Origin of the sequence: Neisseria sp. Marseille-Q2251, from assembly GCF_940793045.1 — a bacterium.
Taxonomy (GTDB): Bacteria; Pseudomonadota; Gammaproteobacteria; order Burkholderiales; family Neisseriaceae; genus Neisseria.
Genome location: NZ_CALNWV010000004.1, coordinates 1 through 57,671 on the forward strand (window position 1 = coordinate 1; position 57,671 = coordinate 57,671).

A 57,671-nucleotide genomic window follows, 5' to 3' on the forward strand; every position below is an offset into this window, starting at 1 on the left:
GGCGTTTCATTCCGTACTTTGCCTGTTTGAAACGGTTGTTGGTACTGGTTTGGGGTTTGAGCAGTCTGCCTCTTGCGGCTTTAAGTGCGCGGTAAATGGTGACGCGGCTGACTTGGTAGCGGCGTGCTAGGGAGGTGACGCTTTCCTTCCCCTGCGTGTAGGCCAGCCAAATGGCTTGGCGGTGGTGTGGGGTGAGACGGGTGTTTTTGTGCATGTTCATGTTTCAGTATTCTCCTGGAAATACTGTAAACAACGCTACTAGTTTCTACAATTGAGATCTACGCCCGATAGGCTTTCGGGGCGGCGGAAGAAGTTGTCTTCCTGATAGCGGTGGGAAGCAAACCAATAGCAACGATAATCCATACGCTCAAAATGGCGGATTAAATCGAGGCAGTTGTCAGGCTGAGCCTCTGCAAAAATGATTGGTTTATGCTGTTCAATCAGGCGTTTTGCGCCGTTGAGTACATGGCTTTCAAAGCCTTCCGCATCGATTTTCAGTAAATCCAGCGCATTGAGTTTTTGAAGCTCGGGATGTCGGTCTAATGCAGTAAGGCGTATGGTTTCGTTGTAGCGGATACCGTCAAAGCTGGATTCGGTGTCAAAACCCTTGTCCAAAGAAAAACTACCGTAATTCCACTCTGTTTCATAATCTGAAGAGGGAATCTCCAGCCAAGCGTTTTCATCGCCCACGCCTTCTTGATAGGCGTAAACATTGGTCAGACTGTTGAGTGATATATTGGCACACAGAGTTTGGAAAATCACCCGCTGCGGCTCGAAACAGAATAGTTTGCCGCGCTCGATATGTCGGGCGATGGGAATTGCGTACATACCAATATTTGAGCCGACTTCGACGACATTGCTGTCGGCACGAAGATTGTTTAGAAGAAAACGGACTTCCAAATCCGACCATTCGCCATAAGCCTGCGCGTATCGGCTGATGAAGTCGCCTTCGATTAAGTTAAACATGCCTCTTTTGAGCATATGTAAAGACGTCCGCATGATGATGCCCTTTAAAAAATAATGGATTGATTTGATACTTTGAAAATTATAGTGGATTAAATTCAAATCAGGACAAAGCGACGAAGCCGCAGACAGTACAGATAGTACGGCAAGGCGAGGTAACGCCGTACTGGTTTAAAGTTAATCCACTATATTTTCTTAATGCGTGTATCAGGCTGCTCCGCCGGGGTTTAAATTTTGCCTATCGAATCAAGCCTGACAGTGTAGTCGAGTTAAGTCGAAGCCGACAAACCATCGGTATTCTAATAGAAAAGGTCGTCTGAAATTAAGTTTTCAGACGACCTTTTTAGTGTGTCAAACCGCTGTTAGGAAACCACTTCGCCTTGGGCGCGTTGTTTGTCGATGCTGCGGTTGATGTGCCATTGTTGGGCGATGGTCAGGAGGTTGTTGACTACCCAGTACAATACCAGACCGGCGGGGAAGAAGAAGAACATGGCTGAGAAAACCAGCGGCATGACTTTCATCATTTTTGCCTGCATCGGGTCGGTCGGCGGCGGGTTGAGGAATGTTTGGGCAAACATCGTTACCGCCATAATCACGGGCAGGATGTAGTAGGGGTCGGAGCGGCTAAGGTCGGTAATCCAGCCCAGCCAAGGTGCCTGACGCAATTCTACGGAGGCGAACAATGCCCAGTACAAGCCGATGAAGACGGGGATTTGCAACAGCATGGGCAGACAGCCGCCCAGCGGGTTGATTTTTTCGTCTTTGTAAAGCTGCATCATGGCTTGCTGTTGCGCCATACGGTCGTCGCCGTATTTTTCTTTGATGGCTTGCAGTTTGGGCGCGGCGGCGCGCATTTTTGCCATCGAGCGGTAGGATGCGTTGGTCAGCGGGTAGAGTACGGCTTTGACGATGATGGTCAAAACGACGATTGCCCAGCCCCAGTTGCCGATAATGTTGTGCAGTTGGTTCAGGAGCCAGAAGAGGGGGGAGGCGAACCAGTGTACTTTGCCGTAGTCTTTTGCCAGTTGCAGGTTGTCAGCGATATTGGCGATAACGGATGTGGTCTGCGGGCCGGCGTAGAGGTTGATGGAGGCTTCAGATTTCGCACCGTTTTGGATAGCGGCAAGGGGAACGCTGACGCTGGTGCTGTACAGGTTGTCGTTGCGGCGTTTGATGTCGATACGGCAGTCGCCTGCGGCGCAAACGCTTTGTCCGCCTTTGGGTTGGAGGATCCAGGTGGACATGAAGTGGTGTTCAATCATGCCGAGCCAGCCGGTTTGGGTTTTGCGGGCGTATTCGGCTTCGTTTTTGCCTGATTTGGCATCGTCGTCCAAGTCGGAGAAGCTGACTTTTTGGAATTTGTCTTCAGGAGTGTAAACGACGGGGCCGACGAAAGAGCGGGTAAAGTAGCCTTGACCTTCAGGTTCGCTGTGGTCGCGTACGATGCGGTAGTCCGCGCTCAGGTTGGCGGGCTTGCCGCTGGTGTTGGTGATGTCGAAACGGACGTTGACGAGGTAACTGTCTTTGGTGAAAGTATAGACTTTGTCGATTTTCAGTCCGTTTGTTTCAGGCGCGCTCAGGCGGACTTCGACTTTGTCGCCGTTGAGGCCGTATTCTTTTTGCGCTGCGGTAAAGTTGACGCCTTTGAGGATGTTGTTGCCTTGTGCATCCAAAAGCTCGGACTGGGCAACGTAGGTGTATTCTTTACTGTCGTTAAACAGGGTGAATGCTTTGTTTTCGTCGCCATTTGCTTTGTATTTGAGCAGGGTCATTTGACGCAGGTCGCCGCTTTTTTCGTCGATGACGGCTTTGACCGTGTCGGTCGTTACGGTAATCGGCGTTGCGGGGGCGAGTGCGGCTTCAGCGGCAGCGGTTGCGGCGGTTTGCTGCTGTTGCTGTTGCTGCGCGGCTTGTTGTGCCGGATCGGGTTTGGGGCTGGGGAAGAAATGTTCCCAGCCGGCAAAGATTGCCAGCGAGATGGCAAAAAATGCCACTAGTCTTTTAAAATCCATAAGAGATTCCTGGAATTGACGGGTATGTAATGGAGATGAAAACTGCTTCAGACGGCATTATATAGAAACCGACGGGAAATTAAAGGAAATCAAGTTATCCGAATGATTTGGATTACGGGACGGGGTCGTGTCCGTGTCCGCCGAAAGGGTGGCAGCGGGCGATGCGTTTGACGGCAAGCCAGCCGCCTTTGAATGCGCCGTATTTTTTGACTGCCTCGACCGCATATTGCGAACAGGTCGGGGTATAGCGGCAGCGCGGCGGTATCAGCGGGCTGATAGCGTATTGGTAAAAACGGATCAGCGCGAGGATGAATTTGGACAACAGGGTGTTCATCAGCGTTTGCACATGAGTTGCGCCAATTGGTTTCGGGCTTCGGCAGCGTTTTGCCGATTGAATGCCAGACGGACGCGTACGACGAAATCATGTGGTGGCAGGCTGTTTTTGTTCAGTCTGAACCAGTCGCGGATGACGCGCTTCATATAGTTGCGCTCATGTGCGCGTTTCGCTGTTTTTTTGCTGACGACCAAGCCGAGCCGCGGATGGTTCAATCCGTTGTCGGCAGATTGGGAGACTTGCAGCAAATCGCGGCTGCGCCGGTTTTTGAACGCAAAAACGGATGAAAAATCATCCGTTTTTAATAAGCGGTACTGCTTTCCGAAGCGGTAGTCCAAAATTACACTGCCAAGCGTTTGCGGCCTTTGGCGCGACGGGCTGCCAATACTGCGCGACCACCGCGGGTTTTGGAGCGAACCAGGAAGCCGTGGGTGCGTTTGCGTTTGGTAACGGAAGGTTGATAAGTGCGTTTCATGATGTTTCCTAAAAAATCGGTAGATAAATAAATCGTGAATTACACTCTAATTTTCATCTTTTGTCAATCTCGGTTGAGTAAATGGATATGGCGCGCGGGGTGGTTCGGTTTGCGGATTTGCGCGGCGCTTTGTGGATAAAATTTCCGGCGGGTTGTGGATAAAGTTGGTCGGAGTGGGTATAATCGGCAATCCCTGTCCCTTTGTCGGGCGATAGGTCGTCTGAAAATGTTGATATGGATTTATCGTGATGATTTTCCAAAAATAGTTTAATTGTATTTTCAGACGACGTTTGGTTTGGCGGATAGGGTTTGTGCGGTATTTGCGACACTTTTCCCGTCGGGCTGAAACCGCATTTTCAAAGGCTGCAATTTCCGACGGTTTCTCTCTGTTTCTTTCCAACGATTTCCACGACTCGAGCTTATTCATGACGCTAGCAGAATTTTGGCCGCAGTGCCTCCGCCGACTTCACGATATTTTGCCTGCCGGGCAGTTCGCGCAATGGATTGCGCCCTTGACCGTGGGCGAGGAAAACGGCGTGTGGGTGGTTTACGGTAAAAACCAGTTTGCCTGTAATATGCTTAAAAGTCAGTTTGCTGCCAAAATCGAAGTGGTGCGCGCGGAATTGGCTCCGCTGCAGGCGGCTTTTGCGTTTAAGGCGGGCGTGGGGCAGCATTATGAAATGGCGGAAAATGCAGGGACGGTTGCGCCTGAACAAGCCGCGTTGACGGAAGAAATGCCGAAAGTGGACGCGCAAGAATCTTTTTCGGACGGGACGTCGTCTGAAAACTCAGACAGACCTTCCGTTGCGAAAACAGCGGCGGATATTTTGGCGCAGCGCATGAAAAACCTGCCGCACGAAAACAAGCAGCCTGCCGCCGCGCCCGCAGAATCCAAAGCCGTTGCCAAAGCCAAAACGGAAGCGCAACGCGATGCGGAAGAAGCGCGTTACGAACAGACCAATCTGTCGCGCGACTATACATTCGATACTTTAGTAGAAGGTAAGGGCAACCGCCTTGCCGCCGCTGCCGCCCAAGCCATTGCAGAGAACCCGGGGCAGGGCTACAACCCGTTTTTCCTGTACGGCAGCACGGGTTTGGGTAAAACCCACTTGGTGCAGGCCATCGGCAACGAACTGCTGAAAAACCGTCCTGACGCCAAAGTGCGCTATATGCATTCAGACGACTATATCCGCAGCTTTATGAAGGCGGTGCGCAACAATACTTACGATGTGTTCAAGCAGCAATACAAACAATACGACCTGTTGATTATCGACGACATCCAGTTCATCAAAGGCAAAGACCGTACGATGGAAGAATTCTTCTATCTGTACAACCATTTCCATAACGAGAAAAAACAGCTCATCCTCACTTGCGACGTATTGCCTGCCAAAATCGAAGGCATGGACGACCGCCTCAAATCGCGTTTTTCATGGGGTTTGACTTTGGAACTCGAGCCGCCCGAGCTGGAAATGCGCGTGGCGATTTTGCAGAAAAAGGCAGAAGCGGCAGGCATCAGCATTGAAGACGAAGCCGCATTGTTTGTTGCCAACCTGATTCGTTCCAACGTGCGCGAACTGGAAGGCGCGTTCAACCGCGTCAGCGCCAGCAGCCGCTTCATGAACCGCCCCGTCATCGACATGGATTTGGCGCGCACGGCTTTGCAGGACATTATCGCCGAAAAACACAAAATCATTACCGCCGACACCATTATCGACGCGACTGCCAAATATTACCGCATTAAAATCAGCGATATACTTGGCAAAAAGCGCACGCGCAACATTGCCCGTCCGCGTCAGGTCGCCATGAGCCTGACCAAAGAGCTGACCACCCTCAGTCTGCCGTCCATCGGCGACGCGTTCGGCGGACGCGACCACACGACCGTCATGCACGGCGTGAAAGCCGTCGCAAAACTGCGCGAAGAAGATCCCGAGTTGGCACAAGATTACGAAAAACTCCTGATTCTGATTCAAAATTGAGCCAGAACCGGCTTTCAGACGACCTATCTCTTAAAAGGTCGTCTGAAAACACAAATACACTTTGATTTTAACGGCGGCGAATCAACCATCTCGTCCGCCGAACCCGATTTAAAAACACCCGAAATAACCGATTCAAAAGGAATTGACCATGCTGATTTTACAAGCCGACCGCGACAGTCTGCTCAAGCCGCTGCAAGCCGTTACCGGTATCGTCGAACGCCGCCATACCCTGCCCATCCTCTCTAACGTCCTGCTCGAAAGCAAAGACGGTCAAACCAAACTTCTGGCGACCGACTTGGAAATCCAAATCAACACAGCCGGTCCGGAAAGTCAGGCGGGCGACTTCCGCATTACCACCAACGCCAAAAAATTCCAAGATATCCTGCGCGCCTTGCCCGACAGCGCCATCGTTTCGCTCGACTGGGCGGACAACCGTCTGACCCTGCGTGCAGGCAAATCACGCTTCGCCCTGCAAACCCTGCCTGCCGAAGACTTCCCGCTGATGAGCGTCGGCGAAGACATCAGCGCAGCGTTTTCCCTGTCGCAGGAGACTTTCAAAACCATGCTTTCGCAAGTCCAATACAGCATGGCAGTGCAAGACATCCGCTACTATCTCAACGGCTTGCTGATGCAGGTTGAAGGCAACCAACTGCGCCTCGTCGCCACCGACGGCCACCGCCTTGCCTACGCCGCCAGCCAAATCGAAGCCGAATTGCCCAAAACCGAAGTCATCCTGCCACGCAAAACCGTTTTGGAACTCTTCAAACTGCTGAACAACCCGTCCGAACCCATCAGCGTCGAACTGCTCAACAACCAAGTGCGCTTCCAATGCAACGGCACGACCATCGTCAGCAAAGTCATCGACGGCAAATTCCCCGACTTCAACCGCGTCATCCCGCTGGACAACGACAAAATCTTCCTCGTTTCCCGTACCCAACTTTTGGGCGCGCTTGAACGTGCCGCCATCCTTGCCAACGAAAAATTCCGCGGCGCGCGCCTGTTCCTGCAACCCGGCCTCTTGAGCGTCGTGTGCAGCAACAACGAGCAGGAAGAAGCCCGCGAAGAACTCGAAATCGCCTACCAAGGCGGCGAACTCGAAGTCGGCTTCAACATCGGCTATCTGATGGATGTATTGCGCAACATCCATTCCGACGATATGCAGCTCGCCTTCGGCGATGCCAACCGCTCGACCTTGTTTACCGTACCGAACAACCCGAACTTCAAATACATCGTTATGCCGATGCGCATTTGATACGGCAGTTGTTTTGAAATGAATAAAAAGGTCGTCTGAATAATTGGAAAGTTTAAGGTTATGAATTTTTTTAGAAAAACCATCTTTTTTCTGGTTGTCTTATCGATCTTGGCTGCCTGCGGTTCGTTCGTCTCGCAATATGTTTTAGGAATGGACCCTTGCGTTTTATGTATTTTGCAGCGCTTGTCGGTTTTGGCGGTCGGATTGGTGGCTTTGACGGCAGCCTTTTTCCGTCAGGCTTCTAAGATTGGCAGACTGTTCAGCGCCTTGTTGGTCAGTGTGCCTGCGGTTTATGGCGCGGGTGTTGCGGCCTATCAATTGTGGCTGCAAAGCCTGCCGCCGGGCAGTGCGCCGTCCTGCGGTGCGCCGTGGACTTTCCGTTTGAAGGATTGGCCGCTGTTTGACTGGTTTGAACCGATTGTGCGCGGCTTTGGCGATTGTGCTGTGCCAGACTATCTGCTGGGCATTGCTTTGCCGTACTGGAGCATCGCCTATTTCGGTTTTGTGATTGTGTTGGTGTGGTTTGCCTGGTTTAAAACCAAATAACAGCAAAGATCAAAAGGTCGTCTGAAAACCGAAAATCAGGTTTTCAGACGACCTTTGTTGTATTTGGTAACTATATGTTCCCGTTGTATAATTACAGGTTTGCAATTCAATAATAAATATACAGGAACCGCCATGACAGAATCCATCACCCGCGACAGTATGCAATACGATGTCGTGATTGTCGGCGCAGGCCCGTCGGGTTTGTCCGCCGCCATCAAACTCAAGCAGCTTGCCGAACAAAACGGGCGCGAAATCAGCGTTTGCGTGGTGGAGAAGGGTTCGGAAGCGGGCGCGCATTCGCTGGCGGGCGCGGTCATTGATCCGATTGCGCTGAATGAGTTGATTCCCGACTGGAAAAAGAAAGGCGCGCCGCTGACGCGCGCGGTAACGCAGGACAAAGTGTTGTTCCTGACGGAGAAAAAAGCGTTCAATCTGCCTATTACCCCTAATTTCGACAATCATGGCAACTATATCGTCAGCTTGGGCGAAGTCGTGCGCTGGTTGGCGGAGCAGGCAGAAAATATGGGCGTGGAAATCTATCCGGGCTTCGCCGCCGCCGAAGTGCTGTATCACGAAGACGGTTCGGTTAAAGGCATTGCAACCGGCAATATGGGCGTGGGTAAAGACGGCGAGCCGACCGACAGTTTCCAGCCCGGCATGGAGCTTTGGGCGCAGCAAACCCTGTTTGCCGAAGGTTGCCGCGGTTCGCTTTCCAAACAAGTCATCGAACGTTTCCAACTCGACCAAAACAGCCAGCCGCAAACTTACGGCTTGGGCATCAAAGAGATTTGGGAAGTGTCGTCTGAAAAACATCAGCCCGGCTTGGTGGTGCACAGCGCGGGCTGGCCGCTGGACAGCAAAACCTACGGCGGCGCGTTTGTTTACCATTTCGACGACAACAAAGTCGCCGTCGGTTTCGTGGTCGGTTTGGATTATCAAAATCCTTATCTGTCGCCGTTTGAAGAGTTCCAACGCTTCAAAACCCATCCCGAAATCCGCAAAACCTTCGAAGGCGGCCGCCGCATCGCTTATGGCGCGCGTTCGCTGATTGAAGGCGGTTTGCAAAGCCTGCCGAAGCTCTCGTTCAAAGGCGGCGTTTTAATCGGCGATGCGGCGGGTTTCCTCAATATGCCGCGCATCAAAGGCATTCATACCGCGATGAAATCCGCCATGCTCGCCGCCGAAGCCGTGTTCCCCTTGTTGGAAAACCTTGAAGAAGTGGAAAACTTCAACAACGGCAAAGAGGCGGCGGATTATCAGCAACGTTTTGAACAAAGCTGGCTGTATCAAGAGCTTTACGCCGCGCGTAACGTCCGTCCGTCATTCAAATGGGGCGTTTACCTCGGCTCAATCTATACCGGCATTGACCAGATGATTTTCAGAGGCAAGGCCCCGTGGACCTTGAAACATCACGGCAAAGACAACGAGCAACTCAAAAAAGCCGCCGCGTGCAAGCCGATTGATTATCCGAAACCCGACGGCGTGTTGACCTTCGACCGCTTAAGCAGCGTCTTCCTCGCCAATCTTGCGCACGAAGAAAACCAGCCCGACCATTTGGTGCTGAAAAATCCGCAAACGATGATAGACGTGAACTACAAAGAATACGCCTCGCCCGAAACGCGCTATTGTCCGGCCGGTGTGTATGAAATCGTCGAAGAAAACGACAGTCCGCGCCTGCAAATCAACGCCGCCAACTGCGTTCACTGCAAAACGTGCGACATCAAAGACCCGACGCAAAACATCACTTGGATTTGCCCAGAAGGTGCGAGTGGACCGAATTATGGCGGGATGTAGGTTTCGGCGGTAACTTTGGCTAAGTTGGGCAAACATTTGCCGCGCCAGATAAAGAAAGGTCGTCTGAAGATCTTGATTTCAAGTTTTCAGACGACCTTTTGGGTTTTTGCAAGAAATAGGCGTTAACAGAATATCGTTGATTTATAGTGGATTAACTTTAAACCAGTACGGCGTTGCCTTGCCGTACTATCTGTACTGTCTGCGGCTTCGTCGCCTTGTCCTGATTTAAATTTAATCCACTATACCTGATTACGGTACGCATTCATCCGCGCTTGAGATTTGTGTTGAATCGGCTGTGCTTTTAAAGGCGCATTTTGTCTTATCCGTAACGCCGCTGGAAATCGCTCATAAAGTCCGCCAAAGCCTGTACGCCTTCGAGCGGCATGGCGTTGTAAATGCTGGCGCGCATACCGCCGACGGTTTTGTAGCCTTTGAGCAGGCACAGGCCTTGCAGTTCGGCTTCGAGGACGAAGCGGCGGTCGAGTTCGGCGGAGGCGGTTTGGAAGACGACGTTCATTTTGGAGCGGGCATCGGGGCGGATTCGGTTGATGTAGAAGCCGCCGCTGTTGTCGATGGCGTCGTAAAGCGTTTGGGCTTTGATGTTGTTGACGGCTTCGATTTTCTTCACGCCGCCTTGTGTCAGCAGCCAGCGGAACACTAAACCTGACATATAAATGGCGTAGGTTGACGGGGTGTTGTACATGCCGTCGCGGTTGATGTGGGAACGGTAGTTGAAAACGTCGGGAATGCTGTCGGGGCAGCGGTCGAGCAGGTCTTCTCGGGTGATGACGACGGTTGTGCCGGCAGGACCGATATTTTTTTGTGCGCCCGCGTAAATCAGCCCGTAGTCGGAAACGTCAAATTCGCGCGAGAGGATTTCGCTGGACATATCGCAAACGAGTGGCGGCAGGTCGTCTGAAAGTTTGGGAACGGTTTGGTATTGCAGACCGTTGACGGTTTCGTTGATGGCGAAGTGGACGAAGGCGGAGTTTTTGTCTATGTCCCAAGTTTCGACGGGCGGCAGGGCGGTGTAGTCGAATTGTTCGCCGCCGTGTGCCGCCAGTCGGATTTCGGCATCGGTCAGGCGGCTCATTTGTTCGTAAGCAATGCGGCTCCAGTTGCCCGTTACCACTGCGTCGGCAGACGGAAAGCCATGCGCCAGGTTCATGGCGACCATGTTGAATTGCGTGGTCGCGCCGCCTTGCAGGAACAGGATTTTGTAGTTGGAAGGAATGTTCAGCAGCGTGCGCAGGTCTTGTTCGGCATGATGGAGGATGCTGAGAAACATTTCCGAGCGGTGGCTCATCGCCATGACGGGGAAGCCTGTGCCGTTGTAGTCGAGCATTTCTTGTTGTGCGGTACGCAATACGGCTTCGGGCAGGACGGCGGGACCTGCGGAAAAGTTGTAGATGGGGCGGGCGGACATGGCGAGGCCTTTTTGTTTCGATGATAACAGCTTTGGATTTTAGAATGACGGCGTGCTTCGTGCAAGCCGTATGGCAGGAAAATGGGGTCGTCTGAAAAAGAAAGATTGGAAATAAAATGATTATTATCAATGGGTAAGGTTTAATGGCGATTTTTCAGACGACCGTTTTTGTCAACAATTTTAAGCTTGGTTTTATGCTGCCAGGCGTATCCATTCTATGAGGTCGTCTGAAAAAAGCCGCGATAAATCAACGCTTTTCTTTTGAGTGGAAAGCGGTTATAATAAGCCAATTTTTCAATTTTGACGAAAAATGGCCACGGGGCCATTTTTTTGTTTATGTACTCCGGGAGATTCATGGATATTCAAACAATTCTCGAAAAAACCCTGCCGGGTTTGGGCTACGAACTGGTCGATTTCGAGCTGACTGCGCAAGGCACGCTGCGCGTGTTCATCGATAAGGAAGGCGGTATCACCGTCGAAGACTGCGCGACTGTCAGCAATCATTTGAGCCGCGTGTTCATGGTGGAAGACATCGATTATAAAAATCTGGAAATTTCCAGCCCCGGTCTTGACCGGCCTCTGAAAAAAGCCGCCGATTTCGTGCGCTTTGCAGGACAACAGGCAAAAATCAAAACCCGCCTGCCGGTTGACGGACAAAAGAATTTTATCGGCCGCATCGAGGGTTGTGAAAACGATACCGTAACGCTCTCTTTCGACGGCAAAACCGCGCAAATCGGCTTGGATAATATCGATAAAGCCCGCCTGCGCCCCGAATTTAAATTTTAAAACTTGATATTGGAGATTCTAAAAAATGAGTCGCGAAATGTTGCAACTTGCCGAAGCGTTGGCAAGCGAGAAAAACGTTGAAGCGGAAGTGGTATTCCAAGCATTGGAATTTGCTCTTTCTACCGCAGCCAAGAAAAAAGCCGACCGCGAGCATATGGACGTGCGCGTCGAAATCGACCGCGATACCGGCGAATACCATACTTACCGCCGCTGGCTGATTGTTGCCGACGAGGATTACACCTATCCCGACCTGGAAAAAACCATCGAAGAAATCCAAGAAGAAATTCCGGGTACCGACATTCAAATCGGCGACTACTACGAAGAAACGCTGCCGAACGAAGGCTTTGGCCGCCAAGCCGCGCAAACTGCCAAACAAATCATCCTGCAACGCATCCGCGATGCCGAGCGCGAGCAAAATCTGAACGAATTCTTGGCCGTTAAGGAAGACATCGTTTCAGGTACGGTAAAACGCGTAGAGCGCCACGGCATCATCGTCGAAGTCGTTCCGGGCAAGCTGGACGCGCTGATTCCGCGCGAACAAATGATTCCGCGTGAAAACTTCCGCGGCGGCGACCGTATCCGCGCGCTGTTTTTGCGTGTGGACGAAATCGGCAACACTGGCCGCAAACAAGTCATCCTCAGCCGTACTTCGGGCGATTTCCTCGCAAAACTGTACGAAATGGAAGTACCTGAAATTGCAGACGGTTTGTTGGAAATCCGCGAAGTGGCGCGCGATCCGGGCCAACGTGCGAAAGTGGCGGTCAAAGCCAACGACCAACGCATCGATCCGCAAGGCACTTGTATCGGCGTGCGCGGCTCCCGTGTGAACGCCGTCAGCAACGAATTGGCAGGCGAGCGCATTGATGTGGTGCTGTGGTCGTCTGAAACTGCCGAGTTCGTGATGAACGCACTGTCTCCTGCCGAAGTCAGCCGTATCGTGATTGACGAAGACAAACACGCGGTTGACGTGATTGTCGCCGAAGACCAGCTTGCGCTTGCTATCGGCCGCGGCGGTCAAAACGTGCGCTTGGCATCTGATTTGACAGGTTGGCAGTTGAACATCATGACTGTCGAAGAAGCGGACGAACGCACTGCTGCCGAAGACGCAGCCATCCGCGACCTCTTCACCACGCATCTGAACATCGACGACGAAACCGCCGATATTTTGGTAGAAGAAGGTTTTGCCACGCTGGAAGAAGTTGCTTACGTTCCGGCTGCCGAATTGCTCGCCATCGAAGGCTTTGACGAAGAAATCGTCGAAACCCTGCGCAACCGCGCGCGCGATGCGATTCTGACCATGGCGATTGCGTCCGAAGAGAAGCTGGAAGAAGTTTCAGACGACATGCGCAATCTGGACGGCGTAGATTCCGATATGCTCCGCAAACTGGCGGAAGCCGGCGTAACCACCCGCGACGATCTGGCGGAACTGGCCGTTGACGAACTGATTGAAATAACCGGTGTAGATGAAGAAGCGGCGAAAAAAGTGATTCTTGCCGCCCGCGAACACTGGTTTACTGAAGAGAACTAATGGGGGTACAGATGAGTAACACAACCGTAGAACAATTTGCCGCCGAACTGAAACGCCCCGTCGATGATTTGCTGAAACAACTGAAAGAAGCCGGCGTCAATAAAAACAGCGGCAGCGATTCCCTGACGCTGGACGACAAACAACTGCTGAACGCCTATCTGAAAAAGAAAAACGGCAATGACGGCGGAACCATCAGCATCCGCCGCAAAAAAACCGAAGTCAGCACTGTCAGCGGCGTCAAAGTCGAACGCAAACGCGGCCGTTCCGTAACGATTCCTTCGCCGGAAGAGCTTGCCGCCGAAGCTAAAGCCAAAGCAGTAGCTGAAGCGCAAAAAGCCGAGCAGACAGAAGCGAAAGACCAAGCCACAGAACAGGCAAAAGCCGAAGCTGAGGCCGCCGCCCGTGCCGAAGCGCGTGCGAAAGCCGAAGCGGAAGCTGCGAAGTTGAAGGCTGCCAAAGCGGCAAAAGCCGAGCCGAAAGCCAAAGCGGAAGAAGCAAAACCTGTTGAAGCGGCTGAAAAACCTGCCGAAGTGAAAGCAGCTGAAAGCAAAGCCGACGACAAACCGGCAGAACCTGCTGCACAAGCAGTTCAGGCTGAAGACAAACCTGCCCAAAGGTCGTCTGAAAAACCTGCCGAAGGCAAAGCCAAGCCTAAACAAGACAAAGGCAATAAAGGCAAAGACGCGAAAAAAGCAGCCAAACCCGCTGCCCCTGCCGCTCCGCAACCTGTGGTCAGCGCGGAAGAGCAAGCGCAACGCGACGAAGAAGCACGCCGCGCCGCCGCTTTACGCGCCCATCAAGAAGCCTTGTTGAAAGAAAAACAAGAGCGTCAGGCGCGCCGCGAAGCCATGAAACAACAGGCGGATCAGCAAGCCAAGCCCGCAGCCGAAGCCAAAGCTGCCGAGCAGCGCAAGCCTGCCGAAAAAGCCAAAGCCGCGCCCGCAGAAGGCAAAGCCGCTAATCCTGCCCGTGCGAAAAAAGAAGACCGCCACAACCGCGACGATGACAACCAAGGCCGAAACGCCAAAGGCAAAGGCGGTAAAGGCGGACGCGACCGCAATGCGCGCAACGGCGACGACGAGCGCGTACGCAGCGGTAAAAAAGGTAAGAAACTCAAACTCGAGCCGAACCAACACGCCTTCCAAGCGCCGACCGAACCTGTCGTACACGAAGTCTTGGTTCCTGAAACCATTACCGTTGCCGATTTGGCGCACAAAATGGCAGTCAAAGGCGTGGAAGTGGTCAAAGCCCTGATGAAAATGGGCATGATGGTCACCATCAACCAATCCATCGACCAAGACACCGCCCTGATTGTGGTGGAAGAACTCGGCCACATCGGCAAACCTGCCGCCGCCGACGATCCCGAAGCATTCTTGGATGAAGGCGTGGAAGCTGTGGAAGCCGAAGCGCTGCCACGTCCGCCGGTGGTTACCGTCATGGGTCACGTCGACCACGGTAAAACCTCGCTGTTGGACTACATCCGCCGCGCCAAAGTGGTACAAGGCGAAGCGGGTGGCATTACCCAGCACATCGGCGCATACCACGTTGAAACCCCGCGCGGCGTGATTACCTTCTTAGATACCCCGGGTCACGAAGCGTTTACCGCCATGCGCGCGCGCGGTGCGAAAGCAACCGACATCGTGATTCTCGTGGTCGCAGCTGACGACGGCGTGATGCCGCAAACCATCGAAGCCATTGCCCACGCTAAAGCAGCGGGCGTACCGATGGTGGTTGCCGTCAACAAAATCGATAAAGAAGCTGCCAACCCCGAGCGCATCCGCCAAGAGTTGACCGCACACGAAGTCGTGCCGGACGAATGGGGCGGCGATGTACAATTTATCGACGTTTCCGCCAAAAAAGGCATCAATATCGACGCGTTGCTCGAAGCCGTATTGCTTGAAGCCGAAGTTTTGGAACTGACCGCCCCTGTCGATGCACCCGCCAAAGGCATCATCGTTGAGGCACGTTTGGACAAAGGCCGCGGCGCGGTCGCCACCCTCTTGGTGCAAAGCGGTACGCTGAAAAAAGGCGATATGCTGCTTGCCGGCACCGCGTTCGGTAAAATCCGCGCGATGGTCGATGAAAACGGTAAAGCCGTCAACGAAGCCGGCCCGTCCATTCCGGTCGAAATCCTCGGCTTGTCCGACGTGCCGAATGCCGGCGAAGACGCAATGGTGTTGGCAGACGAGAAAAAAGCCCGCGAAATCGCGCTCTTCCGCCAAGGCAAATACCGCGACGTGCGCCTTGCCAAACAGCAGGCGGCGAAGCTGGAAAATATGTTCAACAACATGGGCGAAAACCAAGCCCAATCCTTGTCGGTCATCATCAAAGCAGACGTACAAGGTTCTTACGAAGCTTTGGCGGGCAGCCTGAAAAAACTGTCCACAGACGAAGTGAAAGTGAACGTATTGCACAGCGGCGTGGGCGGTATTACCGAATCGGACGTCAACCTTGCCATCGCTTCAGGCGCGTTCATCATCGGCTTTAACGTGCGTGCAGACGCTTCTTCGCGCAAACTTGCCGAAAATGAAAACGTGGAAATCCGCTACTACAACATCATTTACGATGCCATTGACGACGTCAAAGCAGCCATGAGCGGCATGCTGGCGCCGGAAGAGAAAGAGCAGGTTACCGGTATGGTCGAAATCCGTCAGGTCATCAGCGTATCCAAAGTCGGCAACATCGCAGGCTGTATGGTTACCGACGGCGTGGTCAAACGTGATTCCCATATCCGCCTCATCCGCAACAACGTGGTCATCCACACCGGCGAACTGTCTTCTTTGAAACGCTACAAAGACGATGTCAAAGAAGTTCGCATGGGCTTCGAGTGCGGCTTGATGATCAAAGGCTACAACGAAATTATGGAAGGCGACCAACTGGAATGCTTCGACATAGTCGAAGTCGCCCGCTCGCTGTAATTTCCCGTTGTCAATAAAAGGTCGTCTGAAAACCTCATCCATCAGGTTTTCAGACGACCTTTTCGTTTTATAGCGGATTGGATTGGCGCAGTGCGGCGTTGGCCAACGCTTAATCTTGGTTTGAATTCAATTTGGTATAAATGATAAACAAATTAATCAATTAAAATATAAATTCCGATTAAATAATGTTTTGAGAAAGAGTTAGAACTTGTTGAGGTTAAAGCAGTCTAAGGAAGCCACGCAGTTCGACTGCGTGAAATGATGCAATCAATAAATTACGATACCCCCAATCTGGTTATTTATCCCATCTCCCCGGATAGGCAACCGTCAACTCACGGAAAAAATAATATCATGGATGCAAAACAAGTCTTTCGCACTATCGTTTCTGAAGAATCTGTCGCACACTCTGCGTCTTTGGAAAGGTCGTCTGAACCCAAGGTCTCCCAAGGAACAAAAAACAATGATGTCTATTATGTTACCCATACCGCAGACAACATTGTGGAAAAGACAAATGAAGGACAGGATACCGTTTATAGCAATGTCAGCTACACCTTGCCGGACAATGTCGAAAACTTGGTTTTGACCGGTTCGGATAATATTTATGGCGCGGGCAACAATTCAGACAACGTATTGGTCGGCAACAGCGGTAACAACCGCCTGTACAGCGGGCGCGGCAATGATACGGTTTACGGGGGCGCAGGTCACGACAACATCAACGGGGGAGACGGCGACGACCAACTGTTCGGCGATGAAGGCAACGATATCTTGGATGGCGCGGCAGGAAACGACGTATTGCAAGGGGGTGAAGGCAACGATACCTATTTGTTCGGCGAAAAAAGCGGCAAAGATACAGTAATTGACCGCCAAGGCAGCAACAGCATCCGCTTTTTAGACGGTCTCAGCGCAGACGATCTGACGGTTACCGCCGTGCGCAATGCAGAAGGCGGACAGGACTGGCGTATCGCAGTGAAACACACCCAATCCGTCCTGACCATTTCCAATCAATACCAAGAAGGCAGCAATATGCCTTCCGTCCAAAGGTTTGTTTTCGCAAACGGCACATTAAACCTCAACCAATTCATCAAAGCCACCCAAGCGCAAGTAGAAATACGCGACAATGCAGGCGAACGTATTGAAGGCACGGATGGAAACGACGCGCTGAACGGTACCGTCGGCAACGACGTCATCGACGGCAAAGCAGGCGCGGACATGATGCGCGGCGGCATCGGAGACGATACCTACTATGTAGATAACGCAAAAGATGTTGTCGTTGAGAATAGTGGCGAAGGCAATGATACCGTGATCAGCAGCGTTTCTTATACCGCCTCAACCCACGTTGAAAACGTTACCCTGACCGGCAACGCCAATATCTACGCGGCAGGCAACAACAGCAATAACACCCTGACCGGCAACGACGGACACAACCGACTCAATAGCGGCCGCGGCAACGATACCGTTTACGGCATGGGCGGCAACGACAACATTAACGGCGGCGACGGCAATGACTATTTGGACGGCGGCGATGGCAACGACACCATCAACGGCGACGCAGGCGACGACACTTTAATCGGAGGAGCAGGCAAAGATATGTTGAAAGGCGGAACAGGCAACGACACCTATATTTACGGCAGCGACGATACGATTATCGACAATCAAGGCAACAATACCCTGAAGTTTTCAGACGACCTCCGTGTCAGCGACATCAAAGTAAACGTCATCGACAATGCCGACGGCAGCAAAAACTGGGAAATCACATCCGCCAACGGCTCGGCAACCATTCAAAACCAAGTTGACGCCCAAGGACATATTTCCATCAACCAATTCCAATTCCTCGGCGAAAACTATACAGCCGAAACCCTGCTCAAAGCCGTCAACACCGGAAAAGCCGACCAAGGCATCAAAAATGAAGGCACACCGAACGACGATGTGATTGTCGGCAGCAAGTTTAATGACGAATTAAGCTCCGGCACAGACGGCAGGGACGTGATCTACGGCATGGACGGCGACGACATTATCCGAGACGAAGGCACGACCTACTGGGGCAACGAATGGTCTTCAGACGACAAACTGTACGGCGGAAACGGCAATGACAAACTGTATGCGCGGGTCGGAGCCGATTACCTCGACGGCGGCGCGGGCGACGATTATCTGGAAGGCGGAGACGGGCGCGATACCTATGTCTTCGGCAAAGGATACGGACACGACACCATTTTCGACTTCGGTTTCGATATCGACGAAGAATTCAATCCCACCTCCATCAGCAACGCCGTAAAATTCACCGGCGGCTTGACATTGGATGACTTGAATATTTCCGTGACCCCGGGCTACGACAAAACCGGCATCGACTACACGCCCGATCCGTTTGACTACACCATCAACCCCCGTCTGAACGGCAACACATGGACCGTTTCCATCAAAGGCAGCAATGACGTATTGACGATTAAAAACCAAATGGGTTCGCAAGGCGCCATATCCGAGTTCCAATTCGACAACGGCACATACAGCACGGAACAAATCATCGAACATTTCGGTTTGAAAGTATCCCATGTCCGCAAAGACGGCACGATTATTCAATACCTGAATGACGACAGCGATACCTTTGACCAACGACTGTACGAAGGTTCCAACCGCATTATCCACGGCACCGACAACGGCGACACCGTCAGTGTTTCAGGCAACTACGGCGGCAAAACCACCTTTATCGGCGGCAGCGGCGACGATACCGTCAAAGTCGGACACGACAGCACCATTGATGCCGGCGCAGGCAATGACACCATTTCCGTCAGCAGCTATTCCAATACGATTACCTTCGGCAAAGGCAGCGGGCATGACAAATTGTCGCTGAACGCAAGCGGCGAGGACAATACCGTATTGTTCTCAGGCAATCTGACGCTGAAAGACATCGATTTGGAAATCAATAAAGCAGGAAACAACAAAGAGAACTGGGTGCTCAAACTCAAAGGCAGCGGCGACACCCTGACCGTCTTGGATGCCGTCCACTCCTCAGATGGCGGCGATACCGTAGACGCGTTCAAGTTTGCCGCCTCAGGCGAAACATACAGCATGTCGCAATTCCTGACCGCTTTGGGACACGATACCGCCCATCAAGGCGTTTTGTAAGCTTCACAAAGCAATACGGCAGCATTGTCGATTGATTTGTTTTTTCAGACGACCCCTGAAGGCTTAGGGGTCGTCTGAAACTTTATTGTGTGGCGATAGACGATAAAGAAGAAACGATCCGTCTGATTTTGACTGGGTTGCTTAGGGAACAGGGTAAAGTAAGAATATGATTTATAGTGGATTAAATTTAAATCAGGACAAGGCGACGAAGCCGCAGACAGTACAGATAGTACGGCAAGGCGAGGCAACGCCGTACTGGTTTAAATTTAATCCACTATACGTTCAAAAATAAGGAATAAACCGATGAAGCATATATTATTAGCGGCTGCCATGATTTTAAGCAGTTTCGCTAACGCAAATGAAATGAGCAATCCTTGTGTCTATCATCCTGATTTGCCGGGATGTGCGGGTAATAACCGACCGATGGAACAGGGAGGTAGGGTAATTAATATCCCGAGCCGTTGGGGGGCGATTTATTACAATGCTGCAAATCAAGCAATAGGTTATTCTGAAAACAATACCAAAGGCTACCGTTCAGCCAATAAAGAGGCATTGGCAAATTGTATTAAGGCAGGAGGTGTTAAGGATCCATTGGATCGCAATGGAGAAGGCTGTAGCTTAATGACTGAATTTCAGAATAGGTGTGGAGCGATCGCATTAGGCAGCAGTGGCGAAAAATATAGGGCTGCGGCAAAGAACGCTACATTATTGTCTGATGCGGAACAAAAAGCGATTTCTGCATGTGAGGCAGGGCAATCATTTAAATGCACCATCCGCTATTCAGGCTGTTCTCGCCATCCTGACTACCTTCGTTACTAAATGAATTTTCAGACGACCCTAAATATTCAGAGGTCGTCTGAAAACTTATTTTGCATCGATAGGAACGAAAGCGGTGCCGAGTTATACGGCAGGGTTTTGAGAGAAACGAATAGCGGAAAAGATTAAGAGGTATAAAGATGAAGAAGATATTTTTGGTGTTGTTGGCTTTGAATAGTTTTACCGTCTTGGGCAACCCTTTGGGAGGGAATCCGACTGACGGTTATTGCCAAACTGTCGATGGCAGCGCGTGCGGTTGGGGAGGTGGCAGTTCGTCTTCTCGACGGGTGTATAAAGTGCCGAACCGTTGGGGTGCGATTTATTTTAATCCTGTTAATAAAGCGGTTGGATATTCTGAAAATAATACAAAAAGTGAAGAATCAGCTAATAAAGAAGCTTTAGCAAACTGTATTAAGGCAGGCGGAGGTGAAAATCCTGTAACGAGAAGCGATGGCAAAGGCTGTCGTCGGATGAGCCAATATCGCAATGTATGTGTCGCTTTTGCTGTTGGTCCTGATAGAAATAAGGAAAGTCGTAGTGGGTTTGCTGTGATAAATGACGATTATGTTGAAAAGGCAGAGCAAAAAGCATTGGATGAATGCGGACGATATTCTGATAAATGTGCTATTAAATATTCAGGTTGTTCCCGTCACCCTGATTACCGCTATTGATTGATTTTATTTTTCAGACGACCTCCAAATGTTCAGAGGTCGTCTGAAAAGCTCTTCGCTTTCCGTTCCGACAAAAACCGTTTTAGAACCGACCGCGCTTTGATGTGCGGTTTTTTGTTGTCTGGGTTTTGTCTGTTTCCAGTTTCAGACGACCTTGTTTTCTAAACGGTATTGGGGTCGTCTGAAAAATAGGAAAAACGGGGCGGGTGGCTGTCTTGGGATGTGTAGGGATTCAATTCGTTGGAGGAGGGTAGGGATAGATGGGTAAAGAGGGGGTATTCTGTGCGTATGGCTGTTAAACGGGGAGGGCTGTTGCTGAAATGAAAGTAGGCAGGCATCAAAAAAGGTCGTCTGAAAATTTCAGACGACCTTTTGATTGCATTCAAGCTAGGATTTATTTATCGCGGCTGAATACGATTTTGGTTGCTTGGATGGCTACGCAGACTGCACCGCCGATGAAGATCAAGTCGGCTGCTGTGCGTACCCAGCGCAGGGTGTCGAGGATTTCCATTTGCAGGAATTCTTCGCTACGGGCATACCACAGGCCATGAGTGATGGAGGCGTATGCTTGAATCGCGCCGACAGGCAGCAGGCTGATGGCGATCATGCCGACCAAGCCGCCGTTGAGCAGCCAGAAGCCCCAAGTCATGAGTTTGTCGTCGAAATGTGCGTTTGGTTTCAGGTAGCGGGCAACCAGTAATACGAAGCCCAGTGCCAAGAAGCCGTATACACCGAACAAGGCTGCGTGTGCGTGAACTGCGGTAGTGTTCAGACCTTGGATGTAGAACAGGGAAATCGGCGGGTTAATCAGGAAGCCGAATACGCCGGCACCGATCATGTTCCAGAAGGCAACTGCTACGAAGCACATCAGCGGCCAACGCAGGCGTTTCGCCCATTCGGACAGGTGTTGGTAAGACCAGTGTTCGTAAGCTTCACGGCCCAGCAATACCAGCGGTACGACTTCCAATGCGGAGAAGCAGGCACCGATTGCCATAGAGGCGGAGGTAGAACCGGAGAAGTACAGGTGGTGCAGCGTACCCGGGATACCGCCCAACATGAAGATGGCGGCGGCAGCCAGAGTGGATGCGGTAGCGGTACTGCGACGGACGAAGCCCATGTTGTAGAAGATGAAGGCAAAGGCTGCGGTAGCAAATACTTCGAAGAAGCCTTCTACCCACAGGTGAACTACCCACCAGCGCCAGTATTCCATCACGGCAATCGGGGATTTTTCGCCGTAGAACAGACCGGGCGCGTAGAACACGCCGACACCGACCATAGAGGCAACGAAGATTGCCAGCAGGTTTTTGTCCACGCCTTTTTCTTTAAAGGCGGAGATGGTGCAGCGCAGCATCAGGAACAGCCACAACAGCAGACCGACCATCAGCAGGAGTTGCCAGAAACGGCCCAAATCGAGGTATTCGTAACCTTGGTGTCCGAACCAGAAGTTGAGATCGGGGCGAATGATGTGGGTCAGGGCGAAGAAGTTACCTGCATAAGAACCGCCGACTACGATGAACAGGGCGATATAGAGGAAGTTTACGCCGGCACGTTGGAACTTGGGATCTTTGCCGCCGTTCACAATCGGAGCCAAGAACAGACCTGCTGTCAGGAAGCCGGTTGCAATCCAGAAGATGGCGGATTGGATGTGCCAAGTACGGGTCAATGCGTAGGGGAACCAGTCGGACATTTCGAAGCCCAGTGCTTCGTCGATGCCGTAGAAACCTTGACCTTCGACGGTGTAGTGCGCGGTCAGACCGCCCAGCAACACTTGTACCACAAACAGGGCGACTGTCAGGAAGACGTATTTGCCCAATGCTTTTTGGGAAGGAGTCAGCTGTACTTTGGAAATCGGGTCTTCAGTCGGAACTTCTACTTCTTCGTGTTTGGTCAGGAAGGAGTAACCCCACATCAGCAGGCCGATACCCATCAAGAGCAATACAACGCTGGTGAACGACCACATGTAGTTTTCAGTAGTCGGTACGTTGTTGATCAGAGGCTCGTGCGGCCAGTTGTTGGTGTAGGTGAAAGTTTCGTCAGGACGGTTGGTCGAGGCAGACCATGAAGTCCAGAAGAAGAAGTTGAACAGTTTTTCACGCGCTTCTTTACTTGGCAATGTGTTGTTTTTCATTGCGAAGTGTTCGCGGGTCGTCTGAAGGGCGGGATCATCGCTGTATACGCCGTGGTAGTAAGGCAGGATGCTCTCAATGGCTTTGACACGGGTATCGCTGATGACGACGCTGCCGTCTTCTTTAATACGGCTTTGGTTGCGGTATTCGTCGGCAAGGCGGGTTTTCAGTACGGCTTGTTCTTCAGGAGAAACTTCGTTGAATTTTTTGCCGTAAGTCTCTTGCGCAGTCAAATCCAACCATGCGACAAGCTCGCGGTGCAGCCAGTCGGCTGTCCAGTCCGGAGCCTGGTATGCGCCGTGTCCCAATACGGAACCGACTTCCATACCGCCGGTGGTTTGCCAGGCTGATTGACCTGCCAAAATATCGTCTTTGGTCATCAGCTGAGTGCCTGATGCCGAAACGACTCTCTCAGGATAAGGCGGGGCTTTTTTATAAACCTCGCTGCCCATGTAGCCAAGAATGGTAAAGCAGACTGCCAGGACGGCAAACAGCAAGTACCATAGCTTCTTGTACTGTCCCATTTCAGAACTCCTTATTTTGGTAAAAAGTGGTTGCTTATAAATTCATACTATATGAATGTTAAAGATTGTAGCACTCTTTTCAGGCAAAAGAAATATTCTCTTAACAACAATCTTTAAAAAACAGATATATAGTCAATAATAATTCCTATTATCAAAAATACGGTGGCATTTTTGTAAAGAATTGGATAAAACATGTGAGCAATAATAGATGATTTGATGTAGTTTTATCTAGTTATTAAGTAGTAAAATGGGTAGTAAAAGTTCATCTTTGATGAATTAATTGATTTAGGTCAAGATATAGCGGTAAAACCACCTACATAATCCTACAAAAGTTCACAAGAGATGCCTTTCAGACGACCCGGAATAAGGCAGTTTGAAAGAGCCGAAAGCGGTATGCCGCGGACGACAAAGGTTGAAAAAATATACCCTGACCTTCTTAAAATAGTTATTAAAGGAAATGACAACTATGAAACGCCAAGCTTTAGCTGCAATCATTGCTTCAGTTTTTGCTTTAGCCGCCTGTGGTGAGCAAGCTGCCCAAAAACCTGCCGAGCAAACCGCTTCCGCTTCCGCTCCTGCAGCTTCTGAGGCTCCTGCTTCCGGTGCTCAAGCTGCTGCCGAAACTCCTGCTGCCGAGCTGCCTGTTATCGACGCGGTAACTACCCACGCTCCTGAAGTTCCGCCTGCCATCGACCGCGACCATCCTGCACGTGTCCGCGTGAAAATGGAAACCGTCGAAAAAACCATGAAAATGGATGATGGCGTGGAATACCACTACTGGACATTTAACGGCGACGTTCCGGGCCGCATGATCCGCGTACGCGAAGGCGATACCGTAGAAGTCGAATTCTCTAACAACCCGTCTTCTACCGTCCCCCACAACGTTGACTTCCACGCTGCTACCGGTCCAGGCGGTGGTGCAGAAGCCAGCTTCACTGCTCCGGGCCGTACTTCTACATTCAGCTTCAAAGCCCTGCAACCCGGTCTGTATATCTACCACTGTGCCGTTGCCCCTGTCGGTATGCACATCGCCAACGGTATGTACGGTCTGATCTTGGTTGAACCTAAAGAAGGCCTGCCTAAAGTGGACAAAGAGTTCTACATCGTACAAGGCGACTTCTACACCAAAGGTAAAAAAGGTGCGCAAGGTCTGCAACCGTTCGATATGGACAAAGCCATCGCCGAACAACCTGAATACGTTGTATTTAACGGTCACGTAGGCGCTATCGCCGGCGACAACGCCCTGAAAGCCAAAGCAGGCGAAACCGTCCGTATGTACGTTGGTAACGGTGGTCCGAACCTCGTTTCTTCCTTCCACGTTATCGGTGAGATCTTCGACAAAGTTTACGTAGAAGCCGGCAAACTGATCAACGAAAACGTACAAAGTACCCTGATTCCTGCCGGTGGCGCAGCGATTGTCGAATTTAAAGCCGACATCCCGGGCAGCTATACTGTGGTTGACCACTCTCTCTTCCGTGCGTTCAACAAAGGCGCGTTGGGTCAATTGAAAGTAGAGGGCGCAGAAAACCCTGAAATCATGACCAAAAAACTGGAAGACAAAGCCTATGCAGGTAGCGGTGCCGCTTCAGCCCCTGCCGCTTCAGCTCCGGCTGCCCCTGCATCTTCCGCAGCAGCGCCTGCTTCCGCAGCATCTGCAGGTAAAGGCGGCTACTAATCCAGTCATCTCGGCATAGAAATAGAAAAAAGCCACTGCTGTTCCGGCTGATGCAAGGACAACAGTGGCTTTCTTCCACAACCAATCGAAAGATTGGTTTTTCAGACGACCTATCAAGTATCGAAGGTCGTCTGAAAAACCAGTTTCAAGTATAGTGGATTAAATTTAAATCAGGACAAGGCGACGAAGCCGCGGACAGTACAGATAGTACGGCAAGGCGAGGCAACGCCGTACTGGTTTAAAGTTAATCCACTATATGCACGAACCGACAAGCCAAAAGCACAATAATCAGACGGCCTCTAAGGATTTTTATCCGGTTTCGCTATATAATCAAAGCCTAATACCCCGCATTCAGATTAGAAAGCCCGTTATGAAACTCATACCACTCCTCACCTTCTTTACCCTTGTCGCAAGCGGCAGTGCAGCGGCGGCCGAAATGGCAAAAGTTGAAGGAGGCAGCTACCGCCCGCTCTATCTGAAGAAAGAAACAAGCATCATTAAAGTCAAACCCTTCCAAATCGACAAATATCCCGTTACCAATGCCGAATTTGCAGAGTTTGTCAAAAAACACCCGCAGTGGCAAAAAGGCAAAGTCAGCTCCAAACAAGCCGAACCTGCCTACCTCAAACACTGGGTTAAAACTGGCAGCAACAGCTACGCGCCCAAACCCAACGAACTGAAACATCCGGTAACCAACGTATCTTGGTTTGCCGCCAATGCCTACTGTACTGCGCAAGGCAAACGCCTGCCGACCATAGACCAATGGGAATTTGCCGGACTTGCCTCCGCCACACAGAAAAACGGTTCTGCCGAACCCGGCTACAACCGTACCATTCTTGACTGGTATGCAGACGGCGGCAGAAACGGCTTGCGCGATGTCGGCAAAAGCAAACCCAACTACTGGGGCATTTACGATATGCACGGCTTGATTTGGGAATGGACGGAAGACTTCAACAGCAGCCTGCTCTCGTCTGGCAATGCCGATACGCAAATGTTTTGCAGCGGCGCATCCGTAGGCTCTAGCGACCCATCGAATTACGCCGCCTTCCTGCGCTACGGCATACGCACCAGCCTGCAATCCAAATACGTCCTGCACAACCTAGGCTTCCGCTGCGCCTCGAAATAACAGGTTTCATCACCAAAGCAGCTTTGGCGGTACTGAAAGGTATCGCCTTTTTTTGTCCATACAAAAGGTCGTCTGAAAACATTTCGTTTCTCCGAAACCGTGTTTTCAGACGACCTTTTTGGATGATTGGGTTTCGTTAAGCTGAATGGTTGCATACGTTCTGTAAACCTTGCTCATCATTTTCTTCAGATGATTCAAATCAAATATTAATTACATATAACTAATAATATTGTAATAACACTATACAATATAACTAATTCTAAATGACTAAATATAGTCATAAGGATTTGGTTGATATTTTTTAAAAAATTCAAAAATGGAGAATGAAAAGATGAAACTAAACTTATCCGTCAAACCGCTGTGTTTGGTGTTGTCCCTTGTTTTTGCAAATGTTTGTGTTGCGGAAGGTATTGCGACAGGAGCGATGCACAAAAACGGTTCTACCGCATTGGGCAAAGAATCGAAGGCGGGGGAAAATGCGACCGCGTTGGGCGACAAAGCGGCTGCGGCGGGTTATAAGTCTGTTGCTGCTGGCTATGATTCAAACGCTTCGGGTTTGAGTGCGTCGGCGCTTGGCAGTGAGGCTAAGGCGGAAGCATTGCGGACGGTTGCCGTCGGTTTCAGGGCGAATGCAAAAGGAACCAACGATATTGCCGTCGGTGGCGCATCGAAGGCTTCCGGCGGACAGTCGGTGGCGGTTGGTTTGATGTCGCAGGCAACGGGTTTGCGTTCTATCGCAGTTGGCGATAGCGCGAAGGCTGCCGATATTGATGCGGTTGCGTTTGGACGCGGCAGCGAAGCCAATGCGCTCAGTTCTACTGCTGTCGGGGATAGGGCAAAAGCCAACGGTACGCAGGCGGTTGCGCTGGCATCTGCTGCCGAGGCAAACGGTTATCAAGCGGTTGCAGTCGGTACGCGCGCGGTTGCCGAGGAAACCAACAGCGTGGCATTGGGCGTAGAATCTTCGTCCACCGCGCTCAACGGTCTTGCCGCCGGTACGCGCGCACGGGTACGGAAATCCGGCGGAACGGCTTTGGGCGCAGGTGCTGCCGCATTTGAGGAAAAATCCGCTGCTTTGGGCTACAAAGCGGAAGCGCGTCAACAAAACTCCGTAGCGCTCGGTACGGACAGCGTTGCCGATACTGCGGCAGGCGTTGCAGGTCATGACTTTGCTACCGGCGCGGCAAGTACGGAAACAGGCAGAACATGGGTATCGACTTTAGGTGCGGTATCTGTCGGCAGCGAACAAAACAGCCGCCAGATTACTAATGTTGCTGCGGGTAAGGAGGATACGGACGCGGTCAACGTTGCCCAAGTGAAGAGCCTTGCCCGCCAAAGCCAAAGCAGCCTTGCCGCAGCCGAGAGCAATCACCAGACACAAATCGCCGCTTTGCGCAACGAGGCCAAAGTCCGTATGGATAAACTTGAAGAGCGTGCTGATTCAGGCTCCGCCGCTGCAATCGCGGTCGGCAGCCTCGGACAGGCATATCAGCCGGGACAAGGCGCGGTTTCCGTCGCAAGCGGTATCTGGCGCGGTAAAAGCGGTTACGCCGTAGGTATTTCCAAAGTATCCGCCAGCGGCAAATGGCTGGTTAAAGGCTCGGCAGTCGGCGCGGCGAAAGGCGGTGCGGGCGGCGGCGCCAGCGTAACCTACCTCTGGTAATCGTCGTTAGACGTATTGTCGAAAGGTCGTCTGAAAACATTCCGTTTCGTCGAAACCGTGTTTTTCAGACGACCTCGTTCTTGATAATTCCATATTTGTCCCAATTTTGTAGGAGTTATTAATTTTCGAAAGAACAAAATGAAACCCAAATATGCTCCGCTTTTCCAATCTTTCACACTCAACAACGGCGTAACCGTCAAAAACCGCCTCGCCGTTGCGCCCATGACCCATTTCGGTTCGCACGCCGATGGTTTAATCAGTGACCAAGAACGCACGTTTCTCGGCAATCGCGCAGGTGATATAGGTCTCTTTATCTCCGCCGCCACTTTGGTTCAAGAAGGCGGCAAAGCCTTTCGTGGACAGCCCGAAGCTACGGGTGAAAACTGCCTCGACAGCCTGAAAGAAACCGCCCAAATCATTCAAAAACAAGGTGCAAAAGCGATTTTGCAAATCCATCACGGCGGCTCCCAAGCGATGGTAGAACTCAACCACCGCGACAAAATCAGTGCGTCCGCCAGCGAAAAGGATGGAGCGCGTGAAGCGAGTGCCGCAGAAGTGGAAGAACTCATCGCCTCCTTCGCCCAAGCTGCCGATTTGGCACTTCGCGCAGGCTTTGACGGTGTGGAAATCCACGGCGCGAACGGCTATTTAATCCAACAGTTTTACTCCGCCCAAAGTAATCGCCGTAACGACCAATGGGGCGGCAGCTTGGAAAACAGAATGCGCTTCCCACTCGCCGTCGTCGATGCCGTTGCCGCAGTTCGTGAAAAACACCAACGCAACGACTTCATTATCGGCTACCGTTTCTCGCCCGAAGAAGCAGGCGAAGACGGGTTGACCATGACCGAAACCGGCGCACTGATTGACGCCTTGGTGCAAAAGCCGCTGCAATATCTGCACGTTTCCTTATGGGAATTCGACAAGAAAATCCGACGCGGCGGCGATACGGCGCAAACCCGTATGCAGTTTATCCACGACCGTATCAACGGCAAGCTGCCTCTTATCGGCGTGGGCAACCTGTTTACCGCTGATCAAATTTTGGCGGCGTTTGAAACCGGCTGGGCGGAATTTATCGCACTGGGCAAAACCGTCATGATCAATCCGCACATCGCCACACAAATCAGCGAAGGCCGCGAAGCCGAAATCGAAACGCAACTCGACCCGACGCGCGCCGACCATTACGGTTTGCCCGACATCCTGTGGGAATTTTCCGCCAGCGGTACCCAATCTTGGCTGCCGCCGGTAATGTTTGTTTGAACAATTCAGCCGCCTACCCATTTTTTGAGCGGGGTAGGGGATGAAATTACCGTTATAGCTAAAGAGGTCGTTTGAAAAACGTTTTCAGACGACCTTTTTATTGTTTAGCTTCAAGGCAAAGACGGTTGATGATTCTAGTTGGCTCTATGTTGCGGATGAAAATGTATTATCGAGCAAGGGGAACTAAACAATCATGGTCTTGCCGTTGTTTACCCTATGGGTCGTCTGAAACGGAAAATGTCGGCTTTTTGAAGAGCCTATTTATAGTGGATTAAATTTTAATCAGGACAAGACGACGAAGCCGCAGACAGTACAAATAGTACGGCAAGGCGAGGCAACGCCGTACTGGTTTAAATTTAATCCACTATATTAAGCCGATGCGCGTGATGAGATGATTTGGCGATGCGTAGTTTTCAATGTGTTGTTATATGTCATATATTATTTCAATTTAAATCAGTTGCTTGAAAAAATAGGAAGATTTTTTTAACTCGCAGTTTGAATACTTTGTCATATATATGGTTTAATTCATGCTTTGAGTTGTAATGCTGTTGTTTATAATTACTTGAAAATGTGCTGTTATTTATAATATAAACAAATTATTGATTTTTATATTTTTTGACTTTGTGGGCAATGATGCAGATTGTCTTTGGCAGGGTTGGTGTAAGGAGTAAAAAATGCATGTTGTCGTTCTTCCATCGTGGTATCCGAAATCTGAAACCGATGTGGACGGGATTTTCTTCCGTTTGCAGGCGCAGGCTTTGCAGCGCAAGGGTTTGAAAGTAGGCGTCATTGCGCCTTTGTTTCGTTCTTTGCGGACGGAGTGGAGAAGTATTCTGACCGGACCTTATGGAATGCGCCATCACAATCAGGGCGGTTTGAATACTTATGTTTACGACAGCATGTATTTTTTCCCGCATTGCCCCGTCGTCGATATCGACCGTATCCGTTGGGTAAGGGCGGGCATGAAGGCTTTTAAGCGGTATGTGGCGGAAAACGGCAAGCCTGATGTCCTTCATGCGCATACGATGAATTTTGGCGGCGTTTTGGCGTATGAAATCTCAAAAAAATACGGTATTCCTTATGTGATTACCGAACACAGCAGCGCAATCGCCCGCAATCTCGTCCGCCCAAACCAATGGCCGATCATGAAAGAATCCGCACAACATTGTCAGGCGCGTTTTGCGGTCAGCAAGGATTTTTGTGCGTTGCTGCGCGAGAAATACGGTTTGGACTGGGAATATCTGCCGAATATTTTGGGCGATAATTTCGCGCGTCCGTTCGAGCCTTTCGATAAGTCCCATCAGGATTTCACGTTTTGTTCCGTCTCCCATCTGCGTCATCTGAAAGGGCATGATTTATTGCTCCCTGCCTTTGCCAAAGCTTTGGAGAAATACCCCTTCCTTAAACTCAAAATCGGCGGCAATGGCGCGGAGGCGGAAAATCTGCGCCGCTTGGTCGACGAATTGGACATCGGTCATGCCGTCACCTTTTTGGGCGCGTTGAAGACGGATGAGGTCTTGGATTTGATGCGCCATAGCAATGCTTTTGTGCTCGCCAGCCGTGTGGAAACATTCGGCGTGGTATTTATCGAGGCGCTTTCGCAAGGTTTGCCGGTCATTGCGACGATGTGCGGCGGGCCACAGTCGATTGTCAATGAAGACAATGGTTATCTGATTCCGACTGAAAATATAGAAGCCCTGAGTGATGCGCTGATTCGGATGTATGAAGAACGAGGAAAGTTTTCAGCGGAAAAATTGCGTGCAGATTGTTTGAACGAGTTTGGCGAAGATGCCGTGATTGGAAGGCTGATTCAAGCGTTTGAAAAAGTGACCGGCAAATCGGCGGAGGTGTAAACCGATCACGTTATGTGAAAGCAGGAGGTTTGCGACCAAGCTTAGAGTCTGGCGCAAGCCTTTATTGTTTGCGAATATGGGTTCTTTGTGATTAGAATTCCCTTTTTTGACGATATAGTGGATTAACTTTAAATCAGGACAAGGCGACGAAGCCGCAGACAGTACAGATAGTACGGCAAGGCGAGGCAACGCCGTACTGGTTTAAAGTTAATCCACTATAAATTCAAATTTTGGACAGGCAAAACAAGATTTATGCCGCTTTAAATACGGAAATATTAAGGAAATCCTAATGAAAATCAAACTTTCAGCCTTCGTCTTGTCACTTGCTGTTTGTACGCATGCCAATGCGTTGACTACGCGTCCGGTCGAACATACTTGTCCGATAGGCGGCGAAAAATTCACATCGGTTATGGTAATGTCGGGCTTTTCGGTAGATATGAAGACTGATTTGGAGCCGGTAGGTATGATTATGGCGCCTGCCCCCATTCCTGTTTGTCCTAGCAATAAGTTTGTGATGTTTAAGGATGACTTTACGCAACAAGAATTGAATAAGTATGAAAAAGTTATCCGGAGCGAAGCTTATCTCAAGCAGGTGGCTGAAAAGGCCTCTGCGCAAAGGTTGGCGGGGGTAATGTTGGAGTTGGCGGGCGAAAATCAAAACGCAGAACAAATGATGTCGATATTTTTGCATGCCAGCTGGTTGGGCGGTCATCAGCAAGATCTGGAGAAAGTCCTGCATTACGCCGATTTGACTTTGAAAGATGGCAGCCTGCCGGCTGAAAAGCGTGTGAATACCAAGTTGGTGCGCGGAGAAATGTTGCGCAAACTGAGTCGGTTTGATGAGGCGAAAAAGCAGTTCGAAGAATTGACAAAAGAGCCGACGGTCATGGCTTCCGAGTATTTGCAAAAACTGACGGAATTGGAGTTGGAACTGACGGCGGAAAAAGACACCTATTCGCATCCGGTAAGGCAAACCTTGAGTTTGCGCGGCAAAATAAAAGACAAATAACCTCCATCGTAAGATTGGGGCGCATTGCTTTGCGTTGAATGTATAGTGGATTAACTTTAAACCTGTACGACGTTGCCTCACCTTGCCGTACTATCCGTACTGTCTGCGGCTTCGTCGCCTTGTCCTGATTTAAATTTAATCCACTATATTTGACCGCCATATACGGCAAAAAGGTCGTCTGAAACCTGATTTGGGTTTTCAGACGACCTTTTACTTTAGGACTTACAGTTTATTTTGCTGCGGAAGCGCCGGAGGCTGCGGTAGCACTTGCTGCCGAAGCAGTAGAAGCGGCTTCGGCTTTCGCACCGGTTGCTGCGTTTTCACCCCAGGCGGCAGGGTATTTGTAACCTGCGAAGCGTTGGCGCGCGTAGGCTTTGAACTCGTCGGAGTTGTAGGCTTCGGTTACGTCTTTGAGCCATTGGCTGTCTTTGTCGGCGGTTTTGACGGCTGCCCAGTTGACGTAGGCGAAGCTCGGTTCTTGGAACAGGGCTTCGGTCAGCTTCATGCCGCTACTCATGGCGTAGTTGCCGTTAACGATGGCGAAATCGACGTCGGCGCGGCTGCGCGGCAGTTGTGCGGCTTCAAGCTCTATAATTTTGATGTTTTTCGGATTTTCGGCGATATCGGCTTTGGAAGCAGTCAGCGGATTAACACCGTCTTTCAACTTAACCCAGCCCAATTCGTTCAACATGACCAGCGCGCGGGCGAAGTTGGACGGGTCGTTAGGCGCGGAAACACTGCTGCCGTCTTTGACTTCGTCCAGCGATTTCAGTTTGCCCGGATACAGGCCCAAAGGCGCGGTCGGTACTTGGAAGACTTCGGTGATGTCTAATTTGTGTTCTTTTTTGAAGTCGTCCAAATAAGGCTTGTGTTGGAAAATGTTGATGTCCAGTTCGCCTTCTGCCAACGCGAGGTTGGGGCGGACGTAGTCGGCGAATTCAAGCAGTTTGACGGTATAACCTTTTTTCTCCAGCGCAGGTTTAATTTGGTCTTTGACCATGTCGCCGAAGTCACCGACGGTCGTGCCGAAGACGATTTCTTTTTTCGCGCCATTGTCGGCGGCAGGCGATGCGGCGGATGCGGCAGGGGTGCTGTCTTTTTGACCGCCGCAGGCTGCGAGTACTACGGCGAGCGCGGCGGCGGAAAGGGTTTTGAAGAAGGTGTTTGTCTGCATGTTTTACTCCTGGTAAGTGTTAAGTCGATTTTTCAGACGGCCTTTGCCGTCGGGACAGTTGGGATTTTAAATCCATTTATGGGAAACGGGACGGTTTTTTATCGTGAAGTACAGCCCTTTGATGGAACGGTAACACAGCCAAATCAACCCTGCTTTAAAAGTCAGGGCTGAGATGATTTTAAGCCAATCCAACGAGGTGGCGAATGGAGAAACATCAAAGGCGGTATCGGGACTTTCATACATTTCATCTGTTCCGTCGATTACGGCGTGTCCGTCCATTTCATCATCATAGTCTTCAGCCATCATGGCACTTTCATCCGGCTCGCTGATTTCGCCCATTTCATCGATGTCCATCGTACCAATCGATCCGTTCATTTCCCCTATGGAAACCATATCGTCAAATGAAAGGATACCCCAGATGGGGACAGGGGAGGCGATAAGGGACCATATCATAAAGACAGCCAATAACCCGAGACACAGTAAAATGAAGAAACCCATATCGTTACGCAGCATTTTGCTGTTGTGTGCGTTGACGTCATCGGAGGTCGGGCGTTCTAATTTTTCCAAGATGACGAGTTGTGCAAGAAAGATGCCGACGCTCAGAACTACGTACAATATTTTCGGCATATGGTTCATGGGGCCGATAAAGTACCAAAGAATATTGCCGATATTGATTAAATAAACGGCAATTAGAATTTTTTTGGCGGATTTCATGTTGTATTTTTCACTCAAAAGGTCGTCTGAAAATGCATCAGGTGTATTTTCAGACGACCTTGTTTACGTTTGTGAGGTTTAACGTTTGTCCAATTTCCGCGCCAATGCGTTGCCGGTGCTTTGAATCAGGATAACGAGCAGCACGAGGATGGCGACGATGAAGATGATGACTTCGGTTTGGTAGCGGTAGTAGCCGTAGCGGATAGCGAGGTCGCCCAAGCCGCCGCCGCCTATCATGCCTGCCGCCGCGCTGTATGAGAGCAGGCCGATGGCGAGGACGGTGATGCTGGAAACCATGCCCGCGCGCGCTTCGTTCAAAAGGACTTTGCGGACGATGGCAAGCGGCGATGCGCCCATGGCGGTGGCGGCTTCAATCACGCCTTTGGGGACTTCGCGCAGGTTTTGTTCCACCAGTCGGGCGAAGTAAAACAGACCGGATACGCTCAATACCAGCGAGGCGGCAATCGGGCCAATGGTGCTGCCTACGATGGCACGGGTGGCGGGTATCATGGCAATCATCAGGATGACGAAGGGGAAGGCGCGCATCAGGTTGACTAAGTTGTCAAACAGGAAATTCACCGGCTTGTTGTAATGCAGCTGGCGGTTGGAAGTCACGAAAAGTAAGACGCCCAAGAGCGTGCCGAAGATGACGGCAATCGTGGTGGACAGTCCGACCATGACGAAGGTTTCGCCCAAGGCGCGGACGATTTCGTCTTTCATGCCGACGATGGTGGAAACGGCTTGTTCGAATGTTAAGTCTGCCATATCAGTCCTCCCGAATCAGTTCGCGCCCGATTTCGGATTGGGCGTGGATTTGGTTGCCGCGTACTTCGACGATTTCCACCACTTTTCCTTTATCCAAGAGGGCGGCGCGGTCGCACAGGCGGCGGATGACGCTCATTTCGTGGGTCACGATGACGATGGTAACGTTGAATCGCTTGTTGATATCTTCCAAACATTCCAAGACGCTGCGCGTGGTGGCGGGGTCGAGGGCGGAAGTGGGTTCGTCGGCGAGGATGACTTGGGGTTTGGGCGCGAGCGCGCGGGCGATGCCGACGCGTTGTTTCTGCCCGCCGGAAAGCTGGGCGGGGTAGTGGTCGGCGCGTTCGGTCAAGCCGACGATTTCAAGGCATTCTTTGACGCGTTCTTTGATTTTTTCAGACGACCATCCGGCGATTTCCAAAGGAAAGGCAACATTGTCGGCAACGGTGCGGTTGCTCAAAAGATTAAACTGCTGAAATACCATGCCGATATTCTGCCGCGCTTGACGCAATGCGGCGGCATCAAGCGCGGTCAGCTCTTGTCCGCACACATTGACCTTGCCGCTGTCGGGACGTTCCAACAGGTTAATCAGGCGCAACAGGGTGGATTTGCCCGCGCCGGAATAGCCCATCAGACCGAAGATTTCGCCGTCTTGGATTTCGAGGCTGGTCGGCTCGACGGCGGCAAAACGGGTTTTGTCGCGCGTTTGGTAATGTTTGGAAACGTTGTCCAAAATAATCATAAATACTTCCTGATACTTCCGGAAAAAAAGAAGCCCGATGCTGTACACAACGGGCTTGGATATAAAGAAAGGAATAAAAACAGCAGAAAATGAAAATACGCTTTAGCTGTTTATGCCCGCAAGCTGTGTCAAATCGGCAATGTTAACTCAGATACGACTATAATCAAAATCGGTAACTTTGTCAAGTTTTGATATGATTTGTAATTTTAAAATAATAAATTGTCAGTTTATTTGCCGAAAAGCTCCGCCACCATGCGGGCTTCTTCCTCGGTATAAGCCGCGCCGTTGAGCTTCGCGGTCAGGATAAATTCGCCGCTTAATCCTTGTTCGGCGCAGGTTTCGCGCCAGCCTTGCAGCCGTTCTTCGTCGCTGGCTTTACGTTTCAGACGACCTATGGTTTGAGCGGTCTGTTTGGTTTGTTCGTTCATACAGTTCCTTAACAAAAGGCGAAAGGTCGTCTGAAAAATTTCAGACGACCTCACGATTATTTGATGACACGCGCCAGCAAGGCTTTTTCTTTGCCCTGCATATTCGGGATTTTGACTTGGATGCCGTTGCCTGGGGCGACGTCGACGGCTGCGCCTTTGCGGGTCATTTGTTCCAGCGTAACGGTTTGGTTGCCTTCGGGGTGGATGATTTCCAAAGTATCGCCGACGGCGAAGCGGTTTTTGACTTCCACCGTTGCCCAGCCTTCGTCGTCGATTTCGGTAACGTGTCCGACGTATTGGCTTTGTTTGGCGGTGGAATGACCGCTGAGGTAGTTTTGATAGTCTTGGGTTTGGTGGCGTTCAAGGAAGCCGCTGGTGTAGCCGCGGTTGGCGAGGCCTTCGAGTTCGCTCAGTAAGCCGTAGTCGAACGGACGGCCTGCGACGGCATCGTCAATCGCTTTGCGGTAGGACTGGGCGACGCGGGCGACGTAGTAGAGTGACTTGGTGCGGCCTTCGACTTTGAGGCTGTCCACGCCGATTTTGGCGAGTTTTTCAACGACTTCGATACCGCGCAGGTCTTTGGAATTCATGATGTAGGTGCCGTGTTCGTCTTCCATAATCGGCATCATTTCGCCGGGGCGGTTGGACTCTTCAATCAGGAAGACTTTGTCTGCGTAGGGGTGGCGTTGCTGACCGTTGATGCCTTCGAAGTTTTGGTTGGCTTCTTCTTGGGCTTTTTCAAAGTTGAAGCCTTGCAGAAGCTGGGCGTCGCCCGCATCGCTTTCAGTGGCGTTGTGGACTTTGTAGTCCCAGCGGCAGGAGTTGGTGCAGGTGCCTTGGTTGGGGTCGCGGTGGTTGAAGTAGCCGGACAACAGGCAACGGCCTGAGTAGGCGATGCACAATGCGCCGTGGATAAAGACTTCGAGTTCGATGTCGGGACATTCTTGGCGTATTTCGGCGATTTCTTCCATGCTCAATTCGCGCGACAGGATGATGCGTTCGACGCCGATGTTCTGCCAGAATTTCACGCCCCAGTAGTTGGTGGTGTTCGCCTGTACAGACAGGTGGATCGGCATTTCCGGCCATTTTTCGCGCACGGTCATAATCAAACCCGGATCCGCCATAATCAGCGCGTCAGGCTTCATGGCAATCAGCGGCTCCATGTCGGCGACGAAGGTTTTGAGCTTGGAATTGTGCGGCAGGGTGTTGACGGTCAAAAAGAATTTTTTGTTGCGCTCGTGCGCTTCTTTAATGCCTTGCTCGAGGACGTCGAGTTTGGCGAATTCGTTGTTGCGGGCGCGCAGGGAGTAACGCGGGCTGCCGGCATAAACGGCGTCTGCGCCGTAATCGTAGGCGGCGCGCATACGTTCGAGGCCGCCAGCGGGAAGGAGGAGTTCGGGTGCTTTCATGTTCGTGCTTTATAAAAGGTTTCAGACGACCTTTTAAATCACGGGAAAAGGTCGTCTGAAACGGTGTTTTAAGGATGGGCGGATTATCCGCCTTTTTGTTGGGACGGTCAATTTTGCGACGGCATATCGGGATTGTTTTGCGTTGTTTTTTCAGAAGAAAACGGATTCGAGTGCGACGATTGGCGGATAGGCGCGACGGATGGGGAAATGTAAAAAAAACGAATGCAACCCGATTAATTTAACAAAAAGGCATTCAAAGAATGTATTTTCTTGTAAAATATTGAGTTTCATTTTTCCAATGTTCGGGAATCGGGCGGCTGCCGCAAACCGTTTCCCAGAGTTTTAGACAGGCGGACGAGTATGGATTTTCGGTTTGACATTATTTACGAATACCGCTGGATGTTTTTCTACGGCGCGCTGACGACGCTGGGTTTGACCGTAGTGGCGACAGCGGGCGGCTCCGTATTGGGTCTGCTGCTCGCGCTGGCGCGCTTGATTCATCTGGAAAAAGCGGGTGCGCCCATGCGCGCGCTGGCTTGGGTTTTGCGTAAGGTTTCGCTGCTGTATGTAACGCTGTTCCGTGGTACGCCGCTGTTTGTGCAGATTGTGATTTGGTCTTACGTCTGGTTCCCGTTTTTCGTCCATCCTACCGACGGTTTGCTGATTAACGGCGACGAGGCGGTGGAAATCCGACGTTCTTACGGCGCGCTGATTGCCGGTTCGCTTGCCTTGATTGCCAACTCCGGCGCGTATATCTGCGAGATTTTCCGCGCGGGCATCCAGTCCATCGACCGCGGTCAGATGGAAGCGGCGCGTTCGCTGGGGCTGACTTATCCGCAGGCTATGCGCTATGTGATTCTTCCGCAGGCTTTGCGCCGTATGCTGCCGCCGCTTGCCAGCGAATTTATTACGCTTTTGAAAGACAGCTCGCTCTTGTCCGTTATCGCCGTGGCGGAGCTGGCTTATGTGCAAAGTACGATTAGCGGTCGCTATTCCGTTTATGAAGAACCGCTCTATACCGTCGCGCTGATTTATCTCATGATGACGACTTTCTTGGGCTGGGTGTTCCTGCGCTTGGAAAACCGTTACAACCCGCAGCATCGTTGATTTTCGAATAAGCCGATTGTTTCCGGCTGGGACAATGTCAAAAGGTCGTCTGAAAACTGATTTGGGTTTTCAGACGACCTTTTATAGTGGATTAACTTTAAACCAGTACGGCGTTGCCTCGCCTTGTCGTACTATCTGTACTGTCTGCGGCTTCGTCGCCTTGTCCTGATTTAAATTTAATCCACTATAGTTTTTGGGGTTTACAGACCGAATAGGGCGGTGTCGCCTTTGCCTTGGCGGATGAGTTCCGTGCCGTCGGTCATGTCGATGACGGTGGTCGGCTCGGTACCGCACCAGCCGCCGTCAATCACCAAATCGACGCTGTGTTCGAGGCGGTCGCGGATTTCGTAGGGGTCGGTCAGCGGCTCGTCGTCTTCGGGCAGCATCAGGGTGCAACTGAGCAGCGGCTCGCCCAATTCCTGCAACAGGCTTAAGGCGATGTTGTTGTCGGGAACGCGCAGGCCTATGGTTTTGCGTTTCGGGTGCAGCGTGCGGTTGGGGACTTCTTTGGTGGCTTGCAGGATGAAGGTGTAGCTGCCCGGGGTGGCGGCTTTGAGCTGGCGGAACTGGGCGTTGTCAACTTTGGCGTAAGTGCCCAATTCGCTCAAATCGGCGCACATGAGGGTCAGGTGGTGTTTCAAGTCGATTTTGCGAATAGCGAGGATGCGTTCCATCGCGGCTTTGTCGCCGAGTTTGCAGCCGAGCGCGTAGCAGGAGTCGGTGGGATACACGACGACCCCGCCGTTGCGGACGATGTCGGCGGCTTGTTTGATCAGGCGTTCCTGCGGGTTGTCGGGGTGGATGGCGAAGAATTGTGCCATGACGGCTTTCCTTTTGATGGTTTGTGTTGCCGATATTTTAAAACCGATGCTTTGAAATGACAAAAGGTCGTCTGAAAATACGGTTTCGGAACGGAAACTGCGTTTTCAGACGACCATTAGGATTGTTAAATGTCAGGGGAGGGAGCAGCCTTCAGGTAAATAAATTCGGCAGTTGCTCATGCTAGAATCAGCTTTACACTTCGCCAATGCGGCAGCCTCTGCCGTTCCTTTTTCTGTACCAATATAAAAAGACTTCCATTTACCTGAATTAAGTTCCTTACCTTCGGCTCCAGCAATACATCCATTCCTAACCCATGAAACTATTTTGCATGAACCTTGAGGATCTCTTTTCTTGCATTCAGCCAGAGCATTTTTCTTCGCGTTAGACAAAGAGTCCTGATCTAATACGCCGCTTGCGTAACCTGTATTCAAATTCATAGCTACGGCACCGTATTTAGAAGGCAGATAAATGATAGTAGTCTTAGTAGGTCTGCCTACTTGGCCATTATTCATAGAACCGTTGTAATATGGATCGTTTGCCAAAATAGGGGCCATACAATGAGGGTCTCCGGAAGGACCCCCGCCAATGCCGGGCGAACAGGCAAAGGAGACGGCGGAAGACGCGCCAAGACAAAGGGTTAAAATAAATTTATTCATAAAGGGATTCTTCATTTATTTTTCTTGGGATCAATCACATCTTTGTTGTCAGAGGCTTGTCTTAAAGCCGATTGTCTTTGTAATTCCATGATAATGATATTAGACACGGAATTTTTTGATGTCAATATTCTATGTATATTGGGATTAGAAGTTTGGTTTGAGGATAGTTTGTTGCTGCATGGTATTCAGCTGAAGAGGCACTATAATTGAATATCGGATTTTGAACACGACTCAGGGTTCGGGACGCAACCACATCCAGACAGCGACGCAGCCGCAGCCCAATGTGGATGCTGCGCCTATCCACCATTGTTCGGGGAAGCGCCAAAACATGAAGATGCAGGATAGGCCCATCATGCTGATGGCGAAGATTTTGGCTTTGCGCGGGACGGCGCCGTTGTTTTCCCAGTTTTGCACCATAGGGCCGAAATAGCGGTGTTGGTGCAGCCAGCGGTGGAAGCGGGGCGAGGCTTTTGCCCAGCAGGCGGCGGCAAGGATGATGAAGGGGGTGGTGGGCATAATCGGCAGAAAAATGCCGATGATGCCTAAGAGAAAGGAAACTGCGCCGCAAAAGATGAGTAAGTAGCGAATCATATTGTTGTTTTGTTGTAGGTTTTATTCGGATTCTTTGGATTTGCCGTGCGGGAACGGACAGCGTGGGATGTCGAGCTTGTCCCAGCCTTCGTGTCCCATTTCTTCGAGCAGGGCGATGTTGCGCTCGAAAATGGCGGAGGCATCGGGGAAGGCTTGTGCGGCTTTGGCGATGCTGTCTTCGCGGATGAGATGCAGGGTGGGGTAGGGCGAGCGGTTGGTGTAGTTGCCGATGTCGTCTGAATCCGTGCCTTCAAATTGGAAATCGGGATGAAACGGGGCAATTTGGACTATGCCTTCCAAACCGTTGTCCACAACGGCGGCATCGGCGATGTCGAGCATTTGGTTGAAGGTGTCGAAGTCGGGGAACAGGGTCGGGTGGACAAGCAGGGTGGTTTCCAGCTCGTCGGCGGGCGTGTCGCCCAAAAGCTGCAATTCGCGGTCAAGGTCTTCGAGGAAACCGTCCAGATGACGGGCTTGGCTGACGCTGATGCGCACGAGGTTTTTGACGTGCGGCGCTTTGGCGAAGGGGCAGAGGTTGAGCCCGATGACGGCTTTTTCGAGCCATTGGCGGGTGTGGTCGGTTACGGTGGCGGAGTCGGGGGTAGTCATGCGGGAATTTTGGATTTAATTTAATTAAAAATAATTCTCAAGTATAGCATAAAACTTTCTGTTTTCAGGATATCGCCATGAGGATGAAAAAAGGTCGTCTGAAAATGAAAACGCTGAGAAATACAGGGTTTACGTTTTCAGACGACCTTTGTGTTTTGCCTTTAATCGGGGATGAGGTGTCCCAGCGGCAGAGCGGTTGTATTTTTGATTTCTTTCAACACGAAGCTAGACTGCGCGTCTTGTACGCCGTGGTGGGACAGAAGCGTGTCCAAAACGAAATGGGAAAACGAGTTCATATCGGTAAAAAATGCGTGGAGCAGGTAGTCGGTTTCGCCGGTCAGGGCAAAGCAGCTCAATACTTCGGGCCATTCCTGCACCGATTGCGCAAAGTCTTCGCGAGCATCTTTTGCTTTGCTGATGGAAACGCGGATAAATGCCTGCAAGCCCAAATGGACGGCTGCAGGGGAGAGCAGGGCGGCATATTGGCGGATGATTCCTGCGTCTTCCAATTGTTTCAGGCGGCGCAGGCAGGGAGAGGGTGAAAGCGCGATTCGCTCGGATAATTCGACATTGGTCAATCTGCCGTTTTCTTGCAGGACTTGTAAGATTTTAAGGTCGGTTTTATCCAAGGTTATCGGTATCATTTAGTTTGCTCTCTGTTGTTGTATAGGTTGGAAATCAGTCGGATTGCATTCATGTGAACGCTCAAACCGACCAGTTAGGCAGAGTATATAACAAATAACATTTACTTAACATACAATCAACCAATGAAAAAGTATTTTTGAAAATAATCTGTGTTAAAAAGTATGGATGCAAACAAATTGAGACCTTTGCAAAATTCCCCAAAATCCCCTAAATTCCCACCAAGACATTTAGGGGATTTCTCATGAGCACCTTCTTCCAACAAACCGCACAAGCCATGATCGCCAAACACATCGACCGCTTCCCACTATTGAAGTTGGATCAGGTGATTGATTGGCAGCCGATCGAACAGTACCTGAATCGTCAAAGAACCCGTTACCTTAGAGACCACCGCGGCCGTCCCGCCTATCCCCTGTTGTCCATGTTCAAAGCCGTCCTGCTTGGACAATGGCACAGCCTCTCCGATCCCGAACTCGAACACAGCCTCATCACCCGCATCGACTTCAACCTGTTTTGCCGTTTTGACGAACTGAGCATCCCCGATTCAGCGCCTTATGCCGCTACCGCAACTGGCTGGCGCAAGACGACACCCTGTCCGAATTGCTAAAATTGATTAACTGCCAACTGACCGAAAAAGGCCTAAAAGTAGAGAAAGCATCCGCCGCCGTCATTGACGCCACCATTATTCAGACCGCCGGCAGCAAACAGCGTCAGGCCATAGAAGTCGATGAAGAAGGACAAGTCAGCGGACAAACCACACCGAGTAAAGACAGCGATGCCCGCTGGACAAAGAAAAACGGTTTATACAGACTCGGTTACAAACAACATACCCGTACCGATGAGGAAGGCTATATCGAGAAACTGCACATCACCCCCGCCAATACCCATGAGTGCAACCACCTGTTGCCTTTGTTGGAGGGCATTGCCGAAGATACGACCGTCTATGCCGATAAAGGCTACGACAGCAAGGAAAACCGGCAACATCTGAAAGAGCATCAGTTGTTGGACGGCATTATGCGCAAAACCCACCGTAACCGTCCGCTGACGGAAAATCAAACGAAGCGTAACCGGTATTTATCGAAAACCCGTTATGTGGTCGAACAAAGCTTCGGTACGCTGCACCGTAAATTCCGCTATGTCCGAGCAGCCTATTTTGGTCTGGTTAAAGTGAGTGCGCAAAGCCATCTGAAGGCGATGTGTTTAAACCTGTTGAAAGCGGCTAACAGGCTAAGTGTGTCTGTTGCCGCCTAAAAGGCGGCCCGGATGCCTGATTATCAGGTATCAGGGGAGGATTAAGGGGGTATTTGGGTAAAATCAGGAGGTATTTGGGGGCGGAAATAGACGAAAACCTGTGTTTGGGTTTCGGCTGTCGGGGGAAGGGCTTTTTTGCAAAGGTCTCAGATAGTACGGAACCGATTCACTTGGTGCTTCAGCACCTTAGAGAATCGTTCTCTTTGAGCTAAGGCGAGGCAACGCCGTACTGGTTTAAAGTTAATCCACTATATTCATTTGCAGCCCCAAACTGCCTATCTCCTCCATTCACTCCAACAGTCCATAATGGTACGCGGATGATTTTGAACCAGTTGTTTATAAAAAATAGCGAATCCGCCGGCTTTGGGATAAAAATGATAAGCAACTTGACTTCCGTCCGCCCTAAACTCCAGCCTCTAAACATGAGTACCGAAAAGGGCCATCATCGTCCTACTCAAATAAATCAGATTTTGAAGAGGATGACGTGCTTTGATTTCACTGCCTTCACAAATAAAAATCTCGTTTTTGCCGAAGTAAATCCGTTCGTTATCCAATAAATTACCGAGACTGATGCAGGTGAGCGGTTCGTTTTCCCAAATGATTTCAGGCGCTGGCCGTACTCTGCGGGCAATCAGGATGAAAATGAAGCATCCGACTAAAAATATAAAAATGTATGCCATAGCTGATAAACTGAATAAATGATGATGAAACGCGGATAATCATATGGCAAATTTGCGTATTGGAAAACTCATTATCAATATCTTAATATTGTTTTGAGTGATCAGCCTGTCCGACAAATTTCTTTTAATGAGCCAAATAAATAAAAATAAGAATTGATTGCATTTGTATTTTGAACTAAGATAGCCCATATTTCACACCTCGTCTGAAACGACCATGCGCTACCATTTCCCGATTTCCGTCGATATGTACGACTTTCTGACCACAGGCCGATTTGATTATTTGGAAATCGGACAGACGGCGGAGATGATTCTGCAAATGTTCCCTGCGCCCGAATGCGTTCCTAAAGGGCTTTTGGTAAAAAGGGGCTGGAATATTTGGCTGTATGGCGATATCGAGCTGCATTTTTCAGACGACCGCCTGACTCAAATCCGTGCGGATTTCCAACCCGGCGCCTCGTTGAACGGCGGGCGTTGGTTAAGCTTAAATCCTTGGTTTTTCAGGCATGCGGACAAGCTTGATTTGTATTCCGCCATTGCCAAACTCGTGCAACACCATATCGACTTCATCAAAATCGATACGCCTTCCGCCCTGATTTTGCGTTTGCAAAGCGGCGTAGAGCTGATGTTTGAAAAGTGCAATGGGCAGCGTCTGTTCGCTTTTTGCAAACAAAAAACCACCCTCCCCCAATGGGCACATGAAACGGCGTAGATTCGAGCCATCGAGCAAATCTGCAAAGTCTGCTTGCTTTCTCTGATAAAAGGTCGTCTGAAAACCAAATGCCCTTTCAGACGACCTTCCTCTATCGTTTTCCGCTAAAATACCCGTCTCTTTTTTCTTCACAACCATCTTCAATGTCCCAGCGCAAAATCATCCATATCGACATGGACGCGTTCTACGCATCGGTAGAACTGCGCGAGCAGCCGCATTTGAAAGGGCTGCCCGTGGTTGTCGCGTGGGAAGGCGCGCGTTCGGTGATTTGCGCTGCATCATATGAAGCGCGGCAGTTCGGGCTGCATTCCGCGATGTCGGTGGCGACGGCGAAAAGATTGTGTCCGCAAGCGGTGTATGTGCCGCCGCATTTCGATTTGTACCGTCAGGTTTCCGCGCAGATTCACGCCGTATTCAGGCGCTATACTGATTTAATCGAACCCTTGTCGCTGGATGAAGCCTATCTTGACGTGACCCACAATTTCAAAAACATCCCCTACGCCAGCGAAGTTGCCAAAGAAATCCGCGCCGCCATTTTTGCAGAAACCGGTCTGACCGCCTCCGCAGGCATCGCGCCGAATAAATTTCTGGCGAAAATCGCGTCGGACTGGCGCAAGCCGAACGGGCAATTCGTCCTGCCGCCGCACAAAATCATGGTTTTTTTGGAAACCCTGCCCTTGGGCAAAATCCCCGGCGTGGGCAAGGTAACGCTGAAAAAAATGCAGTCGCTGGGTATGCAGACGGCAGGCGATTTGCGCCGTTTCGAGCGCGGCGAACTGTTAAACCATTTCGGACGCTACGGCTACCGCCTCTATGATTTGGCACGCGGTACGGACGAACGTCCCGTCAAAGCCGAACGCGAACGCCTCCAAATCTCCACCGAAATCACCTTGCCCGAAGACCTGTCGCTCGAACAGGCCGCCGGACATCTGCCCCATCTTGCCGAAGACCTGTGGCGGCAAATCGCACGCAAAAATGTCGAAGCCAAAGGCGTAACCCTCAAGCTGAAAACTCATGATTTCCGCATCATCACCCGCTCCCTAACCTACTCTTCCGTCCTACCCGACATCGACGCCCTACTTTGCGCCGCGCAAACCCTGATGCAGCGCGTGCCGCTCCAGCATGAAGACGCCTTCCGCCTCATCGGTATAGGCGTGAACCACCTCGTGCCGAAAGACCAGCAGCAATCGCTTTGGTTATAAAGAAATAGAAAAGCATTCTTTCCCCTTCGCGCAAGACCGCCCGACAATAATGTTCCGTACAAACTTTCAGACGACCCCTTTGCCGCAAGAGAGGTCGTCTGAAAACAAAAAACAAGGAACAAGCCAACCATGTCCCTCTTCCGTCCCCAGCTTTGGCGCATCCCGATGACAGGCGAAGCCGAACGGCGCCGGCTGCCCGAGTTGACCGCCACGCTCGAAACCCGCCTCAAACACATCGCCCGCCGCTATCCGCAAGCCGTCTTCGCCTCCAGCCTTGCCGTCGAAGACATGATCATTACCGACGCCATCTGCCGCCTGAAACTCCCCCTGCGCATCATCACCCTCGACACCGGCAAACTCAATCCCGAAACCGCCGCCCTGATTACCGCCGTCAACGTCCGCTACCAAACCGAGCTGGAAGTTTTCCACCCCGACCCCGAAAGCGCGCGGCAGTTTGAGCAGGAATTCGGCGCAACCGCCATGTACGACAGCGTCGAGCTGCGCCGCCGTTGCTGCCACATCCGCAAAATCGAGCCGCTCAACCGCGCCCTGAAAAACGCCCCCGCCTGGCTGACCGGACAACGCCGCAGCCAATCGGCCACCCGCAGCGAATTGGATTTCGAAGAAACTGACCACAGCCGCAACATCGCCAAGTTCAACCCCATTTTCGACTGGGAAGAAAACGACGTCTGGGCATACGCGCAAGCCTACGACGTCCCGCTCAATGCCCTGTATTTCCAAGGCTACCCGAGCATAGGCTGCGAACCCTGCACCCGCCCCGTCAAAGCAGACGAAGACATCCGCGCCGGACGCTGGTGGTGGGAAAGCAAAGACAGCAAAGAATGCGGGCTGCACAAATAACCCTTGTCAGGCAAGGCAAAAGGTCGTCTGAAACCCAAATTCAGGTTTTCAGACGACCTTTTTCATAAGTCGGCTTTCCTTAAATTTTTAAGGGATGAAAAATAGGCATTTTCTATTTCAAATTATTATCAATTTTCAAAACGACAATATCGTTTTTTAAAAAATGAATTCGCCTTAACTTCATAGCCTTAACAGAATTAACCCAAGAAGGCTTGACCTAATGATTTAATATGGCTATGGTTAAATAAAAAATAACAATAATCTACATACGCACCGCAATGCTTTTTTCCCTCCTCCTTACAGAAAGGATATTGCAATGCCCTGCTTGAACCTCACTCTGCCTCGCCTGACTGTTTTCCTGCTGTCCACCTTCGCAGCATTCTCCGCCGCCGCACATGGAAACCACACCCATTGGGGCTACACCGGACACGACTCCCCCGAAAGCTGGGGCAGCCTGTCTGAAGAGTTCCGTTTGTGTTCCACAGGCAAAAACCAATCCCCCGTCAACATCACCGAAACCGTCTCCGGCAGACTGCCCGCCATCAAAGTCAATTACAAGCCGAGCGCGGTTAACGTGGAAAACAACGGCCACACCATTCAAGTCAACTACCCGGAAGGCGGCAATACCCTCAGCGTGAACGGCCGCACCTACACCCTGAAACAATTCCATTTCCATGTACCCAGTGAAAACCAAATCAAAGGCCGCACCTTCCCAATGGAAGCCCACTTCGTCCACCTAGACGAAAACCGACAGCCTTTAGTATTGGCAGTATTGTACGAAGCCGGCAAAACCAACGACCGCCTCGCGCCTATATGGAACGTGATGCCGATGAAAGAAGGAAAGGTAAACCTCGACAAAGCCTTCGACGCCGGCACCCTGCTGCCGAAACGGCTGAATTACTACCGCTTTGCCGGTTCGCTGACCACGCCACCATGCAGCGAAGGCGTATCGTGGCTGGTATTGAAAACCTACGATCACATCGATCAGGCGCAGGCAGAAAAATTCACCCGCGCCATCGGTTCGCACAACAGCCGCCCCGTCCAGCCGCTTAACGCACGCGTTGTCATCGAATAAACAGTAAAGCCGTAAACAAAAAGGTCGTCTGAAAAACCAAATTTAGGTTTCAGACGACCTTTTTACATGATGGTCTAAGGTTTCAGAACACCGAATCCACCGTATATCCGAAGGAAGAATCGTAATGCAGCATCAATCATCAGGATGAAACCTTGCCGCTTCGCGTTCTTTCATAGCAGTCTCCTTATCCTTCAATTTTGCCCCCAAGCCCAAGCGTTTTTCATATTCCGATTGCGGCGTGCCGTCCTCCTGCATACCAAATGCGCTGGCATTCACCCAAAGCGCAAGGACGGCAACTACGAAAGCAAAAAATCCTACGATATACCAAAACATTTCTTTTCCTATCATGGGTCAACAAACGGGAAGAAGACAGATTTCCCGTTTGACCGGCAGCTTGCTGCGGTTTGTGAAGGCAAAAATGTATCACAAATCCGGTCCGGTATAAATTGCCGATTTGCCCTGCGATACTTCGTGCAAACCTTATCTCAATCGGCATTGCACACTAATGCTTTTACCAATCAGACGGTTATAAAAATATAGTGGATTAACTTTAAATCAGTACGGCGTTGCCTCGCCTTAGCTCAAAGAGAACGATTCTCTAAGGTGCTGAAGCACCAAGTGAATCGGTTCCGTACTATCTGTACTGTCTGCGGCTTCGTCGCCTTGTCCTGATTTAAAGTTAATCCACTATAAAAGCCGGTCTTTCCGCTCAGAGGTCGCCTGAAAACCCATATCTGCATTTCAGACGACCTAACGTCGGCATCCGAAAGCCTAACGGAACAAATCCAATGCCTTGACGAACACCATCACCACGCCGTAAGCCAGCGGGACGCCGACCAACGTCCAACGCCACCAAACCGAAAAACCGCCTGCCGCAACTTTTTCCTGCAACAAGTAGGCATCGGAAACAGCAGTTTCGTCATCGGGATTGCCGCTGTGTGCCGCTGTTTTGATGTCGGTTTCGTGGTGTTTTTCATGAACTGATCTGACGGCAAGGTTGCACAGCAAACCGACAATCAACAATCCCGCCATGATATACATGGTAACGCCGTATGCCTGTGCGGCGGGAACACCGCTGTCGATTTGGCTTTGGCGGATGTAGTTCACCAAAACCGGACCGATCACGGCGGCGGTTGACCACGCCAGCAAAATACGTCCGTGAATCGCGCCGACCTGATAAGTGCCGAACAAGTCTTTCAAATAAGCCGGAATCGCGGCAAAACCGCCGCCATACATGGAAATGATGACGCAGAATCCAATAATGAACAAAGCCTTGTTTCCACTCTCGCCAATAGACGGAACGGCAAAATACAGCAGCGAACCGAGTACGAAAAAAATGGTGTAGGTATTTTTACGTCCGAGTTTGTCGGAAACGCTGGACCATAAAAACCGCCCGCCCATATTGAACAGGCTCAAAAGGCTGACGAAACCTGCTGCCGCCCCCGCGCCGATTGCCGCTTGTTTGCCGACCGATGCCTCTGAAAACAGCTCCTGAATCATGACCGAAGCCTGCCCCAAAACGCCGATGCCGGCAGTCACGTTCAGGCACAATACCCAAAACAACAGCCAAAATTGCGGCGTTTTCATCGCTTGGGAAACATTGACATGATTGCTGCTGACCAGCTTGTTTTTGACTTTCGGCGCGACATAGCCTTCAGGTTTCCAACCCTCCGCCGGCACGCGGATGGTGAATGCGCCGAACATCATCAACACAAGGTAAAACAGTCCCAGCACGACAAAAGTCGGTGCGACGCCGACCGACACGTCGTCTGAAAACGCATTCATCAACGATACGGACAACGGCGAAGCAAGCATCGCACCGCCGCCAAACCCCATGATCGCCAAACCCGTCGCCATACCCGGTTTGTCGGGAAACCACTTCATTAAAGTGGACACCGGGCCGATATAGCCTAACCCCAAGCCGATGCCGCCGATCACGCCGTTGCCCAAATACAGAAGAAACAGATTATGCGTAGTGACGCCGAGTGCCGACACAAAAAATCCCAAGCTAAAACAGCACGCCGCGACAAACATCGCCTTGCGCGGGCCGACACGCTCCATCCAAGTACCGAACAACGCAGCAGACGCGCCCAACATGGCCAGCGCGATACTGAAAATCCAGCCCACAGTCGTCAGCTTCCAATCTCCGGCTGCAGATTCGGTAATGCCGATAAGCTTGGTCAGCGGCGCGTTAAACACGGAATACGCATAAATCTGCCCGATGGCAAGATGCACCGCCAAAGCGGCAGGCGGCACCAGCCAACGGTTGAAACCCGGTTCGGCAATCGTCGCCTCACGGTCTAAAAATTTCATAAAAGCCTCTTGATGTCGAATGAAAAACAGCGTTCTCCGCGAGGAAAACGCCTTAAATTGTTGACAATATTGTACCACGCTTTCATCTAAACTTTACTCCGCTTAACATGAGTTTTTTGAGCAGAAAAAAGAAAAATCATTCATAAACAACGAGGATTTGAAAACGATTTGATGACATCCGTAGCTTGGATTTTCATATCTCAGATAAAAGGTCGTCTGAAAATTGGTTTTCAGACGACCTTTTATGTTGAATCACAGAATAAGCGACAGTGGCTTCGAAAGAGAACTGATGAAATAGTAATATTCAGCTGTTAGACGTTGTCTTAGTATCAAAATATCTATAAGGGTAAGAAGAGAATAAATTATCATGTATCGAATTTACCGTATCTTCAAATTGTTTTTGGCTGATTTCGTCTATTATGCCATTATTTAAATCAAGATATCTCTCTAACTCACGGTATAAAAGGGATAATTGTAGAAATTCTAAAAAATTTATTCTCAAACTCATGAAATTATCTATTTGATAATCCCCTGAATCATGATCATAAAAGAAGATTGAGCCATCCAGCTTATTTATGAACCAACCATCTCCTTGTCCTGAATAGCCAATCATCCAGAATACCTTACTACATTCAGAATAATTATTTTCTAAATATCCATTTTCATTTAAGGAATCTTCATATCCATATATGATTACATCAGGAGTAATTTCCATACCTTTAAATCGAACCAAAAATGATAAATATGACTCGTTTAAGTTAGGCAATTTCCCTAAATTAGTGACAATATTCGCCCGAATTTCAAAATTACTAAAAATGTCTCTATCTGTTTTTAGGCTAAACATAAATATTTCTTCTTTACCTAATTGTTATTAAAATAGATTATAGGGATACATATTAACCAATCGACCTTTTACGGTTTACCAAATTTTATTGCTGGATTTCAAATATCGGTTGTCGTCAAAAGTATTAATCCATTGCGGTCTGAGTGCGATAAAAATGGCGGTAGTGATGCCGCTGAGGAAGGCCTCCGCCCAGGCGATCAGGATGAAAATAGGAAAGGCGGTGGTCCAAAGTACGGAGGTTGGGAAGGCATGACTGATATCCAAAACGCTGACCAGTACCAGTCCGGTCAGCATCATGCCTACGGCGGACGCAATGAAGCCGTTGACAAAAATGAAGATAAAAATATTCGCGGGAAGACGGTTGACCAAGCAGCAAGAGAGCTGATTAACAATGAGCGGTGGTAAGAGCAAAGCGAGGGCGTTGACGGGATAGGCGTATCCGTCGCCGCCGTTGAACAATAAAAGATAAGGAAGAAGCAAAGCCGAACCCAGCCATAATGCGGCGGGTGCGCCAATCATTAAGGCAACCAAATTCATGGCAAGCAGGTGGTAGCTCATTTGCGCGAGCTGCCCTTCGTCAGTCATTGCATTCAGGCACCATGCAGTCGTCAGTATCAGGGCGGAGAGGATGAAGGCGGAATGGTGCTTCTGCATGGATTGCCATGCCGGACGCGCGCAAGCGAGAAGCAGAATGGACAATAGCAGCCAAGCGGCGATTAAAATCGAACTGGAGAACCATGCGGCTTGAAAATTCATACGAAACCAGACCGAGAGTAAATATTCAGACGACCTGCATTATACTCCGCAGGCGAAATTCGCTGCGGACTTGTTTTGTTTAGTGCTGAAACACGCTAAAATAACGACCTTTGCCGTTTATTTCAAGGGAAACAGCGAATGTTTTGGACAGTGCTGATTATCATTTTATTGTGTGCCATTTGCGGCGTATTTTGGCTGCACAGAAAACAAGAACGTGAGTGGCAGCATGAATTGGCGCGCTTAGAGCGCGGCTTGCAAGAGGGCACATATATTCCTCACGATCAGGATGCTGATTCTCCACATCAATTTTCGGAAGATGCCAAAGCGGCATACGGAAAAACCATCGCACGTCTGCGCCTGATGGCGGCGCGTTACACTCCGCAGCAAGAGCAATTAACAGAACAACCGGTAAACACCGAAAATGAAGAAACTGAAGCCGGTATGTCTGATATAGCGGATTTCTTTGAAAGCCAAGAAGCAAAACACGAATATCATCAAGATGCCGATATCGAAGGGTCGTCTGAAAATCCGTCTGCAGAGTCTGTTCAATTATCCGAACCCCGCCAACACCACGCATCCTTAAGAAAAGATGCACCATATATCGTTCCTTTCGTTGAAACCGAAGAGCCTGAATATATTCCCCGTATCGTTAAAGACGAAGGCTTTGAAGAAATTACTCTGGAAGAAGCAACCCGTTCACTCAATGAAGCGGCATTGCAGGAATGGGAAGAACAGCAGACCGTAAGCCATCCTGTTGAGGATTGGAATGACGATGAAGAGGCAATTCAGCTCATCCGTGCCTCGGTTACACCGATGAAAGGTTTGCAGATTATCGATTTCAACGATCCCGTATTGCGCCGAACCCGCGAGCGCGTCATGGCGGGCGTCAACGGCATTCAAATCCCCAAAGCCAGCGCGCCGCATATCGAAACCGTGCAAACCGCGCTGCGCACGGCGGAACGCGAAGCCATTTTGCCTGTCGTTGACAATCTGGATAGCCGTGCAGAGATTGATGTGACGGACATTCGGAACACACTTGCTCGAAGTACGGCAGCACGCCAGCGCCTTGCCGCCGCTGTTGCGCCTGTGCGCGATTTCCAGCCGCAAATCATTCAAAACGATGAAATTTTGGCAAACCTGATTCCTGCAAGCCGCCGACGGACGGTCCGCCATGCTGAAGCGGCGGCGGAAAAACTGGCGCGCAAGCAGCAATCTGCTGCCGCGCAGGTGAAATTGTCGGAAGAAGCCGATCTGCGGCCTGAGCAAACGGTTGAGCGTTCCGTCACACGCAAACCGCTGTTCCCGCCTAAAACGCTTCGCACCGAACCTGTCGCTCCGCCAAAAGAAAAAGCAGTCTATATTTCAAGACAGCCCGCCCCTACCGCAACCGTAGTCGAGCCGCCCGAAGTGCCGACCGTTACCCCGACGCCAATCGATATCCCGACGCCGCCGAGCTTTACGCTGCCACCTGTTGCGCCTGAAATCGTCGATCCTCCGGTAGCGCGCCCCGCTTGGGAAATCCCTGCTTTCCATTCTGAAGTCAATGCGCATGTCAGCGATAATCCTGTCCGCTCGATTCATGATTACTTAATCAGTGAATCCGAAACGGAGGATGAAGTCGCAGACGGAAATGTACAGAGAAATGCTGAAACCGAATCCGCCCATACGGAAGATGCGGAAATTTCTGCTTTTGAACATCATCAGTCGATACATCATGCCGATCTTGCGACGGGTTATGCTGCCGATGATGCTGATTCAGAAGAAGAGAGCGGGGCGTTTTACAAGTTTTCAGACGACCTGAAGTACCCACTGCCAACCACAGACTTGCTCCTTCCGCCCCAATTCGACCCGGCTGCCACGCAGACCGAAGAAGAATTGTTAAACAACAGCATCACCATCGAGGAAAAGCTGGCGGAATTTAAGGTCAAAGTCAAAGTCGTGGATTCCTATTCCGGTCCTGTGATTACGCGTTACGAAATCGAACCTGATGTCGGTGTGCGCGGTAATTCAGTCATAAACCTTGAAAAAGACCTCGCCCGTTCGCTCGGCGTTGCCTCTATCCGCGTCGTCGAAACCATACCCGGCAAAACCTGCATGGGCTTGGAGCTGCCGAACCCGAAACGCCAAATGATACGCCTGAGTGAAATTTTCAATTCGCCTGCGTTTGCCGAATCCAAATCCAAGCTGACGCTCGCGCTCGGTCAGGACATTACCGGTCAGCCCGTCGTTACCGACTTGGGCAAAGCACCGCATTTGCTGGTTGCCGGTACGACCGGTTCGGGTAAATCGGTCGGCGTTAATGCCATGATTTTATCTATGCTCTTCAAAGCGACGCCTGAAGACGTGCGCATGATTATGATCGACCCGAAAATGCTGGAATTGAGCATTTACGAAGGCATTCCGCACCTGCTCGCACCTGTCGTTACCGATATGAAGCTGGCGGCCAACGCGCTCAACTGGTGCGTCAACGAAATGGAAAAACGCTATCGTCTAATGAGTCATGTAGGCGTTCGTAACCTTGCAGGCTTCAATCAAAAAATCATGGAAGCTGCCGCAAAAGGCATGAAAATTGCCAACCCGTTCAGCCTGACGCCTGATGATCCCGAACCTTTGGAAAAACTGCCGTTTATCGTCGTCGTGGTTGACGAATTTGCCGATTTGATGATGACCGCAGGCAAGAAAATTGAAGAACTGATTGCCCGTCTCGCCCAAAAAGCCCGCGCTGCCGGCATCCATTTGATTCTTGCCACACAACGCCCGAGCGTCGATGTCATCACAGGTCTGATTAAAGCCAACATCCCGACACGCATCGCATTCCAAGTATCCAGCAAAATCGACAGCCGCACAATTATCGATCAAATGGGGGCAGAAAGCCTTCTTGGACAAGGCGATATGTTGCTTCAACTGCCTGGTGCAAACTATCCTCACCGCATCCACGGAGCATTCGCTTCAGACGACGAGGTTCACCGGGTAGTCGCATATCTGAAACAATTCGGCGAACCGGATTACATTGATGATATTCTGATGAGCGGCACAACCGACGATTTGCCAGGCATCAGCCGCAGTAGCGACAGCGAAGTTGACCCGATGTATGACGAAGCAGTCTCTGTCGTTCTGAAAACGCGCAAAGCCAGCATTTCTGGCATCCAGCGTCAATTACGCATCGGCTACAACCGCGCCGCCCGCCTGATTGACCAAATGGAAGCAGACGGCATCGTTTCGCCTGCCGAAACCAACGGCAACCGTACCGTTTTGGCACAAAGCAGCGAACATTTGGACTAAAGCCACACCAAAGCAGGAGAAAAGCCGATTGCCATTGCAGTTTCCCCTGATTTTGGTACAATACCGCCATTCATTCTTACACAGACAAGCCGCCGAGATTTAGGCGGCTTGTATTTTTATTTTCATTTTGCGGATTATATTTACCGCGTATTTACCAGGCAAAAGCAGCCCAAACGCTTTTGCGGAGAAGACAAACCATGCAAAAAATTCCATTGACCGCACGCGGCGCAGAATTGCTCAAACAAGAATTGCAACGCCTCAAAAGCGTCGCCCGCCCTGAAATCATCGAAGCCATCGCCGAAGCCCGTTCGCACGGCGACTTGTCCGAAAACGCCGAATATGAAGCCGCCAAAGAAAAACAAGGCTTCATCGAAGGCCGTATTTCCGAGCTGGAACACAAATTATCCATGGCGCACATCATTAATCCCGCAGAAATCCACGCCGAAGGCAAAATCGTCTTCGGTACGACCGTAACGCTGGAAGATTTGGAAACCGAAGAACACGTTACCTATCAAATCGTCGGCGAAGACGAGGCAGACATCAAAGAAGGTAAAATCTACGTTGGCTCCCCCATTGCCCGCGCCCTAATCGGCAAAGAGGAAGGCGATGTCGCCGAAGTACAGGCCCCCGGCGGCGTACGCGAATACGACATTATTTCGGTTCAATATATCTGATTGCTCCGAATTGCCTTGATATAGTGGATGGCGTTGCCTCGCCTTGCCGTACTATCTGTACTGTCTGCGGCTTCGTCGCCTTGTCCTGATTTAAAGTTAATCCACTATATAAAGAGAACCGAGGTCGTCTGAAAACCAAGGAAAATGGTTTTCAGACGACCCTTCTTACAGTATTCTCCTTGAACTAAGCCGTACAAGCAAAAACAGCCGATACTTTCCTGTATCGGCTGTTTCGTTTACTGCTTCATTCATATCAAACTAATTGGTGTTTAGGCAGCTCTTTCAAAGTCAGCGGCTCTATGTACCAGATATCGCGGCAGTAGTCGGCGATGGATCGGTCGGACGAGAAGAAGCCCATATTGGCGATGTTGATCAATGCGGATCTACGCCATGCGGCAACATCGCAGTAGTGTTCGTCCGCTTTGTATTGCGTGTCGATGTAGCTGCGGAAATCCGCCATCAGTTGATAGAAATCGCCGTAAGGTTGCAGGACATCGTTGTAGCGGTTCGGCTCTTCGGGGGAGAACGTGCCGCTGCTGATTTGGTTGACGACGCGGCGCAGGTCGTGATCGCGTTCGATGTAGCCCAGCGGGTCGTAGCCGTTGCGGCGGAGTTCTTCCACCTGCTCGACGGTGTTGCCGAAGATAAAGCAGTTGTCCGCGCCAACTTTTTCCAGAATTTCGACGTTCGCGCCGTCCAGCGTACCCATACAGAGCGCGCCGTTGAGGGCGAATTTCATGTTACTGGTGCCGGATGCCTCCGTGCCTGCCAATGAGATTTGTTCGTGCAAATCCGCGGCGGGGATGATAATTTGGGCGAGGCTGACGCTGTAATTCGGGATATAGACGACTTTAATCAAATCACGGATGCGTTCGTCGTTGTTGATGGTTTTCGCTACGTCGTTAATCAGGCGGATGATTTTTTTCGCCATGTAGTAAGCGGATGCAGCTTTACCGGAGAAGATGAAGACGCGCGGCTGCCAGTCGAAATCCGGGTTTTCCAAGATTTTGTTGTAGCGGTCGACGATGTGCATCAAATTCAATGCCTGGCGTTTGTATTCGTGGATGCGTTTGATTTGGATGTCAAACAGCGCGTCCGTGTTCACCTTGATGCCCAATTCGGTTTCGATGTATTTGGCGAGGCGTTCTTTAGCAGCTTTTTTCACTGCGCCAAATTCTGCCTGTACGTTTGCATCGTCAACTTTTTCATTGAGCTTGGTCAGATTGTCCAAATGCAGACGCCAGTCTTGTTCGCCCAAATGTTTGTCGAGGAAACGGGTCAACTCGGGGTTGGCGATGTTTATCCAGCGGCGTGGGGTTACGCCGTTGGTCACGTTAGTGAAGCGTTCAGGGAACACTTTGGCAAAGTCGGCGAAGATGGAAGTCGTCATCAGGTCGGAGTGGATTTTCGCCACGCCGTTGACTTTGTGCGAACCGATGACCGCCAACCATGCCATGCGGACGCGGCGGCCGTGGGTCTCATCAATGATGGATACGCGGCGAACAAAGTCGTCGTCAAAGTTGCCGATGGCGCGCAGGGCATTCAGGAAGTAGGCGTTGATTTCAAAGATGATGTCCAAATGACGCGGCAGCAGACGGCCCATCAAATCGACCGGCCAAGTTTCCAAGGCTTCGCTCATCAGGGTATGGTTGGTGTAAGAGAAAATCTTGCAGCACATATTCCATGCTTCGGTCCACGCGATGCCTTCTTCGTCAATCAAGATGCGCATCAGCTCAGGAATCGCCAGCACGGGGTGGGTATCGTTCAAATGGATGGCGACTTTGTCGGCAAGGTTTTTGATGCTGGGGAAACGGCATTTGTGGCGCGCCACGATGTCTTGTACGGATGCGGAAACCAGGAAATATTCCTGTTTCAGGCGCAGTTCGCGGCCGCTGTCGGTGGAGTCGTTCGGATAGAGGACGCGCGAGATGTTTTCGTCGCTGTTTTGCGCGCGGACGGCGGATGCGTAATCGCCGCGGTTGAAGTCTGCCAAGTCGAAGCGGTTACCGGCGTGTGCCGTCCACAGGCGCAACGGGTTGGCGATGTCGCCGCCGTAGCCGGGGATGATTTCATCGTATGCCATCGCGGAAATCTCTTCGCTCGGATGCCATTCTTTTTTGTCACCCATATTGATGACCTGTCCGCCGAAGCTGACGGCGTATTGTTTGTTCGGACGACCGATTTGCCATGCCAAATCTTGGTCGAGCCACAAATCTGGTTTTTCGACTTGCTGACCGTCCACGATTTCTTGTTTGAACATACCGTATTGATAGCGGATGCCGTAGCCCATGGCGGGAATACGCAAAGTGGCGAGCGAGTCGAGGAAGCAGGCAGCAAGACGACCCAAACCGCCGTTTCCCAAGCCGGGATCTTGTTCTTGTTCGCAGACATCGGCGAACTCTTTGCCCAATTGTTTGAACGCTTCTTCAAATTCGGCATAAACGCCTTCGTTAATCAAAGCGTTCACGAAGGCGCGTCCCAACAGGAATTCCATGGAAAGGTAGTAAACCATGCGTTT

The 57,671-nt window shown here is 50.8% G+C and carries 49 protein-coding genes and 5 pseudogenes (1 of these 54 running past the window's edge); 28 read left to right on the forward strand and 26 right to left on the reverse strand.

The window, feature by feature from the left end; genetic code table 11:
• The 7 genes from AAG834_RS02685 to AAG834_RS02720 all read right to left on the reverse strand — a co-directional run.
• On the reverse strand, window positions 1-220 hold a 220-nt coding region (locus tag AAG834_RS02685; RefSeq protein ID WP_342031170.1), incomplete at its 3' end, for a helix-turn-helix domain-containing protein.
• A gap of 38 nt (window positions 221-258) precedes the next feature.
• Window positions 259-966 carry an FkbM family methyltransferase gene (locus tag AAG834_RS02690; RefSeq protein ID WP_342031171.1) on the reverse strand — a complete coding sequence of 236 codons (708 nt, stop codon included), beginning with the start codon at window positions 964-966 and terminating at the stop codon, window positions 259-261.
• A gap of 359 nt (window positions 967-1,325) precedes the next feature.
• Window positions 1,326-2,975 carry a membrane protein insertase YidC gene (gene yidC, locus AAG834_RS02700; RefSeq protein ID WP_342031172.1) on the reverse strand — a complete coding sequence of 550 codons (1,650 nt, stop codon included), beginning with the start codon at window positions 2,973-2,975 and terminating at the stop codon, window positions 1,326-1,328.
• Window positions 2,976-3,087: 112 nt separating this feature from the next.
• On the reverse strand, window positions 3,088-3,309 hold the full coding sequence (gene yidD, locus AAG834_RS02705) for a membrane protein insertion efficiency factor YidD (protein ID WP_003741200.1): 222 nt from the start codon (window positions 3,307-3,309) through the stop codon (window positions 3,088-3,090).
• Window positions 3,309-3,647, reverse strand: a complete 339-nt coding sequence (gene rnpA, locus AAG834_RS02710; protein ID WP_070514073.1) for a ribonuclease P protein component — start codon at window positions 3,645-3,647, stop codon at window positions 3,309-3,311. Before rnpA ends, yidD begins: the two co-directional genes overlap by 1 nt.
• 2 nt (window positions 3,648-3,649) lie before the next feature.
• Entirely contained in the window at window positions 3,650-3,784 is a 135-nt protein-coding gene (gene rpmH, locus AAG834_RS02715; RefSeq protein ID WP_002214728.1) for a 50S ribosomal protein L34, read from the reverse strand.
• Between the two features lie 46 nt (window positions 3,785-3,830).
• Window positions 3,831-4,211, reverse strand: a complete 381-nt coding sequence (locus AAG834_RS02720) for a hypothetical protein (RefSeq protein WP_342031173.1) — start codon at window positions 4,209-4,211, stop codon at window positions 3,831-3,833.
• On the opposite strand from AAG834_RS02720, the gene dnaA reads away from it, so the two are divergent.
• The 4 genes from dnaA (at window position 4,210) to AAG834_RS02740 (ending at window position 9,352) form a co-directional block, all read left to right on the forward strand.
• Complete coding sequence (gene dnaA / locus AAG834_RS02725; protein ID WP_342031174.1) at window positions 4,210-5,760, forward strand: chromosomal replication initiator protein DnaA; 1,551 nt, start codon at window positions 4,210-4,212, stop codon at window positions 5,758-5,760. The genes AAG834_RS02720 and dnaA overlap by 2 nt on opposite strands.
• Window positions 5,761-5,908: 148 nt before the next feature.
• Window positions 5,909-7,012 carry a DNA polymerase III subunit beta gene (gene dnaN / locus AAG834_RS02730; RefSeq protein WP_003758101.1) on the forward strand — a complete coding sequence of 368 codons (1,104 nt, stop codon included), beginning with the start codon at window positions 5,909-5,911 and terminating at the stop codon, window positions 7,010-7,012.
• A 60-nt stretch (window positions 7,013-7,072) separates the two neighbouring features.
• Window positions 7,073-7,558: a disulfide bond formation protein B gene (locus AAG834_RS02735; protein ID WP_009312333.1), complete on the forward strand. Its 486-nt coding sequence runs from the start codon at window positions 7,073-7,075 to the stop codon at window positions 7,556-7,558.
• A 132-nt stretch (window positions 7,559-7,690) separates the two neighbouring features.
• The gene (locus AAG834_RS02740) at window positions 7,691-9,352 is read left to right on the forward strand and encodes an electron transfer flavoprotein-ubiquinone oxidoreductase (protein ID WP_342031175.1); all 1,662 of its coding nucleotides are present in this window, start codon (window positions 7,691-7,693) and stop codon (window positions 9,350-9,352) included.
• A gap of 319 nt (window positions 9,353-9,671) precedes the next feature.
• Here the strand turns inward: AAG834_RS02740 and serC are convergent, their stop codons facing one another.
• Window positions 9,672-10,778 (reverse strand): phosphoserine transaminase, encoded by a 1,107-nt coding sequence (serC, locus tag AAG834_RS02745; protein WP_003777063.1) that lies wholly within the window; start codon window positions 10,776-10,778, stop codon window positions 9,672-9,674.
• 354 nt (window positions 10,779-11,132) lie between these two features.
• Here serC and rimP point away from each other — a divergent pair, with 354 nt between their 5' ends.
• From rimP to AAG834_RS02775, 7 genes and pseudogenes are all read left to right on the forward strand, one after another.
• Window positions 11,133-11,564 (forward strand): ribosome maturation factor RimP, encoded by a 432-nt coding sequence (gene rimP, locus AAG834_RS02750; RefSeq protein ID WP_003741871.1) that lies wholly within the window; start codon window positions 11,133-11,135, stop codon window positions 11,562-11,564.
• Between the two features lie 25 nt (window positions 11,565-11,589).
• The gene (gene nusA / locus AAG834_RS02755; RefSeq protein ID WP_342031176.1) at window positions 11,590-13,092 is read left to right on the forward strand and encodes a transcription termination factor NusA; all 1,503 of its coding nucleotides are present in this window, start codon (window positions 11,590-11,592) and stop codon (window positions 13,090-13,092) included.
• A gap of 11 nt (window positions 13,093-13,103) precedes the next feature.
• Window positions 13,104-16,010 carry a translation initiation factor IF-2 gene (gene infB, locus AAG834_RS02760; RefSeq protein ID WP_147611951.1) on the forward strand — a complete coding sequence of 969 codons (2,907 nt, stop codon included), beginning with the start codon at window positions 13,104-13,106 and terminating at the stop codon, window positions 16,008-16,010.
• A 351-nt stretch (window positions 16,011-16,361) separates the two neighbouring features.
• Entirely contained in the window at window positions 16,362-19,130 is a 2,769-nt protein-coding gene (locus AAG834_RS02765) for a calcium-binding protein (protein ID WP_342031177.1), read from the forward strand.
• A gap of 172 nt (window positions 19,131-19,302) precedes the next feature.
• Window positions 19,303-19,413: pseudogene (locus AAG834_RS13760) on the forward strand (IS5/IS1182 family transposase); the annotation flags it as partial.
• 20 nt (window positions 19,414-19,433) lie between these two features.
• The gene (locus AAG834_RS02770) at window positions 19,434-19,949 is read left to right on the forward strand and encodes a DUF4189 domain-containing protein (RefSeq protein WP_342031178.1); all 516 of its coding nucleotides are present in this window, start codon (window positions 19,434-19,436) and stop codon (window positions 19,947-19,949) included.
• A gap of 137 nt (window positions 19,950-20,086) precedes the next feature.
• Entirely contained in the window at window positions 20,087-20,617 is a 531-nt protein-coding gene (locus AAG834_RS02775; protein WP_342031179.1) for a DUF4189 domain-containing protein, read from the forward strand.
• A 161-nt stretch (window positions 20,618-20,778) separates the two neighbouring features.
• Here AAG834_RS02775 and AAG834_RS02780 read toward each other — a convergent pair whose 3' ends face one another.
• Together AAG834_RS02780 and AAG834_RS02785 are read right to left on the reverse strand one after the other, a co-directional pair.
• On the reverse strand, window positions 20,779-21,003 hold the full coding sequence (locus AAG834_RS02780) for a hypothetical protein (RefSeq protein ID WP_156798107.1): 225 nt from the start codon (window positions 21,001-21,003) through the stop codon (window positions 20,779-20,781).
• An 8-nt stretch (window positions 21,004-21,011) separates the two neighbouring features.
• A complete protein-coding gene (locus AAG834_RS02785; protein WP_045072703.1) occupies window positions 21,012-23,267 on the reverse strand; it encodes a nitric-oxide reductase large subunit in 2,256 nt (751 codons plus the stop codon).
• Between the two features lie 466 nt (window positions 23,268-23,733).
• Here AAG834_RS02785 and nirK point away from each other — a divergent pair, with 466 nt between their 5' ends.
• The 9 genes and pseudogenes from nirK to AAG834_RS02820 all read left to right on the forward strand — a co-directional run bounded on the left by nirK (window position 23,734) and on the right by AAG834_RS02820 (window position 31,850).
• Entirely contained in the window at window positions 23,734-24,942 is a 1,209-nt protein-coding gene (nirK, locus tag AAG834_RS02790; RefSeq protein ID WP_070540484.1) for a copper-containing nitrite reductase, read from the forward strand.
• Window positions 24,943-25,089: 147 nt separating this feature from the next.
• Window positions 25,090-25,200: pseudogene (locus AAG834_RS13765) on the forward strand (IS5/IS1182 family transposase); the annotation flags it as partial.
• 112 nt (window positions 25,201-25,312) lie between these two features.
• A complete protein-coding gene (locus AAG834_RS02795; RefSeq protein WP_070441395.1) occupies window positions 25,313-26,068 on the forward strand; it encodes a formylglycine-generating enzyme family protein in 756 nt (251 codons plus the stop codon).
• A 331-nt stretch (window positions 26,069-26,399) separates the two neighbouring features.
• Window positions 26,400-27,731: a YadA-like family protein gene (locus AAG834_RS02800; protein ID WP_342031180.1), complete on the forward strand. Its 1,332-nt coding sequence runs from the start codon at window positions 26,400-26,402 to the stop codon at window positions 27,729-27,731.
• 138 nt (window positions 27,732-27,869) lie between these two features.
• Entirely contained in the window at window positions 27,870-28,988 is a 1,119-nt protein-coding gene (locus AAG834_RS02805; RefSeq protein ID WP_003758160.1) for an NADH-dependent flavin oxidoreductase, read from the forward strand.
• A 259-nt stretch (window positions 28,989-29,247) separates the two neighbouring features.
• Window positions 29,248-29,358 (forward strand): annotated as a pseudogene (locus AAG834_RS02810) (IS5/IS1182 family transposase); the annotation flags it as partial.
• Window positions 29,359-29,662: 304 nt separating this feature from the next.
• Window positions 29,663-30,841 (forward strand): glycosyltransferase, encoded by a 1,179-nt coding sequence (locus tag AAG834_RS02815; RefSeq protein WP_342031181.1) that lies wholly within the window; start codon window positions 29,663-29,665, stop codon window positions 30,839-30,841.
• 110 nt (window positions 30,842-30,951) lie between these two features.
• A pseudogene (locus AAG834_RS13770) lies at window positions 30,952-31,059 on the forward strand (IS5/IS1182 family transposase); the annotation flags it as partial.
• Window positions 31,060-31,130: 71 nt separating this feature from the next.
• Window positions 31,131-31,850, forward strand: a complete 720-nt coding sequence (locus tag AAG834_RS02820) for a hypothetical protein (protein WP_070514085.1) — start codon at window positions 31,131-31,133, stop codon at window positions 31,848-31,850.
• A 229-nt stretch (window positions 31,851-32,079) separates the two neighbouring features.
• Here the strand turns inward: AAG834_RS02820 and AAG834_RS02825 are convergent, their stop codons facing one another.
• The 6 genes from AAG834_RS02825 to trhP all read right to left on the reverse strand — a co-directional run bounded on the left by AAG834_RS02825 (window position 32,080) and on the right by trhP (window position 37,079).
• Complete coding sequence (locus AAG834_RS02825; RefSeq protein WP_342031182.1) at window positions 32,080-33,024, reverse strand: MetQ/NlpA family ABC transporter substrate-binding protein; 945 nt, start codon at window positions 33,022-33,024, stop codon at window positions 32,080-32,082.
• A gap of 66 nt (window positions 33,025-33,090) precedes the next feature.
• Window positions 33,091-33,738: a hypothetical protein gene (locus AAG834_RS02830; protein ID WP_342031183.1), complete on the reverse strand. Its 648-nt coding sequence runs from the start codon at window positions 33,736-33,738 to the stop codon at window positions 33,091-33,093.
• Between the two features lie 78 nt (window positions 33,739-33,816).
• Window positions 33,817-34,503: a methionine ABC transporter permease gene (locus AAG834_RS02835; protein ID WP_070774249.1), complete on the reverse strand. Its 687-nt coding sequence runs from the start codon at window positions 34,501-34,503 to the stop codon at window positions 33,817-33,819.
• Window position 34,504: 1 nt separating this feature from the next.
• Window positions 34,505-35,242 carry a methionine ABC transporter ATP-binding protein gene (locus AAG834_RS02840; RefSeq protein ID WP_003759974.1) on the reverse strand — a complete coding sequence of 246 codons (738 nt, stop codon included), beginning with the start codon at window positions 35,240-35,242 and terminating at the stop codon, window positions 34,505-34,507.
• Window positions 35,243-35,469: 227 nt separating this feature from the next.
• Complete coding sequence (locus AAG834_RS02845) at window positions 35,470-35,670, reverse strand: hypothetical protein (RefSeq protein ID WP_342031184.1); 201 nt, start codon at window positions 35,668-35,670, stop codon at window positions 35,470-35,472.
• A gap of 56 nt (window positions 35,671-35,726) precedes the next feature.
• Window positions 35,727-37,079: a prephenate-dependent tRNA uridine(34) hydroxylase TrhP gene (gene trhP / locus AAG834_RS02850; RefSeq protein WP_342031185.1), complete on the reverse strand. Its 1,353-nt coding sequence runs from the start codon at window positions 37,077-37,079 to the stop codon at window positions 35,727-35,729.
• Between the two features lie 360 nt (window positions 37,080-37,439).
• Here trhP and AAG834_RS02855 point away from each other — a divergent pair, with 360 nt between their 5' ends.
• Complete coding sequence (locus AAG834_RS02855) at window positions 37,440-38,186, forward strand: amino acid ABC transporter permease (protein WP_003768779.1); 747 nt, start codon at window positions 37,440-37,442, stop codon at window positions 38,184-38,186.
• A 200-nt stretch (window positions 38,187-38,386) separates the two neighbouring features.
• Here AAG834_RS02855 and AAG834_RS02860 read toward each other — a convergent pair whose 3' ends face one another.
• The 5 genes from AAG834_RS02860 to AAG834_RS02880 form a co-directional block, all read right to left on the reverse strand.
• A complete protein-coding gene (locus tag AAG834_RS02860; protein ID WP_342031186.1) occupies window positions 38,387-39,007 on the reverse strand; it encodes an L-threonylcarbamoyladenylate synthase in 621 nt (206 codons plus the stop codon).
• A gap of 132 nt (window positions 39,008-39,139) precedes the next feature.
• Window positions 39,140-39,664, reverse strand: a complete 525-nt coding sequence (locus AAG834_RS02865; RefSeq protein WP_342031187.1) for a DUF4189 domain-containing protein — start codon at window positions 39,662-39,664, stop codon at window positions 39,140-39,142.
• A gap of 231 nt (window positions 39,665-39,895) precedes the next feature.
• A complete protein-coding gene (locus AAG834_RS02870) occupies window positions 39,896-40,255 on the reverse strand; it encodes a YbaN family protein (protein ID WP_049228609.1) in 360 nt (119 codons plus the stop codon).
• Between the two features lie 21 nt (window positions 40,256-40,276).
• Window positions 40,277-40,864, reverse strand: a complete 588-nt coding sequence (locus AAG834_RS02875; RefSeq protein ID WP_003741618.1) for a DUF1415 domain-containing protein — start codon at window positions 40,862-40,864, stop codon at window positions 40,277-40,279.
• Between the two features lie 161 nt (window positions 40,865-41,025).
• Complete coding sequence (locus tag AAG834_RS02880; protein WP_070498860.1) at window positions 41,026-41,508, reverse strand: Lrp/AsnC family transcriptional regulator; 483 nt, start codon at window positions 41,506-41,508, stop codon at window positions 41,026-41,028.
• Between the two features lie 242 nt (window positions 41,509-41,750).
• Between AAG834_RS02880 and AAG834_RS02885 the strand changes: the two are divergent.
• From AAG834_RS02885 to cah, 5 genes and pseudogenes are all read left to right on the forward strand, one after another.
• Window positions 41,751-42,757, forward strand: a pseudogene (locus AAG834_RS02885) (IS5 family transposase).
• Window positions 42,758-43,651: 894 nt separating this feature from the next.
• The gene (locus AAG834_RS02890; protein ID WP_070514278.1) at window positions 43,652-44,146 is read left to right on the forward strand and encodes a hypothetical protein; all 495 of its coding nucleotides are present in this window, start codon (window positions 43,652-43,654) and stop codon (window positions 44,144-44,146) included.
• A gap of 143 nt (window positions 44,147-44,289) precedes the next feature.
• Window positions 44,290-45,348 (forward strand): DNA polymerase IV, encoded by a 1,059-nt coding sequence (dinB, locus tag AAG834_RS02895; protein WP_342031188.1) that lies wholly within the window; start codon window positions 44,290-44,292, stop codon window positions 45,346-45,348.
• Window positions 45,349-45,477: 129 nt separating this feature from the next.
• Window positions 45,478-46,209 (forward strand): phosphoadenylyl-sulfate reductase, encoded by a 732-nt coding sequence (locus AAG834_RS02900; RefSeq protein ID WP_311151769.1) that lies wholly within the window; start codon window positions 45,478-45,480, stop codon window positions 46,207-46,209.
• 316 nt (window positions 46,210-46,525) lie between these two features.
• Complete coding sequence (gene cah / locus AAG834_RS02905) at window positions 46,526-47,284, forward strand: carbonic anhydrase (RefSeq protein WP_342031189.1); 759 nt, start codon at window positions 46,526-46,528, stop codon at window positions 47,282-47,284.
• Window positions 47,285-47,416: 132 nt separating this feature from the next.
• On the opposite strand, the gene AAG834_RS02910 is transcribed toward cah, so the two are convergent.
• The 4 genes from AAG834_RS02910 to AAG834_RS02925 form a co-directional block, all read right to left on the reverse strand.
• Window positions 47,417-47,617, reverse strand: coding sequence for a hypothetical protein (locus tag AAG834_RS02910; RefSeq protein ID WP_003765401.1), 201 nt, complete (start codon window positions 47,615-47,617; stop codon window positions 47,417-47,419).
• A 438-nt stretch (window positions 47,618-48,055) separates the two neighbouring features.
• Complete coding sequence (locus tag AAG834_RS02915; RefSeq protein ID WP_342031190.1) at window positions 48,056-49,597, reverse strand: L-lactate MFS transporter; 1,542 nt, start codon at window positions 49,595-49,597, stop codon at window positions 48,056-48,058.
• 304 nt (window positions 49,598-49,901) lie between these two features.
• Entirely contained in the window at window positions 49,902-50,441 is a 540-nt protein-coding gene (locus AAG834_RS02920) for a hypothetical protein (protein ID WP_342031191.1), read from the reverse strand.
• Between the two features lie 75 nt (window positions 50,442-50,516).
• A complete protein-coding gene (locus AAG834_RS02925; protein ID WP_342031192.1) occupies window positions 50,517-51,197 on the reverse strand; it encodes an energy-coupling factor ABC transporter permease in 681 nt (226 codons plus the stop codon).
• A 138-nt stretch (window positions 51,198-51,335) separates the two neighbouring features.
• Between AAG834_RS02925 and AAG834_RS02930 the strand changes: the two genes are divergently transcribed.
• Window positions 51,336-54,479, forward strand: coding sequence for a DNA translocase FtsK (locus tag AAG834_RS02930; protein WP_342031193.1), 3,144 nt, complete (start codon window positions 51,336-51,338; stop codon window positions 54,477-54,479).
• 197 nt (window positions 54,480-54,676) lie between these two features.
• Window positions 54,677-55,153 (forward strand): transcription elongation factor GreA, encoded by a 477-nt coding sequence (gene greA, locus AAG834_RS02935; RefSeq protein WP_016686342.1) that lies wholly within the window; start codon window positions 54,677-54,679, stop codon window positions 55,151-55,153.
• Window positions 55,154-55,406: 253 nt separating this feature from the next.
• Here greA and AAG834_RS02940 read toward each other — a convergent pair whose 3' ends face one another.
• Window positions 55,407-57,671, reverse strand: the 3' portion of a protein-coding gene (locus tag AAG834_RS02940) for a glycogen/starch/alpha-glucan phosphorylase (RefSeq protein ID WP_342031194.1). The gene runs 222 nt beyond the window's last position; only the last 2,265 of its 2,487 coding nucleotides appear in the window; the start codon falls outside the window, past its right edge; the stop codon is at window positions 55,407-55,409.

Coding starts and splice junctions, on each gene's coding strand:
- AAG834_RS02690 (WP_342031171.1), bottom strand. CDS start 966: ATGTTTAACTTAATCGAAGGCGACTTCATCAGCCGATACGCGCAGGCT.
- yidC (WP_342031172.1), bottom strand. CDS start 2,975: ATGGATTTTAAAAGACTAGTGGCATTTTTTGCCATCTCGCTGGCAATC.
- yidD (WP_003741200.1), bottom strand. CDS start 3,309: ATGAACACCCTGTTGTCCAAATTCATCCTCGCGCTGATCCGTTTTTAC.
- rpmH (WP_002214728.1), bottom strand. CDS start 3,784: ATGAAACGCACTTATCAACCTTCCGTTACCAAACGCAAACGCACCCAC.
- dnaA (WP_342031174.1), top strand. CDS start 4,210: ATGACGCTAGCAGAATTTTGGCCGCAGTGCCTCCGCCGACTTCACGAT.
- AAG834_RS02720 (WP_342031173.1), bottom strand. CDS start 4,211: ATGAATAAGCTCGAGTCGTGGAAATCGTTGGAAAGAAACAGAGAGAAA.
- dnaN (WP_003758101.1), top strand. CDS start 5,909: ATGCTGATTTTACAAGCCGACCGCGACAGTCTGCTCAAGCCGCTGCAA.
- AAG834_RS02735 (WP_009312333.1), top strand. CDS start 7,073: ATGAATTTTTTTAGAAAAACCATCTTTTTTCTGGTTGTCTTATCGATC.
- AAG834_RS02740 (WP_342031175.1), top strand. CDS start 7,691: ATGACAGAATCCATCACCCGCGACAGTATGCAATACGATGTCGTGATT.
- serC (WP_003777063.1), bottom strand. CDS start 10,778: ATGTCCGCCCGCCCCATCTACAACTTTTCCGCAGGTCCCGCCGTCCTG.
- rimP (WP_003741871.1), top strand. CDS start 11,133: ATGGATATTCAAACAATTCTCGAAAAAACCCTGCCGGGTTTGGGCTAC.
- nusA (WP_342031176.1), top strand. CDS start 11,590: ATGAGTCGCGAAATGTTGCAACTTGCCGAAGCGTTGGCAAGCGAGAAA.
- infB (WP_147611951.1), top strand. CDS start 13,104: ATGAGTAACACAACCGTAGAACAATTTGCCGCCGAACTGAAACGCCCC.
- AAG834_RS02765 (WP_342031177.1), top strand. CDS start 16,362: ATGGATGCAAAACAAGTCTTTCGCACTATCGTTTCTGAAGAATCTGTC.
- AAG834_RS02770 (WP_342031178.1), top strand. CDS start 19,434: ATGAAGCATATATTATTAGCGGCTGCCATGATTTTAAGCAGTTTCGCT.
- AAG834_RS02775 (WP_342031179.1), top strand. CDS start 20,087: ATGAAGAAGATATTTTTGGTGTTGTTGGCTTTGAATAGTTTTACCGTC.
- AAG834_RS02785 (WP_045072703.1), bottom strand. CDS start 23,267: ATGGGACAGTACAAGAAGCTATGGTACTTGCTGTTTGCCGTCCTGGCA.
- nirK (WP_070540484.1), top strand. CDS start 23,734: ATGAAACGCCAAGCTTTAGCTGCAATCATTGCTTCAGTTTTTGCTTTA.
- AAG834_RS02795 (WP_070441395.1), top strand. CDS start 25,313: ATGAAACTCATACCACTCCTCACCTTCTTTACCCTTGTCGCAAGCGGC.
- AAG834_RS02800 (WP_342031180.1), top strand. CDS start 26,400: ATGAAACTAAACTTATCCGTCAAACCGCTGTGTTTGGTGTTGTCCCTT.
- AAG834_RS02805 (WP_003758160.1), top strand. CDS start 27,870: ATGAAACCCAAATATGCTCCGCTTTTCCAATCTTTCACACTCAACAAC.
- AAG834_RS02815 (WP_342031181.1), top strand. CDS start 29,663: ATGCATGTTGTCGTTCTTCCATCGTGGTATCCGAAATCTGAAACCGAT.
- AAG834_RS02820 (WP_070514085.1), top strand. CDS start 31,131: ATGAAAATCAAACTTTCAGCCTTCGTCTTGTCACTTGCTGTTTGTACG.
- AAG834_RS02825 (WP_342031182.1), bottom strand. CDS start 33,024: ATGCAGACAAACACCTTCTTCAAAACCCTTTCCGCCGCCGCGCTCGCC.
- AAG834_RS02830 (WP_342031183.1), bottom strand. CDS start 33,738: ATGAAATCCGCCAAAAAAATTCTAATTGCCGTTTATTTAATCAATATC.
- AAG834_RS02835 (WP_070774249.1), bottom strand. CDS start 34,503: ATGGCAGACTTAACATTCGAACAAGCCGTTTCCACCATCGTCGGCATG.
- AAG834_RS02840 (WP_003759974.1), bottom strand. CDS start 35,242: ATGATTATTTTGGACAACGTTTCCAAACATTACCAAACGCGCGACAAA.
- AAG834_RS02845 (WP_342031184.1), bottom strand. CDS start 35,670: ATGAACGAACAAACCAAACAGACCGCTCAAACCATAGGTCGTCTGAAA.
- trhP (WP_342031185.1), bottom strand. CDS start 37,079: ATGAAAGCACCCGAACTCCTCCTTCCCGCTGGCGGCCTCGAACGTATG.
- AAG834_RS02855 (WP_003768779.1), top strand. CDS start 37,440: ATGGATTTTCGGTTTGACATTATTTACGAATACCGCTGGATGTTTTTC.
- AAG834_RS02860 (WP_342031186.1), bottom strand. CDS start 39,007: ATGGCACAATTCTTCGCCATCCACCCCGACAACCCGCAGGAACGCCTG.
- AAG834_RS02865 (WP_342031187.1), bottom strand. CDS start 39,664: ATGAATAAATTTATTTTAACCCTTTGTCTTGGCGCGTCTTCCGCCGTC.
- AAG834_RS02870 (WP_049228609.1), bottom strand. CDS start 40,255: ATGATTCGCTACTTACTCATCTTTTGCGGCGCAGTTTCCTTTCTCTTA.
- AAG834_RS02875 (WP_003741618.1), bottom strand. CDS start 40,864: ATGACTACCCCCGACTCCGCCACCGTAACCGACCACACCCGCCAATGG.
- AAG834_RS02880 (WP_070498860.1), bottom strand. CDS start 41,508: ATGATACCGATAACCTTGGATAAAACCGACCTTAAAATCTTACAAGTC.
- AAG834_RS02890 (WP_070514278.1), top strand. CDS start 43,652: ATGCGCTACCATTTCCCGATTTCCGTCGATATGTACGACTTTCTGACC.
- dinB (WP_342031188.1), top strand. CDS start 44,290: ATGTCCCAGCGCAAAATCATCCATATCGACATGGACGCGTTCTACGCA.
- AAG834_RS02900 (WP_311151769.1), top strand. CDS start 45,478: ATGTCCCTCTTCCGTCCCCAGCTTTGGCGCATCCCGATGACAGGCGAA.
- cah (WP_342031189.1), top strand. CDS start 46,526: ATGCCCTGCTTGAACCTCACTCTGCCTCGCCTGACTGTTTTCCTGCTG.
- AAG834_RS02910 (WP_003765401.1), bottom strand. CDS start 47,617: ATGTTTTGGTATATCGTAGGATTTTTTGCTTTCGTAGTTGCCGTCCTT.
- AAG834_RS02915 (WP_342031190.1), bottom strand. CDS start 49,597: ATGAAATTTTTAGACCGTGAGGCGACGATTGCCGAACCGGGTTTCAAC.
- AAG834_RS02920 (WP_342031191.1), bottom strand. CDS start 50,441: ATGTTTAGCCTAAAAACAGATAGAGACATTTTTAGTAATTTTGAAATT.
- AAG834_RS02925 (WP_342031192.1), bottom strand. CDS start 51,197: ATGAATTTTCAAGCCGCATGGTTCTCCAGTTCGATTTTAATCGCCGCT.
- AAG834_RS02930 (WP_342031193.1), top strand. CDS start 51,336: ATGTTTTGGACAGTGCTGATTATCATTTTATTGTGTGCCATTTGCGGC.
- greA (WP_016686342.1), top strand. CDS start 54,677: ATGCAAAAAATTCCATTGACCGCACGCGGCGCAGAATTGCTCAAACAA.